The sequence below is a fragment of the Klebsiella sp. KP20-425-1 genome, from assembly GCF_025813515.1.
In the GTDB taxonomy this organism is placed as follows: Bacteria; Pseudomonadota; Gammaproteobacteria; order Enterobacterales; family Enterobacteriaceae; genus Klebsiella; species Klebsiella pneumoniae.
On sequence record NZ_CP109614.1, the window covers coordinates 2,259,345 to 2,313,195 of the forward strand.

At 56.6% G+C, this 53,851-nt stretch carries 60 protein-coding genes and 3 tRNA genes (2 of these 63 only partly in view); 26 read left to right on the plus strand and 37 right to left on the minus strand.

The annotated features are described in order from the left end of the window. Window positions 1-587: the 3' portion of an isopenicillin N synthase family dioxygenase gene (locus OHJ17_RS11030; RefSeq protein WP_072196933.1), read on the plus strand. It extends 403 nt beyond the left edge of the window; the window shows 587 of its 990 coding nt (coding positions 404-990); its start codon lies beyond the left edge, outside the window; its stop codon occupies window positions 585-587. A gap of 442 nt (window positions 588-1,029) precedes the next feature. On the opposite strand, the gene OHJ17_RS11035 is transcribed toward OHJ17_RS11030, so the two are convergent. After that, window positions 1,030-1,458, minus strand: coding sequence for a GFA family protein (locus OHJ17_RS11035; protein ID WP_071557772.1), 429 nt, complete (start codon window positions 1,456-1,458; stop codon window positions 1,030-1,032). Between the two features lie 288 nt (window positions 1,459-1,746). Between OHJ17_RS11035 and OHJ17_RS11040 the strand changes: the two genes are divergently transcribed. Both OHJ17_RS11040 and OHJ17_RS11045 read left to right on the plus strand, forming a co-directional pair. Beyond that, window positions 1,747-2,637, plus strand: a complete 891-nt coding sequence (locus tag OHJ17_RS11040) for a LysR family transcriptional regulator (RefSeq protein WP_004189627.1) — start codon at window positions 1,747-1,749, stop codon at window positions 2,635-2,637. A gap of 149 nt (window positions 2,638-2,786) precedes the next feature. Beyond that, window positions 2,787-3,779 (plus strand): zinc-dependent alcohol dehydrogenase family protein, encoded by a 993-nt coding sequence (locus tag OHJ17_RS11045; RefSeq protein ID WP_004189630.1) that lies wholly within the window; start codon window positions 2,787-2,789, stop codon window positions 3,777-3,779. A 148-nt stretch (window positions 3,780-3,927) separates the two neighbouring features. Here OHJ17_RS11045 and OHJ17_RS11050 read toward each other — a convergent pair whose 3' ends face one another. After that, complete coding sequence (locus OHJ17_RS11050; RefSeq protein WP_004210091.1) at window positions 3,928-4,863, minus strand: LysR family transcriptional regulator; 936 nt, start codon at window positions 4,861-4,863, stop codon at window positions 3,928-3,930. 116 nt (window positions 4,864-4,979) lie between these two features. Between OHJ17_RS11050 and OHJ17_RS11055 the strand changes: the two genes are divergently transcribed. Together OHJ17_RS11055 and OHJ17_RS11060 are read left to right on the plus strand one after the other, a co-directional pair. Then, window positions 4,980-6,512 carry an MFS transporter gene (locus tag OHJ17_RS11055; protein ID WP_032433156.1) on the plus strand — a complete coding sequence of 511 codons (1,533 nt, stop codon included), beginning with the start codon at window positions 4,980-4,982 and terminating at the stop codon, window positions 6,510-6,512. Window positions 6,513-6,671: 159 nt separating this feature from the next. Next, window positions 6,672-6,956, plus strand: a complete 285-nt coding sequence (locus OHJ17_RS11060; protein WP_002907923.1) for a hypothetical protein — start codon at window positions 6,672-6,674, stop codon at window positions 6,954-6,956. 36 nt (window positions 6,957-6,992) lie between these two features. Here OHJ17_RS11060 and OHJ17_RS11065 read toward each other — a convergent pair whose 3' ends face one another. The 9 genes from OHJ17_RS11065 to OHJ17_RS11105 form a co-directional block, all read right to left on the minus strand. Continuing rightward, the gene (locus OHJ17_RS11065) at window positions 6,993-7,481 is read right to left on the minus strand and encodes a DinB family protein (protein ID WP_002907921.1); all 489 of its coding nucleotides are present in this window, start codon (window positions 7,479-7,481) and stop codon (window positions 6,993-6,995) included. A gap of 117 nt (window positions 7,482-7,598) precedes the next feature. Beyond that, window positions 7,599-8,126 carry an anti-virulence regulator CigR family protein gene (locus OHJ17_RS11070; RefSeq protein ID WP_002907918.1) on the minus strand — a complete coding sequence of 176 codons (528 nt, stop codon included), beginning with the start codon at window positions 8,124-8,126 and terminating at the stop codon, window positions 7,599-7,601. 365 nt (window positions 8,127-8,491) lie between these two features. Continuing rightward, window positions 8,492-9,463 (minus strand): ABC transporter ATP-binding protein, encoded by a 972-nt coding sequence (locus OHJ17_RS11075; RefSeq protein WP_032418883.1) that lies wholly within the window; start codon window positions 9,461-9,463, stop codon window positions 8,492-8,494. Next, the gene (locus OHJ17_RS11080; RefSeq protein ID WP_032433155.1) at window positions 9,460-10,440 is read right to left on the minus strand and encodes an ABC transporter ATP-binding protein; all 981 of its coding nucleotides are present in this window, start codon (window positions 10,438-10,440) and stop codon (window positions 9,460-9,462) included. The genes OHJ17_RS11075 and OHJ17_RS11080 overlap by 4 nt, the downstream gene beginning before the upstream one ends. Further along, window positions 10,437-11,387 (minus strand): oligopeptide ABC transporter permease, encoded by a 951-nt coding sequence (gene opp4C, locus OHJ17_RS11085; protein ID WP_014907471.1) that lies wholly within the window; start codon window positions 11,385-11,387, stop codon window positions 10,437-10,439. Before opp4C ends, OHJ17_RS11080 begins: the two co-directional genes overlap by 4 nt. Further along, window positions 11,384-12,343, minus strand: a complete 960-nt coding sequence (locus OHJ17_RS11090; protein ID WP_004175825.1) for an ABC transporter permease — start codon at window positions 12,341-12,343, stop codon at window positions 11,384-11,386. The genes opp4C and OHJ17_RS11090 overlap by 4 nt, the downstream gene beginning before the upstream one ends. A gap of 43 nt (window positions 12,344-12,386) precedes the next feature. Beyond that, complete coding sequence (locus OHJ17_RS11095; protein ID WP_250950008.1) at window positions 12,387-14,090, minus strand: ABC transporter substrate-binding protein; 1,704 nt, start codon at window positions 14,088-14,090, stop codon at window positions 12,387-12,389. Window positions 14,091-14,434: 344 nt separating this feature from the next. After that, window positions 14,435-15,118 carry a CatA-like O-acetyltransferase, family 1 gene (locus OHJ17_RS11100; protein WP_032433153.1) on the minus strand — a complete coding sequence of 228 codons (684 nt, stop codon included), beginning with the start codon at window positions 15,116-15,118 and terminating at the stop codon, window positions 14,435-14,437. Between the two features lie 31 nt (window positions 15,119-15,149). Next, the gene (locus tag OHJ17_RS11105) at window positions 15,150-15,533 is read right to left on the minus strand and encodes a VOC family protein (RefSeq protein ID WP_023278937.1); all 384 of its coding nucleotides are present in this window, start codon (window positions 15,531-15,533) and stop codon (window positions 15,150-15,152) included. A 91-nt stretch (window positions 15,534-15,624) separates the two neighbouring features. Here OHJ17_RS11105 and OHJ17_RS11110 point away from each other — a divergent pair, with 91 nt between their 5' ends. Then, complete coding sequence (locus OHJ17_RS11110) at window positions 15,625-16,395, plus strand: DeoR/GlpR family DNA-binding transcription regulator (RefSeq protein WP_004184291.1); 771 nt, start codon at window positions 15,625-15,627, stop codon at window positions 16,393-16,395. Window positions 16,396-16,399: 4 nt separating this feature from the next. Here OHJ17_RS11110 and OHJ17_RS11115 read toward each other — a convergent pair whose 3' ends face one another. After that, window positions 16,400-17,029: a LysE family translocator gene (locus tag OHJ17_RS11115; protein ID WP_002907812.1), complete on the minus strand. Its 630-nt coding sequence runs from the start codon at window positions 17,027-17,029 to the stop codon at window positions 16,400-16,402. A gap of 249 nt (window positions 17,030-17,278) precedes the next feature. Between OHJ17_RS11115 and OHJ17_RS11120 the strand changes: the two genes are divergently transcribed. Next, window positions 17,279-17,914: a carbonic anhydrase gene (locus OHJ17_RS11120; protein WP_002907811.1), complete on the plus strand. Its 636-nt coding sequence runs from the start codon at window positions 17,279-17,281 to the stop codon at window positions 17,912-17,914. A gap of 312 nt (window positions 17,915-18,226) precedes the next feature. Here OHJ17_RS11120 and OHJ17_RS11125 read toward each other — a convergent pair whose 3' ends face one another. The 3 genes from OHJ17_RS11125 to OHJ17_RS11135 form a co-directional block, all read right to left on the minus strand. Continuing rightward, window positions 18,227-18,436, minus strand: a complete 210-nt coding sequence (locus tag OHJ17_RS11125; protein ID WP_002907807.1) for a YdgH/BhsA/McbA-like domain containing protein — start codon at window positions 18,434-18,436, stop codon at window positions 18,227-18,229. Between the two features lie 84 nt (window positions 18,437-18,520). Beyond that, complete coding sequence (locus tag OHJ17_RS11130) at window positions 18,521-19,237, minus strand: hypothetical protein (RefSeq protein WP_019705748.1); 717 nt, start codon at window positions 19,235-19,237, stop codon at window positions 18,521-18,523. Between the two features lie 45 nt (window positions 19,238-19,282). After that, window positions 19,283-19,717, minus strand: a complete 435-nt coding sequence (locus tag OHJ17_RS11135; RefSeq protein WP_004143863.1) for a winged helix-turn-helix domain-containing protein — start codon at window positions 19,715-19,717, stop codon at window positions 19,283-19,285. A gap of 401 nt (window positions 19,718-20,118) precedes the next feature. On the opposite strand from OHJ17_RS11135, the gene OHJ17_RS11140 reads away from it, so the two are divergent. Then, window positions 20,119-20,268, plus strand: coding sequence for a hypothetical protein (locus OHJ17_RS11140; protein WP_002907802.1), 150 nt, complete (start codon window positions 20,119-20,121; stop codon window positions 20,266-20,268). Window positions 20,269-20,355: 87 nt separating this feature from the next. On the opposite strand, the gene OHJ17_RS11145 is transcribed toward OHJ17_RS11140, so the two are convergent. After that, complete coding sequence (locus OHJ17_RS11145) at window positions 20,356-21,192, minus strand: MBL fold metallo-hydrolase (protein ID WP_004180178.1); 837 nt, start codon at window positions 21,190-21,192, stop codon at window positions 20,356-20,358. A 7-nt stretch (window positions 21,193-21,199) separates the two neighbouring features. Next, window positions 21,200-21,715: a DUF4286 family protein gene (locus OHJ17_RS11150; protein WP_014907478.1), complete on the minus strand. Its 516-nt coding sequence runs from the start codon at window positions 21,713-21,715 to the stop codon at window positions 21,200-21,202. Window positions 21,716-21,870: 155 nt separating this feature from the next. Here OHJ17_RS11150 and OHJ17_RS11155 point away from each other — a divergent pair, with 155 nt between their 5' ends. Together OHJ17_RS11155 and OHJ17_RS11160 are read left to right on the plus strand one after the other, a co-directional pair. Then, window positions 21,871-22,755 (plus strand): LysR substrate-binding domain-containing protein, encoded by an 885-nt coding sequence (locus OHJ17_RS11155; protein WP_002907799.1) that lies wholly within the window; start codon window positions 21,871-21,873, stop codon window positions 22,753-22,755. A gap of 524 nt (window positions 22,756-23,279) precedes the next feature. Beyond that, window positions 23,280-23,741: a hypothetical protein gene (locus tag OHJ17_RS11160; protein WP_032433152.1), complete on the plus strand. Its 462-nt coding sequence runs from the start codon at window positions 23,280-23,282 to the stop codon at window positions 23,739-23,741. 410 nt (window positions 23,742-24,151) lie between these two features. Here the strand turns inward: OHJ17_RS11160 and OHJ17_RS11165 are convergent. The 3 genes from OHJ17_RS11165 to OHJ17_RS11175 form a co-directional block, all read right to left on the minus strand. After that, window positions 24,152-24,228, minus strand: a tRNA-Val gene (locus OHJ17_RS11165). A gap of 4 nt (window positions 24,229-24,232) precedes the next feature. Beyond that, window positions 24,233-24,309: transfer RNA gene (locus OHJ17_RS11170), tRNA-Val, on the minus strand. Window positions 24,310-24,313: 4 nt separating this feature from the next. Then, window positions 24,314-24,390, minus strand: a tRNA-Val gene (locus OHJ17_RS11175). A 254-nt stretch (window positions 24,391-24,644) separates the two neighbouring features. Here OHJ17_RS11175 and OHJ17_RS11180 point away from each other — a divergent pair. After that, window positions 24,645-25,223 (plus strand): LOG family protein, encoded by a 579-nt coding sequence (locus OHJ17_RS11180; RefSeq protein WP_004200138.1) that lies wholly within the window; start codon window positions 24,645-24,647, stop codon window positions 25,221-25,223. Between the two features lie 140 nt (window positions 25,224-25,363). Here OHJ17_RS11180 and asr read toward each other — a convergent pair whose 3' ends face one another. Beyond that, window positions 25,364-25,657 carry an acid resistance repetitive basic protein Asr gene (gene asr / locus OHJ17_RS11185; protein ID WP_032420419.1) on the minus strand — a complete coding sequence of 98 codons (294 nt, stop codon included), beginning with the start codon at window positions 25,655-25,657 and terminating at the stop codon, window positions 25,364-25,366. 175 nt (window positions 25,658-25,832) lie between these two features. Beyond that, the gene (gene mdtK, locus OHJ17_RS11190) at window positions 25,833-27,206 is read right to left on the minus strand and encodes an MdtK family multidrug efflux MATE transporter (RefSeq protein ID WP_114505168.1); all 1,374 of its coding nucleotides are present in this window, start codon (window positions 27,204-27,206) and stop codon (window positions 25,833-25,835) included. A 229-nt stretch (window positions 27,207-27,435) separates the two neighbouring features. On the opposite strand from mdtK, the gene OHJ17_RS11195 reads away from it, so the two are divergent. After that, window positions 27,436-28,071, plus strand: a complete 636-nt coding sequence (locus tag OHJ17_RS11195) for a riboflavin synthase (protein ID WP_002907792.1) — start codon at window positions 27,436-27,438, stop codon at window positions 28,069-28,071. 36 nt (window positions 28,072-28,107) lie between these two features. On the opposite strand, the gene cfa is transcribed toward OHJ17_RS11195, so the two are convergent. Together cfa and punC are read right to left on the minus strand one after the other, a co-directional pair. Continuing rightward, on the minus strand, window positions 28,108-29,256 hold the full coding sequence (gene cfa / locus OHJ17_RS11200; protein ID WP_002907788.1) for a cyclopropane fatty acyl phospholipid synthase: 1,149 nt from the start codon (window positions 29,254-29,256) through the stop codon (window positions 28,108-28,110). Window positions 29,257-29,548: 292 nt separating this feature from the next. Then, entirely contained in the window at window positions 29,549-30,730 is a 1,182-nt protein-coding gene (gene punC / locus OHJ17_RS11205; RefSeq protein ID WP_002907785.1) for a purine nucleoside transporter PunC, read from the minus strand. Between the two features lie 112 nt (window positions 30,731-30,842). Between punC and punR the strand changes: the two genes are divergently transcribed. Further along, window positions 30,843-31,847: a DNA-binding transcriptional activator PunR gene (gene punR, locus OHJ17_RS11210; RefSeq protein WP_004184276.1), complete on the plus strand. Its 1,005-nt coding sequence runs from the start codon at window positions 30,843-30,845 to the stop codon at window positions 31,845-31,847. Here punR and purR read toward each other — a convergent pair. Further along, window positions 31,774-32,799: an HTH-type transcriptional repressor PurR gene (gene purR / locus OHJ17_RS11215; RefSeq protein WP_002907778.1), complete on the minus strand. Its 1,026-nt coding sequence runs from the start codon at window positions 32,797-32,799 to the stop codon at window positions 31,774-31,776. The genes punR and purR overlap by 74 nt on opposite strands. 292 nt (window positions 32,800-33,091) lie before the next feature. On the opposite strand from purR, the gene OHJ17_RS11220 reads away from it, so the two are divergent. Further along, window positions 33,092-33,184, plus strand: coding sequence for a cytochrome bd-I oxidase subunit CydH (locus OHJ17_RS11220; RefSeq protein WP_002907776.1), 93 nt, complete (start codon window positions 33,092-33,094; stop codon window positions 33,182-33,184). Window positions 33,185-33,351: 167 nt separating this feature from the next. Continuing rightward, the gene (locus OHJ17_RS11225; protein ID WP_002907773.1) at window positions 33,352-34,518 is read left to right on the plus strand and encodes an MFS transporter; all 1,167 of its coding nucleotides are present in this window, start codon (window positions 33,352-33,354) and stop codon (window positions 34,516-34,518) included. Between the two features lie 61 nt (window positions 34,519-34,579). On the opposite strand, the gene sodB is transcribed toward OHJ17_RS11225, so the two are convergent. After that, window positions 34,580-35,161, minus strand: a complete 582-nt coding sequence (sodB, locus tag OHJ17_RS11230; protein WP_002907771.1) for a superoxide dismutase [Fe] — start codon at window positions 35,159-35,161, stop codon at window positions 34,580-34,582. Window positions 35,162-35,630: 469 nt separating this feature from the next. Here sodB and OHJ17_RS11235 point away from each other — a divergent pair, with 469 nt between their 5' ends. Next, window positions 35,631-36,116 carry a helix-turn-helix domain-containing protein gene (locus OHJ17_RS11235; RefSeq protein WP_004184275.1) on the plus strand — a complete coding sequence of 162 codons (486 nt, stop codon included), beginning with the start codon at window positions 35,631-35,633 and terminating at the stop codon, window positions 36,114-36,116. On the opposite strand, the gene OHJ17_RS11240 is transcribed toward OHJ17_RS11235, so the two are convergent. Beyond that, window positions 36,071-36,943: a C40 family peptidase gene (locus OHJ17_RS11240; protein ID WP_004151204.1), complete on the minus strand. Its 873-nt coding sequence runs from the start codon at window positions 36,941-36,943 to the stop codon at window positions 36,071-36,073. The genes OHJ17_RS11235 and OHJ17_RS11240 overlap by 46 nt on opposite strands. Before the next feature lie 340 nt (window positions 36,944-37,283). On the opposite strand from OHJ17_RS11240, the gene OHJ17_RS11245 reads away from it, so the two are divergent. Then, window positions 37,284-37,631 carry a Grx4 family monothiol glutaredoxin gene (locus OHJ17_RS11245; protein ID WP_002907768.1) on the plus strand — a complete coding sequence of 116 codons (348 nt, stop codon included), beginning with the start codon at window positions 37,284-37,286 and terminating at the stop codon, window positions 37,629-37,631. Window positions 37,632-37,678: 47 nt separating this feature from the next. Here the strand turns inward: OHJ17_RS11245 and rnt are convergent, their stop codons facing one another. The 4 genes from rnt to OHJ17_RS11265 form a co-directional block, all read right to left on the minus strand. Then, window positions 37,679-38,326, minus strand: coding sequence for a ribonuclease T (gene rnt / locus OHJ17_RS11250; protein WP_002907766.1), 648 nt, complete (start codon window positions 38,324-38,326; stop codon window positions 37,679-37,681). Window positions 38,327-38,463: 137 nt separating this feature from the next. Further along, window positions 38,464-38,871 (minus strand): lactoylglutathione lyase, encoded by a 408-nt coding sequence (gene gloA, locus OHJ17_RS11255; protein ID WP_002907764.1) that lies wholly within the window; start codon window positions 38,869-38,871, stop codon window positions 38,464-38,466. 78 nt (window positions 38,872-38,949) lie between these two features. Next, window positions 38,950-40,047 carry an alkene reductase gene (locus tag OHJ17_RS11260; RefSeq protein WP_002907763.1) on the minus strand — a complete coding sequence of 366 codons (1,098 nt, stop codon included), beginning with the start codon at window positions 40,045-40,047 and terminating at the stop codon, window positions 38,950-38,952. A gap of 53 nt (window positions 40,048-40,100) precedes the next feature. Next, on the minus strand, window positions 40,101-40,700 hold the full coding sequence (locus OHJ17_RS11265) for a TetR/AcrR family transcriptional regulator (RefSeq protein WP_004175857.1): 600 nt from the start codon (window positions 40,698-40,700) through the stop codon (window positions 40,101-40,103). Between the two features lie 139 nt (window positions 40,701-40,839). On the opposite strand from OHJ17_RS11265, the gene OHJ17_RS11270 reads away from it, so the two are divergent. The 3 genes from OHJ17_RS11270 to sodC all read left to right on the plus strand — a co-directional run bounded on the left by OHJ17_RS11270 (window position 40,840) and on the right by sodC (window position 42,618). Then, a complete protein-coding gene (locus OHJ17_RS11270) occupies window positions 40,840-41,082 on the plus strand; it encodes a DUF1289 domain-containing protein (protein ID WP_004189722.1) in 243 nt (80 codons plus the stop codon). Between the two features lie 48 nt (window positions 41,083-41,130). Then, window positions 41,131-42,027 carry an aldo/keto reductase gene (locus tag OHJ17_RS11275; RefSeq protein WP_002907760.1) on the plus strand — a complete coding sequence of 299 codons (897 nt, stop codon included), beginning with the start codon at window positions 41,131-41,133 and terminating at the stop codon, window positions 42,025-42,027. A 69-nt stretch (window positions 42,028-42,096) separates the two neighbouring features. After that, the gene (gene sodC, locus OHJ17_RS11280) at window positions 42,097-42,618 is read left to right on the plus strand and encodes a superoxide dismutase [Cu-Zn] SodC (RefSeq protein WP_002907759.1); all 522 of its coding nucleotides are present in this window, start codon (window positions 42,097-42,099) and stop codon (window positions 42,616-42,618) included. On the opposite strand, the gene OHJ17_RS11285 is transcribed toward sodC, so the two are convergent. From OHJ17_RS11285 to OHJ17_RS11295, 3 genes are read right to left on the minus strand one after another with little or no spacing between them, the layout of a single operon-like run. Next, window positions 42,611-44,635 carry an FUSC family protein gene (locus OHJ17_RS11285; RefSeq protein WP_023159370.1) on the minus strand — a complete coding sequence of 675 codons (2,025 nt, stop codon included), beginning with the start codon at window positions 44,633-44,635 and terminating at the stop codon, window positions 42,611-42,613. The genes sodC and OHJ17_RS11285 overlap by 8 nt on opposite strands. Further along, window positions 44,635-45,531, minus strand: coding sequence for an efflux RND transporter periplasmic adaptor subunit (locus OHJ17_RS11290; RefSeq protein WP_004143835.1), 897 nt, complete (start codon window positions 45,529-45,531; stop codon window positions 44,635-44,637). Before OHJ17_RS11290 ends, OHJ17_RS11285 begins: the two co-directional genes overlap by 1 nt. 10 nt (window positions 45,532-45,541) lie before the next feature. Next, window positions 45,542-45,778 carry a DUF1656 domain-containing protein gene (locus tag OHJ17_RS11295; protein ID WP_004143834.1) on the minus strand — a complete coding sequence of 79 codons (237 nt, stop codon included), beginning with the start codon at window positions 45,776-45,778 and terminating at the stop codon, window positions 45,542-45,544. Window positions 45,779-45,950: 172 nt separating this feature from the next. Between OHJ17_RS11295 and slyA the strand changes: the two genes are divergently transcribed. Beyond that, on the plus strand, window positions 45,951-46,391 hold the full coding sequence (slyA, locus tag OHJ17_RS11300; RefSeq protein WP_004143833.1) for a transcriptional regulator SlyA: 441 nt from the start codon (window positions 45,951-45,953) through the stop codon (window positions 46,389-46,391). 33 nt (window positions 46,392-46,424) lie between these two features. Here the strand turns inward: slyA and OHJ17_RS11305 are convergent, their stop codons facing one another. Beyond that, on the minus strand, window positions 46,425-47,786 hold the full coding sequence (locus tag OHJ17_RS11305; RefSeq protein ID WP_004180166.1) for a sensor domain-containing diguanylate cyclase: 1,362 nt from the start codon (window positions 47,784-47,786) through the stop codon (window positions 46,425-46,427). 222 nt (window positions 47,787-48,008) lie between these two features. Next, on the minus strand, window positions 48,009-48,476 hold the full coding sequence (gene slyB, locus OHJ17_RS11310; RefSeq protein ID WP_002907749.1) for an outer membrane lipoprotein SlyB: 468 nt from the start codon (window positions 48,474-48,476) through the stop codon (window positions 48,009-48,011). Between the two features lie 267 nt (window positions 48,477-48,743). Between slyB and anmK the strand changes: the two genes are divergently transcribed. The 5 genes from anmK (at window position 48,744) to pdxY (ending at window position 53,319) form a co-directional block, all read left to right on the plus strand. Beyond that, complete coding sequence (anmK, locus tag OHJ17_RS11315) at window positions 48,744-49,868, plus strand: anhydro-N-acetylmuramic acid kinase (protein ID WP_114505167.1); 1,125 nt, start codon at window positions 48,744-48,746, stop codon at window positions 49,866-49,868. 92 nt (window positions 49,869-49,960) lie between these two features. Further along, window positions 49,961-50,284, plus strand: coding sequence for a C-type lysozyme inhibitor (gene mliC, locus OHJ17_RS11320; protein WP_002907744.1), 324 nt, complete (start codon window positions 49,961-49,963; stop codon window positions 50,282-50,284). 57 nt (window positions 50,285-50,341) lie between these two features. After that, window positions 50,342-50,998 (plus strand): pyridoxamine 5'-phosphate oxidase, encoded by a 657-nt coding sequence (pdxH, locus tag OHJ17_RS11325; protein WP_002907742.1) that lies wholly within the window; start codon window positions 50,342-50,344, stop codon window positions 50,996-50,998. Between the two features lie 124 nt (window positions 50,999-51,122). Further along, a complete protein-coding gene (tyrS, locus tag OHJ17_RS11330; RefSeq protein WP_032433150.1) occupies window positions 51,123-52,397 on the plus strand; it encodes a tyrosine--tRNA ligase in 1,275 nt (424 codons plus the stop codon). Window positions 52,398-52,458: 61 nt separating this feature from the next. Then, on the plus strand, window positions 52,459-53,319 hold the full coding sequence (gene pdxY, locus OHJ17_RS11335; RefSeq protein ID WP_002907739.1) for a pyridoxal kinase PdxY: 861 nt from the start codon (window positions 52,459-52,461) through the stop codon (window positions 53,317-53,319). A gap of 42 nt (window positions 53,320-53,361) precedes the next feature. On the opposite strand, the gene gstA is transcribed toward pdxY, so the two are convergent. After that, window positions 53,362-53,851: the 3' portion of a glutathione transferase GstA gene (gene gstA / locus OHJ17_RS11340; RefSeq protein ID WP_004175870.1), read on the minus strand. The gene runs 116 nt beyond the window's last position; 490 of the gene's 606 nt are visible here — the last part of the coding sequence; the start codon falls outside the window, past its right edge — the gene reads right to left on this strand; its stop codon occupies window positions 53,362-53,364.

Here is a 53,851-nt window from a genome sequence, read left to right on the forward strand (position 1 = left end):
GCGATCGGGAGTTGCCAGCATTCCAGCAGACAATGCTCGGGTTTGAGTCGCAGTGCTGGCAGCTGGGGATGAAGATCCTCTCCTGCTTTGCGTTAAAGCTCGGTTTTCCGGAATCGTTTTTTACCACCGCGCACGATCCGCAGCGTGACACCTATCAGAGCACCTTGCGCATGCTGCATTACTATGCAACCGAGCAGTCGCAGCAGGGGATGTGGCGGGCCGGCGCGCACACCGATTTTGACTGTCTGACGCTGCTGTTCCAGCGCCCCGGCCAGGGCGGCCTGCAGGTTTGTCCCGGTAAAGACCGTGAAAGCCAGCAGTGGACCAGCATTGAGCCGCGCGAGGAGGTGATCACCTGTAATATCGGCGATATGCTGATGCGCTGGAGCGACGACCAGCTGCCGTCTAACTTCCACCGGGTGAGAAACCCGCTGCCCCATGAATATCAGGGGCCGCGCTACAGCCTGGCGTTTTTTTGCCAGGCCAATAAAGATGTCGAGATCCTCGGGCCGCAGAGGAAGTACCCGCCCATCAGCGCCGAGGATTATCTGCAGCAGCGGATCCAGGCCAATTTTGCCAAAGGGTAAGATGCTGCCTTGAGAGGTATACCTGCCGCCGGCTTTCGCTGGCCGGGCGGCAGGATATCCGGCGCTGAGCTTTTCAGCTACCGTGTTAAGTTCCCTGGTGTCGTTGAAATAACTGAAGAATATCCCCTAAGCGTCAGCAGCAAGCTACCTCGACTAAGGACCTCGAAATCACGCCCTTTATGTCGTAAACGCCGTAAAGCCAGCGCTCCGGGGTTAAAGGGATTACCTTAACTTTCTTGATTGCTGTTAGTGGGTTCAGGCTAACCAGGGCAGGGCGGAGGCAGAATTTATAGGCTGGTAACCGGCTACGCCGGGCTTTCGGCGCCATTTGACTCCACAGACTCATGTAACCTTATCTGGCGCCTCCATGCCGCTGACGCGGCATTCAGAAGCTTTCCGATGCTGTAGGTTTTAACGTCTGCTTTGTGCCAAATGCTGACGCTCAGGAATTGAGTTTCAGGTACTTTAAAAGCGAGGCTAGCGACTCGACAGGTCCAGCGTGACAACTAGGTGAGCGGGGTTCATCCCAGGGCATTGCATCATCAGTGCAGAAGTCTCCTGCACATTCCATTTCAAGACGTTCGTCAATTAAACCAACAGGAACCCAGACATAAGGTACGTCTCGCAGACTGTTAGGCACAGTTGAGCCACATACATTGCAAAAATCTGTACGGTACCCCGTTGGCTTAGACCATGAAGCAATGCAGTTTTCCCCTTTAATCCAGCGAAACTCACTGTCTTTGACTAGTGTGGCGAGATTGTAACCCACACCGCTCTGCTTTCTGCAAAGCGAGCAATGACAACGATAAAACACTGCTGGTTTATGAGTAAGTTCAAATTCAATTGTTCCACACAAACAAGATCCATTCATTTCAAAACCATTCCTGCAAGGTCTAAGAGATTTTATGAAACATTACCATCTTTTTTGTACTGAATAGGAGCGCTCTTTTTGGCAACTCAAAATCAGCTATCAGTCGGTCTGAATATCCGCTCTTCGCTCACAGCGGACTTTAAACTCACCCAGTACGCCCGCTTCGAGCCAGGAGCGCACATTTTGAAAGCCATCAAGTCCTTAGTTTGATGCCCATCGGAATTGTTTACTTTACAATACCAGCTACGAACAGCCTAACTAAAGCCAGGTGATCACGTGCATTCAAACATGATTGAATACCTTAATATTTTCGTACAGGTTGTTGAGCAGGGCAGCTTTACAAGGGCCGCTGACATTCTGCAGATTCATCGTCCCACCGTGAGCAAAGCGATACAGCAGATAGAGGACGACCTCGGCGTAAAACTCATCCATCGCACTACCCGTAAGTTGAGCGTTACGGCTGAAGGGGAGGCGTTTTATCATCGTGCCAGGCTTGTATTGTCTGAAGTTAATGACATGATGGCGAGCTTTTCACCTACCCTTCCACCTCGGGGGCGGCTCAGGATTGATGTCCCGCTGGCGCTGGCTCACGCCATACTGATCCCTAATCTCAAACATTTCCAGTCACTGTATCCTGACATTGATGTCATATTGGTTTCATCGGACAAAAAAACCGATCTCATTAGTGAAGGTGTGGACTGTCTTGTCCGCCTGGGTGAGCTTCAGGATTCGAGTTTTATTTCCAGACGTCTTGGTGACATCAGGATGGTCACCTGTGCAGCCCCGTCTTACTTGCAACAATATGGACGACCGGAAACACTTGCGGATCTGGATCAGCATCGGGCAATAAACTTTTTCAGCGACCACAGTCGTGATGTGATGGAATGGAAATTTACTAAGGACGGGAAGATTGTTTCGTTGCGTCCCGTAGGCAGCATGCTGGTTGATAATTCAGATATTCTGCTCTCCTGTGGACTGGCGGGCCTCGGCATAATCCAGGCCACCTTTAACGCCCTTGCTCCACATATTGCTTCCGGCGCTCTTGAAGAGATTCTGACGCAATACCCTTCTGTGTCTAAGCCTGTGTCGGTGCTGTATCCGGACAGGCACTACCTTTCGCCCAAAGTACGGGTCTTTATCGACTGGTTCAGTGAAGTTCTGACCATGCAGAACCGCTGAAACCAATGGATTGTTAACAGATAATTAATACTGAAGTTCCCTGTCAGCTATTTTTGGTACGTTTATAGCAGCGTAGATTGTCAGTAAATAAACCGGGCATGTCTTCAACAATATTCGAAAGATGTGCTGATAACTGACGAGAGCTGAATATGTCTAAAGTTGTTACCTTTAACCGCACCGGTGGTCCGGAAGTTTTGGAAATTGTCGATATGGAGGTGCCCGCACCAGCAGCGGGTGAAGTTCAGATTCGCGTGCAGGCTATCGGTCTTAATCGTGCAGAAATCATGTACCGCAACGGCCAATATGTTATTGAGCCGGAATTTCCGGCACGTCTTGGTTATGAAGCGGCTGGCGTTGTGCAGGCCGTAGGTGAGAATGTTGAGGCGTTTACCACTGGCGATCTGGTCAGCGTAATCCCTTCGTTTATGTTTAATGAATACGGCATGTACGGCGAACTGGTCAATGCACCTGTGCACGCTGTTGTGAAGCATCCTGAAAATCTTTCCTTTGAGGAAGCCGCTGCAAGTTGGATGATGTATGTCACTGCATATGGCGCGCTGGTTGAATATGGCAACCTTCAGGCTGGGCAGAATGTTGTGATCCGCGCAGCATCAAGCAGCGTAGGACTGGCTGCCATACAGATTGCTAACATGCTGGGTGCTAAACCCATTGCGCTTACCCGAACTGCCGAAAAAAGAGACATGCTTCTTAAAGCGGGTGCCGCCACTGTTATCGCTAGCGCTGAGCAGGATATGGTTGCGGAAATCAATCATGCGACAGATGGCATGGGCGCCCATATTGTTTTTGATCCTGTCGGTGGGCCGGACGTGGCAAAACTGACCCAGGTGATGGCACCGCAAGGGATGTTCTTCCAGTACGGCGCGCTAGACAGCCGCGACCTTCTTGTGCCTGTCTTTGATATTCTCGGTAAGCATCTCACGCTGCGTGGATATGAGCTGTTTGAAATTACGACGGACCCTGAAAAAATGGCACGCGCAAAATCCTTCGTCACCGAAGGGTTACGTTCCGGCAAACTGAAACCTGTCATTGATAAAACATTTCCGCTTGAGGATATTGCGGATGCACAGCGCTATATGGAAGCAAATGGACAGGTTGGCAAAGTCGTTGTAGTGGTTGAGTAAACCTCAAACCCACTAACCGTTCACCCAGATGAGCTGGTATGAAAGGTGAAGCGGAGGGCCATACGCTGCAGATCAGGATTCAGCGGTGCAGACTTTTCTGACCTAAAGGGAAGGGGGCGGCACACTCTGCTTCAGTGGGGGTAGCTAATCACCTCAAATTGTTAGATACAAGGGGTGGGGGTGCCGATGCGGGTGACAAGGGTATCTCTGCCGCAGCCATAAAATCGATAAAACAGCGTATTCGCGGTGACAGATAGCGGCTGGCGGGCCACAGGACCGAGAAATGCCCATCCTTGATGCAACACCCGGGCAACACCTCCTGCAGTTGTCCCTCATCCATTGCCTCGCGCACGACAAAATCAGGCACATAAGCGATGCCCATCCCCGCCGCGCTTAAGCGAATGGCGGCCTCAATGTTATTGACCGTCATCACGGCAGCGGACCTGAAATCTCCCGTCAGTCGCATACCGCGCAGTTCCCAGGGCTGGATCAGCCCCGTCGCGGGGAAGCGGAAAAAAATGCACTTGTGCGCCGCCAATTCCGCTGGCGAGTCGGGGGCGCCGTATTCCGCCAGATAGGCCGGACTGGCGCAGAGCACAAAACGAAAGCCTCCCAGCTTTCTGGCGATCAAGCGGGAGTCCGCTAATTCACCGCTGCGGATAGCGACATCAACTCCCTCATCGATCAGATTGACCAGCCGGTCGCTAAAGTCGAGATCCAGTTCAACCTGCGGATAAAGACGGCTAAAGGCGGTGAGGGCGGGGAGCAACAGGCGGTAGCCAATGACGGGCAGTGAAATCCTCAGTTTGCCGGTGGGCTGTGAGAGACTGCTGGTCAGCTCTGACTCGGCCTCCTGGATCTGCTCCAGGATACTCTGGCAGCGTGTCAGAAATGCGGCCCCCTCCGCCGTCAGGCTGACGTTTCTGGTGCTGCGGTTGAACAGCCGGACCCCCAGTTTATGCTCAAGCCGGGCGACATTCTTACCCACCGCCGAGGCAGATATGCCCAGCAGCCTGGCGGCCTGAACAAAGCTTAGCGTTTCGGCGGTGCGGACAAAGGACGTCAGCGAGGTGAGGCTGTCCATCGATTATAAACCTTATGTCTCTTAAGAAGATATTTTCAGTCTATTTATCGGCAATAACATCCGCAATAGGATGGCGACAGTTTATTCATTCCTTGCCGACTGATGAGGGCCGCCCGATGTTACTCACCGCCAGAACACCTTCCCGATACGCCAGCGCCCTGGCCGCGCTTTCTGTCTTTATGGCGGCCTTGCTGCTGCCGTTAAGTTTTACCGGCGGCGTCATGACCACCCCCGCGATACAGCAGTCGCTGGGCGGCTCTCCCGCTGCGCTGTCGTGGCTGACCAATGGCTTTATGCTGACTTTCGGCAGCTTTTTGCTGGCCGCAGGGGTGACGGCGGATACCATCGACAGAAAACGTATTTTTATCGCCGGCGCCGCGCTGTTTTGCCTGAGCAGCCTGCTGTTTTGCCTGACGCACAATCTCTTCCTGTCAGGCGTGTTGAGGGCTCTGCAGGGCCTGGCCGCGGCGATGATTTTAGCCAGCGGCAGTGCGGCGCTGGCCCAGCTGTATGATGGCGCTCAGCGGACCCGGGCATTCAGCATCCTGGGCACGGTGTTCGGCGTTGGCCTGGCGTTTGGCCCGCTGCTGATCGGCTTCATGACCGACGCGGTGGGTTGGCGCGGCGTATACGCCCTGTTTGCGCTGCTCTCGGCGATAGTTCTGCTTATCGGTCTGGCGTATCTGCCAGCGGCAGAAAAAAGCGAGCCGCGGACACCCGACAACCTCGGCTTAACCCTGTTTACGCTGGCCCTGATGCTGTTTACTGCATCGCTTATGGTCATTCCGGCCCGCGGTTTTTTATCCCTGACCACGCTGGCCTTGCTCATCGCGTCGGGGGGGCTGTTCGTGGCGTTTGTCGTACGCTGCCGGAGGGTGAACAACCCGGTGCTGGAACTCTCCCTGCTGCGTCATCCGCGTTTTGTCGGCGTACTGTTGTTGCCTGTCGCCACCTGCTGTTGCTACGTGGTCCTGCTGATTATTGTTCCACTGCATTTTATGGGCGGAGAGGGGATGAGTGAGTCGCAGAGCGCACTGTATCTGATGGCGCTGACCACGCCGATGCTGGTTTTCCCATCCGTTGCGGCCCTGCTCACCCGCTGGTTTTCACCGGGGCAGGTGTCCACGGCGGGACTGATGATGGCCTCCGTCGGGTTGTTGTTGCTGGGCGATGCTTTTCACAGTAACCACCTCCCGCAACTTGTGCTGGCGCTGATCCTCTGTGGGGCGGGGGCGGCGCTTCCCTGGGGACTGATGGATGGCCTGGCGATATCCGCTGTGCCGGTCGCCAAAGCCGGTATGGCGGCAGGCCTGTTCAACACCGTACGCGTTGCCGGCGAGGGGATCGCCCTGGCGGTCGTCTCCGCGGTATTAACGGCAAGCAATACCCTGACCCTGCAGAGTCGCGTTCACGGGTATGCCCCCGAGGTGATTCACCGCGCCGCAGGCTGGCTGGGGGCCGGCAATATGCCGCAGGCGGCTGCGCTTTTGCCTGATTTTTCCCTCCGGGTGCTGCGCGAGAGCTATGACTCTGCTTATACGCTACTGTTTAGCGGGCTGGCGGTCGTCACCCTGCTGTGCGCCCTGATGATCTGGCTGACGTTATGCCGGAAGGGGGGCGCTATCCAAACCCGCAACAGTGGATCCTGAACCCCCTTGATAGCGCGGTGGCGTCACGCTCCCGGCAACCGCCTTTCCCGGTCTGCTCAGCGAACCGGGATTGTTATTGTTTCGCTGACGGAACTATGCTGATTAGGGCGGCCATATGCGCCGCCCCGGCAGCGGAAACTGTGACTCACAGGCGGCGGTATGGCGAGTGATACAGACCGGATTTATATCGAGATCCTGGAAACGGTGCTGATGAGCACCCTGGATCCTGATTTGTGGAAATCGGCGCTGCAGAAACTGGCGTTTCTCACCGGCAGCGCCTTGATGGAGCTCTTTAACGTCAAGCCCGCCGAAAACGCAGTGGCGGAGCTGCTGGTGCGGGGCATGACGCCTTATATCTGGGCGTATCTATCGCCACGATCGGAACCCACCTTAGCGCCCTGTACCAGAAAACCCATACTCGACATCAGGCAGAGCTCCTGCTGATTCTCCGCGTAATCGACGGTGAATGGTTTCGCTCGGTCAGGAATGATGGTCGCGCAGGAAAACGGTCAGCACCTCTTTCGGCGGCACGCCGCCGCATTCGCCAATCATCCAGCCCACCGCGCCGCGGTGATAGGCGCCGTGAAAGAGCATATGGTTCAGCATCTCCATCGCGGTCATATTGCCGTCGCCGCCGTCGACAAATTTGAAGGCGATACGTTCGTGGAAATCGGCGGGGGTCATGGCGCTGACGTACTGAATGTATTCGTCCGTACAGGCGGTCATGGCCGTTTCCAGCTCATCAACGGTTGGCGTCTCAGGGGTATTCAGCGCGGTGTAGCCGTGCGGCCTGCCGCGCAGGTTCGCCCGGAAAATCATATCAACGACATGGATATGGTTCATCAGCCTGATGGTCAGGTGACGCTTTTCGCCATGTCCCGTTCCGTCAATCGCGCGGATCGCCTGTAAGGTGGCAAGGTCAATCCAGCGCTTGTATTTCAACAGCGTTACTACTGTGTCTTTGTCCATAGTCGGTCCCGGGTTGGTTGAACCGTTATCATACTGGTTATGCCGGTGAGCCGTCACTCACCGGCATCAGGCACAAAAAAGCCTCGCCGAGGCGAGGCTTTTCAATAAGCAGATGATTTAGTCAAACACACCGTTAATCACGGCGGTGACGATCGCGGTGCTCAGGGCCACCAGCACCAGATCATCGCCGACCGCCCGCCATTCATAGCCCGGATAATAGGGCAGGTCGTTAATCATGGAAGCCGGCAGGGTCTTTTTGGCGATCCCCGGAGGGAGCGGTTTGCCGCGAGCGACATTTTTGGCGATACCCGGCGGCAGCGCCTGATAGCCGACCAGACCGTAGTTTACGGCAAGGGAGCGCGCCCGTGAGAAGCTAATATCGCTGTCGACGTGGTCGGGCTTGCCGTAGTTTTTCCGTTTGCCGTGATCTTCAGTGGACTGGCCTTTATTTTGCCCTTTATTGCCATGGTCGCCACTGTTACCGTTGTTACCATGATTGCCGCTATTGCCATGGTTACCACTGTTCCCGTGATTACCACCGCCGTTGCCATTGCCATTACCCGGGTTGGCATACGCTGGCGCGGCCATGACGGCAAGAGAAATAACCGCCGCCAGTGCTGTTTTGAGAGTGCGACGCTTAAGCATGATGTTGATACCTTAACAGGGAGTACACGCTTAAAAAATAAGATAAAGCTATACCCCAGGCAATCTCATGTTGTCTTATTTTTTTGCCCTTATTTAATTAGCGGCGGGAAAAGGGTAGCGGGACGCGGACGAGCAATTCCATTGCTGCGTTTTGACAGACGGGCGACCGCGCCCCGCTAAATATCTTGCCGGGAGGATCGCTCCCGGGCGTGGAGAAAAAATGCCCGAAGCCATTGGGCAAAAGAGTACAAAGATGTTCCGCTTCATTTATCGCGCGTCTCACAAGACGGGGCGGACAGTAAATCCTGGCGCTGCCGCGCACAATCGGTCGGTTGTTTAGAAATAAATAACCCCATTGACCGCGCTCAGGATGCGACCCAATGACAGGCGACCCGATGGCCCGGGGCCACCTCGCGCAGCGCCGGAGGCTCTCTGCGGCAACGTTCGCTGGCCAGCGGGCAGCGGGATGAAAAGCGGCAGCCGGCGGGGGGATTGGCCGGATCCGGGATCTCGCCTTGCACCAGCGCCTGCGGTTCGCTGTGCGGGTCGAGGGTCGGCACCGCAGCCATCAGGGCGCGGGTATAGGGATGGAGGGGGCGGCTGAACAGCGCATCGCGGCTGGCGCTTTCCACCAGTTGCCCGAGATACATCACCGCCACATCGTCACATAAATGCTCCACCACCCCGAGGTCGTGGGAGATAAACAGAAACGTGACGCCGCGGTTGTCGCGCAGGTCGGAAAACAAATTGATGATCTGCGCCTGAATCGACACATCAAGGGCCGAGATGGGTTCATCGGCGACGATAAAATCCGGGTTGAGGATCAGCGCCCGGGCAATACCGATCCGCTGACGCTGGCCGCCGGAAAACTGATGCGGGAAGCGGGCATAGTGTTCCGGCGCCAGGCCGCAGATCTTCATCACGTCGATTACCCGGTCATATAGCTCATTGCGGGCGCACAGTTTGTGCTGCAGCATGGCTTCGCCAATCGCGTCGCCAATACGCAGCCGCGGGTTCAGCGAGCTATAGGGGTCCTGAAACACCAGCTGCATCCTGGGCCGGATAGCGCGCAGGGCAGGCGCGGTCAGGTCGGCCAGCTCCTGACCGTGAAATTTCACGCTGCCGGCGCTCTTCTCGTACAGGCCAAGCAGGGTCCGGCCGACGGTGGTTTTACCGCTGCCGGACTCGCCCACCAGGCCAAAAATGGTGCCCGGACGGATATTAAAGCTGACGCCGTCCACCGCGCGAAGCTCGCCGGTCTGCTGACCAAACAGGCCGTCGCGTAGCGGAAAATATTTTTTCAATCCATCCACTTCAATGACATAGCGTTCGCTCATGCTGTCACCTCCGCAAATTCGCTATAAAAGCAGGCAGCACGTTGGCGGTCGCCGAGCAGCGGCGGAATCGCCTCCCGGCAGCGCGCCGTCGCCCGCTCGCAGCGCCCGGCAAAGGCGCAGCCCGCCGGTAGGGCGGCCAGATCCGGCACCTGGCCGGGAATTGAGTACAGCCGCCGACGCCGCTCACCGGGCACCGGTCGGGAGGCGATCAGCCCCCGCGTGTAGGGATGCTGAGGATGCCGTAGCACTTCCGCGGTGGCGCCTTGTTCCACAATTCGTCCGGCATACATCACCACCACCTGCTCGGCCATCTGCGCGATCACCCCCAGATCGTGGGTAATCAGCATCATCGCCATCTGGCTGGCCCGGGCCCGATCCCGCAGCAGGCGTAGGATCTGCGCCTGCACGGTCACGTCGAGAGCGGTGGTGGGTTCGTCGGCGATCAGCAGTTTGGGCCGACAGCTCAGCGCCATGGCGATCATCACCCGCTGCAGCATGCCGCCGGAAAGCTGGTGAGGATAGCGGGTCATCAGGCTGTCCCCGCGCGCCAGGCCGACCTCGCTTAACAGCTGGATGGCCTGATGCCAGGCGGCTTTCGGCGTGGCGCTGAGGTGGCGGATCGGCGGTTCGCACAGCTGCTCCCCGATGGTCAACACCGGGTTGAGGGCCGACATCGGTTCCTGAAAAATCATTGCCAGCTGGTGACCGCGCAGATCGGCCATCTGTCTGGCTTTCAGCCGCAGCAGATCGCGGTCCGCGAAGCGGATCTCGCCGCCGTCGATGCGCGCCGTCTGCGGCGGCAGGAGGCCCATCAGCGCCATGGCAGTGACGCTTTTGCCGCAGCCGGATTCACCCACCACGCCAACGGTTTGCCCGGCCTGAATGGTGAAAGAGACCTCCTGCACCGCGCGCACGCGAGAGCGTTCGCCGGCGAAAGAGACGGAGAGATGATTAAAGGAGACTAACGGCGTGGTCATTTCAGCCTCGGTTTCATATTGGGATCCATGGCATCGCGCAGGCCATCGCCCAGCACGTTGATGGCGATCACGGTGATAAAGATGGCGATGCCCGGCGGCATCCACAGCCAGGGGCGGCGCTGGAAATCGATCAGGCTGTTAGCGGCATCCATCATATTGCCCCACGACGGCGTCGGCGGCACCACGCCGAGGCCGAGATAGCTCAGCGCGGATTCACTGAGAATGGCGTTGGCGACGGCCATGGTCGCCATCACCACCAGAATCGGAATGGTATTCGGCAGCAGGTGGCCAAACAGCCGGCGACGCGCCGACAGGCCCAGCACCTGGGTGGCCAGCATAAAATCGCGTTCGCGCAGGGAGAGACATTGCCCGCGCACCAGCCGCGCCAGTCGGGGCCACTCCAGCAGGCTGAGCATCACCACCACCATATAAATGCGCGAGTCCGGCGAAAAATCGAGCTCAGAAAGCATCGCCCCGGCGACGATCAATAGCGGTAACCCGGGGATAGTCATCACCAGGTCGGCCACGCGCATGATCAGTTTGTCGGTTAACCCGCCGACGTAACCCGAGAGGGCGCCGAGCAGGTAGCCGAGGCACACCGACATCACCATGGTCAGCAGGCCGATAATCAGCGAGATGCGCCCGGCCAGCAGCAGGCGGGTGTAGACATCGCGACCGAGGAAATCGGTCCCCAGCCAGTGTTCCGCCCCGGGCGGCTGGTTGATGCTCAGGGCGTCGGTGGCATCATCACTCCACGGCGACCAGACGGGCCCCAGCACGCACCACACCGCCATCACCGCCAGCAGGAGCAGGCAGAACATGGCCAGCCGGTTACGGCGCAGCTGTCGCCACCCCTGGCGCCAGGGAGAGGGAGTAATGTGCGCCAGCGCCGGGATAGCCGCCTGCCGCTGGCGGCGACGGGAAGCTAAGTAAGACAGGATCATTATGACCTCACCCGAATACGCGGATCGGCCCAGGCGTACAGCACGTCGGCGAGCAGATTCCCGACGATCGTCAGCACCGCCAGAAACAGGGTAAACCCCATCAGTACCGGATAGTCGCGGGCGGCCAGCGAGTCGATATGAATGTGGCCCGCCCCCGGCCAGTTGAATACCTTTTCGGTAATGATCGCCCCGGAGAACAGCCCCGGCAGCTCGAAGCCCAGCAGGGTGATAATCGGCAGCAGGGCGTTGCGCAGGGCATGTTTGAGGATCACCGTGCGCTCCTGCAACCCCTTGGCGCGGGCGGTACGGATAAAATCCATTTTCACCACGTCGAGCATACTGGCGCGCACATAGCGCGTCAGGCTGCCCGCCTGCAGCATCACCAGCGCCAGCACCGGCAGCGCCAGATGGGCAGCCACCTGCAGCACATACTGCCAGCCGCTCTCGTCGCTGCCGGTATTGGTCATCCCGCCTACCGGCAGCCAGTGGAGATCGACGGCGAACCATTTAATCAGCAGCAGGCAGAGGAAAAAGGTGGGGAACGACATGGCGGCAAACACCGCGACGCTCACCAGATGATCAAACCAGGAGCCAGGGCGCAGGGCAGAAACCACGCCCACCGCCAGGCCGATGCCCCAGTAAAAGACCAGCGCGACGCTGGCCAGCAGAAAAGAGTTCCAGATGTACTGGTTGAGCAACTGGCTGACCGGGATCTGATACTGCAGCGAAAAGCCTAAATCACCGCGCAGCAACTGTCCCAGCCAGTGGAGGTAGCGGGTCAATAGCGGCTGGTCGAGGCCGTAGATCGCCTTCAGCTCCGCGGCGCGGGCAGCGGTCAGGGTGATATTGCCATCGATAAAGTCGCCGGGGGTTTTGGCAAACAGCAAAAAAATAATGAAGGAGGCCAGCAGCAGCATCGGCAGCGTTTGCAGCAGGCGCCTCAGGATGAAATTTCTCATGACGGTCTCACATCAGCCGCCGGTTAACCCGGCGGCCAGGGATTTATTTGACGATTTTTACATCCGGCAGGCTGCCGGTCAGGCCGTTGTAGATATCCGGCTTAAAGCCGCTGACGCGGGCGCTGCTGGCGGAAAGGATCTCGCGATAGCCGAGCAGGATCACCGGCGGATCGTCGGCCAGCACTTTATACAGCTGGTGGTAGATCGGCTTGCGCTGTTCGATGTCGAGCACCGCGTTGCCGGCGTTAATCAGCTTATCGACTTCCGCGTTATGGTAGCCGGACTCTTTAGCTTCGCTGCTGTAGAAATCCCATACCCCGTCGTGCGGGTCGTTGAGGGTGCTGGTGCTGAACGAGGCCAAATCGTAATTTCCGGCTTTGCGCTGCGCCATCAGGGCGTTGAAATCCACCACCTGCGGCTTCAGCAGCACGCCAATCTGCCGCCAGTTCTCCTTGGCGATGGGGATCAGCGCATCGTTGAGCACCTTCTTGCTCACCAGCAGGGTCAGCTCCAGGCGCTGGCCGTCTTTGGCGCGGATACCGTCGGCTCCTGGTTTCCAGCCGGCCTCATCCAGCAGCTTTTTGGCCTGGGCCGGATCGTAAGGGTAAGGGTCGACGCCTTCAGCGTTAAAGGCCCAGGAGATCGGCGCGATCGGTTCGATGGCGACTTTGCCGTATCCCTGATAGACCACGTCGATCAGCTTCTGCCTATCCAGGCCGTAAATCAGCGCCTGGCGCACCCGCTTATCCTGTAGCGCCGGGCGATGCACGTTGAATTCCACCTGGCTGTAGTCGCTGGAGCCGTAAAGATTAATATTGGCGAAGCCGAGCATCTTCAGTTGCTCAATATCGTCGGGGCGCGAGGTAAAGGCGTCGTAGTCGGTCTCCCCGGTCTGGAACAGCTGGAAGTTGGTGGACGGATTGGTCACGCGATAGATAAAGCGCGGCGTTGGCGGCGTCCCACGGTAAAAATGGCTATTGGCATGGAAGCGTATTTCCTGACCGGGAATATATTTGTCGTACACGTAAGGGCCGTTGCCCAGCGGCTTGCCGTGCAGTGAGCGCAGATAGTCGAGATTCCCCCGCTGATACCCTTTGCCGTACCAGGCTTTCGACAGTACAGGCCCGCCAATTTTGGCCAGCGTGGTGGCGCCTGGCTGCGTGGTGGTCACCTGCAGGGTGAGCGGGTCGATGACCTTCAGGCCGCTGACGCTGTCAGCCTTGCCGGCTTTGTAGTCCGCCCCGCCGGCGATATTGGCCAGGGTGATGTCGGTATCGCCATCATAGCTGGGGTCGAGCAGGACCGTCAGGGTAAAGGCGACATCTTCCGCCGTCAGCGGTGAGCCGTCGCTAAAGGTGAGACCAGGGCGCAATTTGATGGTATAGACTTTGTTATCCGGGCTGACCGTCCAGCTCTCCGCCAGTCCCGGGACCAGCTTGCCCTGGCTGTCCCAGTCGATCAGGCGTGAAAAAATGACGTTAGTCACGTTCTCATCCCAGCCGTTGACGAAAAAGTAGGGGTTAAAGATCCCCTGCGGCTCGGAGATCCCGGTCACCACCGTGTCTGTGCGCAGTTTGGCGCTGGCCGGGATCTGGCTGGCGTCAGTGGCCGGGGTGATGCCTTCTTTCAGGATCACTTCCGCATGGGCAACAGAAGAAAATGCTACCACGCCGCCGAGCAGGGCCACTTTTAGCGCCAGGGCGAAGCGGGTTTGTCTGGTTTTTAATCCTTGTTGTAATCTGGACAAAAGTGCTACCTCATCAAATGATTGCGTGGTTATTTACAATTCATGACGAAAGATAAGAGGCGCACTTCGCCCTGTCTAACACTGAAACGCTATGATTTATAACTAATTATCCTTAGCAAAGGATCGGCAATATAATCCCATTTTATGGCTATGAAGCAGTGGTTTCCGCTGTCTGATGATGGTTGGTCAGCATGCTGTCTGCGACCCAGCTTTTCAATCGCGAGGTTCTGAACAGGCGTCACACCTGCGCGGTATTCGCCGGCTGAAAGGGAACGATGATAGTGGCCCCGTACCGACCGCCGTGCAGGGAGTAAGGTTCCCTGGCGGTCAGTTCCGGGCAGACGTTAACGCTCCCTCGCCGCTGGGGGAAGCAGGGAGGGTGCGGTTTCGGTTAGCGGCAACCAGAGCCGCTCGGGGTCATTAAATCCCTCTTCGACAAGGGCATAAAAGCGGCTGGCGTGGAGACCATCGACGAAGGCATGGTTAAACCGCCCGGCCACCGGGATAACGCCATTCTGCAATTTTCCCCAGGTGAGCGCGGGGACCGCCGCGCCGACGGCATATTCCGCATGGGTCATCGAGGTGAAGTGGAGCCATGGCAGACAGCTGGCGCAGATAAAATGCTCGCCATCGACGATGAGCGGCGCCGGGGATGTCTCTCTTGCCGCGACAATCTTCGGCGTGGCCGCGGCGCTGAAGGCGGTGAACTCGGGAGCATTGTCGCACCACACCTGACGGAATCCCTCTCCGACGGTCATCACCGGCGTCATTACTGCCAGACTGTCATATTCAATCACCTCATCGTTCCGCACTCGCTGGCGTAGCTGCGGTACCCCGTTGGCCGCGCGCAGCAGGGCATAGAGCGCGAGCTGAAAAAACGAGACCCGACGGTCCTTCGCACATTCGTACAGGCGCTGCGCCGCTATCGGCACGCAGAGATTAAAGCTGGGGTTGGCGAATTGGCGGTAAAAAGTGAAATGGTCCCGGCGGGGCCAGGATGCGGTGTCGATAATCCGGTAATGTGCCATGGCTGCCTCCTGAATACTGGCGTTCTGCTGACTATGCGACGATTTCGATCAGGTTGCCATCGGGATCGGCGATCACCGCCTCATAATAGCCGTCGCCGGTGGTGCGCGGCGGCGAAATCAGTATTCCGGCGGCCCCGGCGCGTTGGGCGATGGCATCGACCTGTTCCGCCCCGCCCACCGAGAGGGCCAGATGCGCCCAGCCGGTATGGTTATTATCCGCGCTGGCCTGCTGCAGGCCAGGCTTGCTCATCAACTCTATCACCACCTCGTCGTCGATAGTAACAAAATAGGAGGCAAAGCCGGGGTTGGTCTGGCTAAGGTATTTTTCATTGATGCTGGCGGCAAAGAAGTCCACCCAGAAGCGGGCCTGGACGTCGAGCTGTTGGGTCCACAGGGCGAAATGGGCAATTTTCATGGTAAACCTCCGGGCAGGAACGTTGACAACCAGAGCAGGGCAGACGATCATGCTTGCTACTGCTCGGTTTTGATCATTTAAGGATTGTGTTATGCTCGATTATGCTGCTTTCCCTCAACAGCGACAAGCGCTGATTTGCCAGATCCTGCAGGAAAACGGCAGAGTGGTGTGCGCGGAGCTGGCGGCGCGTCTTCAGGTGTCGGAGCATACCATCCGCCGCGATCTGCATGAGCTCAGCCGCGAGGGATTCTGTAAAAAGGTGTATGGCGGGGCGGTGCTGAGTCTGCCGGAAGCGGGGGATTACAGTGAGCGGAAAGATAAAAACCGCGCGATAAAGCTCAGGATCGCGCAACAGTGTGCCCGGCTGGTGAAGCCCGGCGGCACTATTTTCATTGATACCGGGACCACCAATCTGGCGATGGCCGAGGCGCTGCCCACCGAGCTGGCGCTGACGGTGGTAACGAACTCGCCGGAGATCGCCGCGGTACTGGTGAAAAAACCGCTGTATGACGTGGTGATGCTTGGCGGCCAGGTACAGCGCGCGAGCGGCGGTTGCGTCGGCGCCGCGGCGGTGGCTCAGGTGCAGGGCATGTTATTCGACCAGGGGTTTATCGGCGGCTGCGCGATGGCGCCAGAGTCGGGCCTGACCGGCTTTGACTATGCCGACTGCGAGTTCAAGAAAGCGGTCATTAAACAGTGCAGCGAAATTATTGTTGGTCTGACTTCGGATAAAATTCCGGCCGCAGCGCGGTTTGTGGTGGCCGCCAGCAGCGATATCGATGTGCTGGTGGTGGAAGAGAATATCAGTCGCGAATATCGCGTTGCCTTTCAGCAGCACGATATTCGCATCTATACCGTGTAACCCGCTAGCGGGTGAGGGAGGTGGCGATAAGCCGCAGGCCCAGCGCCCCCAGCACCGTCGCGGTGGCGATGTCGATCCGCCGCTTCAGCCGCAGGTAGACGCGCCGCGGGCGGTCAGCAGACAGCACCAGCGCCACCAGCGAATACCAGCTGACGTCGATCAGAAAGCTCATCAGCGGCACGATGTAATAGAAGGCGGTGGGGATCTGCGCCGGCAGCAGGGCGGTAAAAATTGAGGCGAACACCAGCGCAGTTTTGGGATTGCTGAGCTGAGTATACAGCCCGTCGCGGAAGGTCTTCAGCAAAGAGCGGTTGCCGGCCATCCCGCTGGCGGAAAAGTCCATCGGCTGCGCCGACCCGCGAAAAATTTTATAGCCCAGCCACAGCAGATAGAGCCCGCCCGCCACCTTCAAACCAATAAACAGCTCCGGCACCGCGGTGAGCACCTTCTGCAGGCCCAGCATCGCCATAATGGAGAAAATGGCCGCACCGGCGCCAGTACCGAGGGCGGTCACCATACCGTGCAGACGCGAGCGAGCGACGGCATTGCGCGCGACAAAAATAAAGCTTGGGCCGGGACTGATCACGCCCATGATCAGCACCGCGGCAATGGCCATCAGGCTGGATAGGAACATAGCGACTCCTGTTATGTCCGCCGCAGGCAGGCGGTCGGTAACGTGTGGACGGTTGGAGCAGACAGAGTAGCAAAATGGTTCAGGAAAGCACGTCAAAAAGGTGTGTATTAGACGGGGAGAAGCAGGCGTTGGCGGCGCGCGTTTTCTGCGCAACTGTTTGAATAACGATTCCCATTCTTGTCATCGATGGTAAACTGAATAACTGTGATCTTTGTCATACCGTAATAACTACAGAGAAGAGACACTGCTATGCAACATATCATTGAGGGCTTCCTCAACTTCCAGAAAGAGATCTTCCCCCAGCGTAAAGAACTCTTCCGCAGCCTGGCCTCCAGCCAGAATCCCAAAGCGCTTTTCATCTCCTGTTCTGACAGCCGTCTGGTGCCGGAACTGGTTACCCAGCAGGAGCCGGGACAGCTCTTTGTCATTCGTAATGCCGGGAATATCGTGCCGTCTTTCGGGCCGGAGCCGGGCGGCGTTTCCGCGACCATCGAATATGCAGTGGTTGCGCTGGGCGTGACGGATATCGTGATCTGCGGCCATTCCAACTGCGGCGCGATGAAAGCGATCGCCACCTGTCAGTGCCTTGAGCCGATGCCGGCGGTGTCTCACTGGCTACGCTATGCCGATGCCGCGAAAGCGGTGGTGGAAAAGAAAACCTGGGCTAGCGAAACCGATAAGGTCAATGGCATGGTGCAGGAAAACGTCATCGCCCAACTGAATAACATCAAGACCCATCCTTCGGTGGCGGTTGGTCTGCGCGACCATACCCTGCGCCTGCATGGCTGGTTCTACGACATCGAAACCGGCGATATTCAGGCGCTGGATAAAAACACGAAATCCTTTGTTTCGCTGTCGGAAAATCCGGACGTCTTTTTCGAATAAAGTCTTTCCAGGGCACGGAGGCCCTGCAAACCCTCACCACGCCACGCAAATTTTGCCAAAATGGGCGCCGCTTTGCAGACAGCGGAAGGCCTCCGACTGATTCGCGGCGACAGACCTCTCCGCTTTACGCCGACAAGCCGCAGATAATCCAGCCAATCGGGTATTTATTGCTATCAGGCTCTTTTTGTGCTGAGAGTCAGTATTGTCCGGGATCCGGCGAATGCCGCATGGACCTGCCGGGAAAGGTCAGGAAGGGGGAAAAACTAAAGCGCCGTCCAGGCGGCGCTTTAGGAAACGTTTAGGGGCAAGGGTTTATTTGCTCAGTTCAGCCGTCATATGAACACGGTTGTTAAACTGGGCGCTGGTAATTTTATAGGATGCACCCTGTTCTGCGGCCTGGGCGGCAATTTTAGCTTCCGCGCGGTCCAGCGTGGAGGCAGTGGCGCTGACGCTCTGAGCAAAGCTGGCAGCAGAGAACAGAGATAGCGCAGCAACAGCAACGAAAGTTTTGATGAATTTCATGGTCGTATTCCTTAATTTGGTGTCTGATAAAGGGCCTGTTGCCCTGATGTGATAAAGAATACGCTTGATTGCTGGAGCCTAAAATCAAAACAATTTGCGAAACTCTTTCAAATAATATGAATGATTTTCCGCCAGCCGCGAGGCTGCGCGCGGCGGCAGGGTTGCATTAGCTGCTGTGGTCAGGCATCGGAGGTCGGCAGACAGGCGACTAAAAGAGAGCCTGTCGGTCATGAAATGATGAAAATGGCTATGACTGACCAGGCGGAAATTCACTTTAATCCTTTCCAGGCCGTTATAGACCCGCTTGCGATTAATCCCCAGCGTAGCGGCCATTTGATGAACCGACTGACCCTTCATGGTGGCATCAATCATCCGCATCTCCAGGCGGTTGAGCGGGGCTCGTTGACGGAAAGAAACGCTCTGACGTTGGTGACGCGGCACGAGTGGCCAGCGGCGCTCGGCCAGGCAGCGCAGAAGGCGGCTCACTTCACGTACCGCTTCGCGCTGGCTGACCCACAGTAGGGTATCCGCGAAAAAGGCGCGTCCGCGCCTTACGTTGCCGGCTGACGTAAAGCCAATGACCAGGCCCTGAAAGTGCTGAGCGATTTCAGCGGCAGCCAGGTAATCATGATAGTTTTCCAGTGACAAAATAATCACATCCAGCCCGGACAGTTCTGGAAGATGGCTGAGGGGCAGGGAGTGAATAACCTTTAATTCGGGCGCTGTTTTCTGAATATCCCGAAAACACTGGGCGATACCGATATTAAAATAAATATTATTGCTGTGAATTAAAATATTCAACGAATAAACCCTGTTGCTGGCGATGTAAACGGCGCGGGGAGGGGATTAGCTGCGTACCAGAAGCTTATTCATATCAGCAGGCGAAGTGTTTATATAATTCATCATCCCCGGCGGTTTGTATGAATAAATTTCGGCTACGTAAACGTTATTAATATAATACCCCGCGCACTTAACGCGGATGATTAACGCGCTCTCCACGCCAGCCTGGTGTAAGCGAGACTTTAAGCTCTGAATAACCTGCCATAGGCGCTGCGCGGAAGGGCGGAGATTATTTTTTTCCCAAACGTTAATCATTAACTCTTCATCGCTGACCAGACGTTCTCTGCCGTGCGCCAGCAGGTACTCCAGTAAACAGGCCATGGTGCTGCGTAGCTGGACTTGCGTCCGTGTCCCGCGCAGCGTGATAATTTCCCGATGATGCAGGCAGTAGAAAATATTATCCGCTAACTTATAGCCAAGTAGTTTATAGCCTTTAGTCATCCACCACTCCCTGACAAATCCTCTTCTTGCCGGTGCAGAGTACCTGCCCGCTGCTGACTGACCAAGTGAATTTTATCAGTTAGAATAATCAAAACAAATAACCACACAGCCATACATAACTAGAATAAAAATCTGATAATATCGCTTGATTCTGTTGTATTATGCGGTATAGGAAAAGTCTTAATCAGGCGACTGGCGAAGGTAAGCGCTTGAAAATATAGGTGGCATCGAAAAATAAATGCACTTAAATTGATTTGGATCAATTTAAGCTATTTCAGAGGGCGATGACCATTTACATTCTAAAACAAAGATTGAAATAACTTCCGTTACGCGGTGATACGCTAATTCTGAACTTGTGGAACTACCCAGGGAATGGTTCATTACTTTTCAGGAGCGTTTTTATGGTCATTGCAACTCGTAAGCCTCTGTGCAACAAACGCTGGTCGGCCAGCCCGGCCTCCCAGGATCTTCAGTTGACTCAGCTACGTCACCCGTGGGTCGCCACCAAAGCTAGCTGCAAAAGTAAAAAAGGCTGGAAGAGCCGCGGTTAACGGCTCGTCCACTTTCCCGGACAAAACGCCCCGGTCGTGCTCATGCCGCGACCGGGGTTTTACTGTGGTCATTGTTCTGCTCAACGATCACACCGAGCGCAGACAATAGCCTGAGGCGGTGTTCTCCACTCTGGCGAATCCCGGCAGGCCAAGATGCATACCGGCAATCAACCACCGTTCGCTGGCGGCCTGGCGCAGCAGGATCTCCCTGGTACGCCGGGCCTGTTCAGGATCGACGTCGAAGGCGACCGAGGCTTCTGGCCGCGCAGACTGAATGGACGGGAAATGGACGATATCCCCCCAGATCAGCAGCGAGGTATCGCCCGCTTCGAGACGATACCCGGTATGCCCGGGCGTATGGCCGGGCAGAGGGCACGGGCGGATCCCGGCGATCACCTCCTCATCATCAACCCCGCTGATTTGCGCCGCGCAGTTCGCCAGTACACGGCGAACAAGCAGCACGTTGCGCCGACCGCGATCGCTGGCGTTGTCGAACGTGGATGTTGCCAGCCAGTAAGCGCTTTCCCGCGTAGGCAGGAACACCGTGGCGTTGGGATACGCTGGCGTACCAGCGGCGGACAGCAGGCCGCCGATATGGTCCGGATGGGCGTGGGTGAGAAGGATGGCGTCGATCTCCTCAGGACCAACGCCGAGCCGCGCCAGATTGGCGATAAGTTCGCCGCCAACGCCATTGGCTCCGCCGGTGCCGGTATCCACCAGCACCGTATTCCCGCGACCGCGGATCAGATAGGCGCCAATCGCAATGGTCTCCGGCGAGGCTAATCCTGAATGCCGCTGCAGATGCTCCGCCTCCTCCCGCGAGATACCCGAGAGTAAGGACAGCGGCGCTGACATCAGACCATCACTCACGGCAGTCACCGTCAGGTCGCCAGCGGTCAACGTATAAAAGGGAGCAGGTGACATGGCGACCTCACGCGCGCTGCGCCGGGTTGCGTAACCGGGCGGTGATGGGCTGATAGATAAAGACGGCGGCAGTCGTGGCCAGGTGATGCAGGTTGTCCCGTGGGAGGATGGCGGCATACCGGGTTTGTTCGGTCGCCAGGCCGCCTGGCTGCAGGTGTATCGGCGCAGCGACGGGCAAGTCCTCCGCGGTATCGCCCAGCAGCAGCACTTCATCCGGGGCAACCTCCCGCAGCGTATTATTCGTTAGATAGAGGTGGCGATGCCAGTCGGCGATCGCCGATTGCCAGCGGGCAAAATGGCCGCCGCCGTTGCGGCGGTAGGCGTCGCTGTCGATGACGGTAGCATCGTGGATATCGTGCAGCGCCAGGTAGCAGGGGCAGCCCTCGCTGAGAGCGCGGAAGCGCTGGGAGGCGTAGAAACCGGGCACAGAGACCAGCGCCGGTAGTTTTTCCTGATTGTAAAAGGTATTCCACGCCGCTTCGCTTTGGGGATCGGTGTAGGCGCATTCGACGACATAGAGCATAGTGACCTCGATGAACAGATGATGTGCGCACAAGGCGCTTTAGTGAGTTTTCATCATCCTATCGGCTAAAAATGGCGCTGAAAAACGATGTTAATTCAAGGCGTAGTGATATTCTGTCACTGACTTTCGGTGAGCCTGCACAAGGAGCATTGGCTATGCGTCGTAAAATCCCCAGCAGCGCTGCGCTACTGGCTTTTGAGGCCGCGGCTCGTCACGGCAACTTTGCCCGCGCGGCGGCTGAGCTCGCGTTAACGGAAGGGGCCATCAGCCGGCAGATTGCCCGTCTGGAAGCGCTCCTCGACAGTAAACTCTTTGACAGGACGGGGAGCCGGGTGCGGCTCAATCCGGCAGGCGCCCGCTATGCTCGTCAGGTCCGCGAGATCCTCGCTCGCCTGGAACGGGACACCCATGACGTCAGCGGGATGCCCGTCGATGGCCGCAGCCTGGAGATCGCCGTGCTCCCCACCTTCGCCAGCCGCTGGTTAATTCCCCGGCTCGGGCGCTTTGCGGCGCAGCATCCGCATATCGTGGTCAATATCGCCGCCCGCAGCGATCCCTTCATTCTGCCGGGAAGCGGATTTGATGCCGCCATCCATTTTGAACACCCGGCGTGGACCGGAATGGAGGTGACGTTTTTATTTGCGGAGTATTTGCTGCCGGTCTGCCATGCTGCGCTGCTGACGGATGACGATCTTCCGGGGCTGCTTAACCGGCTAACGCGCATTCACCGGCGGCAAAACCCGGACGCCTGGCTGCACTATGCCCGCGAGTGCGGTCTGGCGCTGGATAACCCCGCCCAGGGGCCGCGCTACGATCTGCATGAGATGGCGATCGCCGCGGTACTAAGTCAGCAGGGAGTGGCCCTGGTGCCGAAGATGTATGTGGAAAGCGAGCTGAGCGCCGGAACGCTGGTTGCCCCGTGGCCGGGCTCCCCGACGCTGGCTAAGCGCTTCTGCTTGATCAAACCCGGCGGCGGGGAGGGGGAGCCAGCGCTGCAGATGTTTGAGCGCTGGCTGCAGACGGAGATTGCGGCAGGTTAAGTCAGAGCTGGCCGGGAGACATTTAGCGCCGCCCATGGTTTCCTCCCTGTTATACCGCGCGCTCGCTTTTTTACACCAGGGAATAGTTATCAGTATGGAATATTGTTGTTGCGAAGCCACCGCTTCTGCCCTGCGTCCAGACAGCTTCCTTCTCTCGCATGACAAAATATTATCAGTTTATTTGTTTTATTCTGTTTATCGTCTTTGTCAGTATTACGCAGTCACTCCCGAGCTGAACCGAGATGCCACTGAATTAAAACTGGACTTACTCCGGCAGGATGTGGATACGAACGGGATTTCCTTGGACATTTATTGCTGAGCGACTGTTATTCCGGGCGTTAAATAAAAGATCACCGTTCTGCCTTACCCAGTGCGCTTTGGGTTCCTGTAGGGAGACAGCGACGGGCGGTAGCGTTCGCGAAAGCAGGCGGGTGCGATAGCGCGGCCAGTGGGTGGGGTGGCGAAGGGTAACGAATGGAGGACGTAATGATGAATTTTAACGCCAGAAAAGATGGAGTGAAGCGATGAGGAACAGGCTGATAAACGATGCAACCAGTTTGGTAAAGCAACCGCCGGGGCAGTCACGCTACCGGATGGTTGTTCTCCGGAGGGCGCAATATCGACAGCCTGCTGAATCAGCAACTGTTAACCCATATGGCGGCAGGACCGAAGCCGCAGCACCTGACGCGGAGCGGGATGAGGAAGAGGGGAACGCCTCAAGAGGAGTGTCCGCTTTTTTTGCAGGAAGTCTTGCCGGATTATTATTATCCGTTGGAGCTGAAACATCCAGAGCAATATACACGTCCCGATATCTGAAGCGCAGAAATCCGGTACTGCATGATAAACTGCAAAATCTGGGAGATCTGGATCTTCTGTATTTTCTTGTTGAGGATATTGTAAAACCTTTCGAAACAGCGTGTATGGTCAGTGATAAGAATCCAGCAGAATTTAACAAAATATGTGAATATTTCTTTGGTGGACTATGAATATAAAACGAACATTACTCATCCTGCTTTCCCGTGTTATCAGAGGGGCTGGGATGGGATTAGGTGCTTCAGGTATCGCGCTGGCTGGCTGGTTCTTTTTTTTCTCAGTAAATGAATATAAATTTCTCTGGGGTTTACTTTCAGTTGTGGGATTCCTGGTGGGGTATCTGATATATCGATTTGCATATGCATATATTTATGATGAATGGAATTATTATCATTAAGAAATTAAACGGCGTGGTCTGTTGATCGATTTTTGATGCTCATTAAAAGGGTTGGCTTCCTTAGCACTCATGTGGACTAGTATGGACTATGCAAGGAAAACGCTTTGCCAATACACAACATTTTAAGTCAGCAATACCAACGGGGAGCAGGTGATAAAATTCAGGAATTACAGAAGGAAAAATGATTGGTGCGTCTGAATGGACTCGAACCATCGACCCCCACCATGTCAAGGTGGTGCTCTAACCAACTGAGCTACAGACGCATTATGGTGCGTTTAATTGGACTCGAACCAACGACCCCCACCATGTCAAGGTGGTGCTCTAACCAACTGAGCTATAAACGCATTATGGTGCGTTCGATTGGACTCGAACCAACGACCCCCACCATGTCAAGGTGGTGCTCTAACCAACTGAGCTACGAACGCAATGTTGTGGTGACAACGGGGACGCATATTAGCGGCAGGGAGGGGATGTGGCAAGAGGTAAACGTCACTTTTCTTGCACATTGCATGCGATTGCGGAACTTTTACTCATTCCGGATATATTTTACTGAACCACAAGGATATTTCTTCGCCAGCGAGCATCACGGCTCTCATTTTTCAGGCAGTCCAAACCTGCGCGGAAGGGTTGCCGATGTGTTAAATTATCGGCCACCAGAAGAGAAGGAGTCATAACGAAGATGAAATCGATTGGTATTTTTTGCGGTTCTTCAGCTGGCGAACATCCGCTGTACCTCGAAACCGCCCGTCTGGTTGGACGTACGCTGGCGCAGCAGGGGTTGGCGCTTGTCTATGGCGGCGGCAAAGTTGGTCTGATGGGGGCGGTCGCCGATGCGGCGCTGGAGGCCGGTGGCGTGGTGATCGGCGTGATGCCGCGCGGCCTGGTGGAGCGGGAAATTGCCCACCGCGGCTTGACGGAGCTGCATGTGGTCGAGGATATGCACGAGCGGAAAACCAAAATGGCGGCGCTGGCGGATGGCTTTATTGCCCTGCCGGGCGGGGCGGGGACGCTCGAGGAGATTTTCGAACAATGGACCTGGGCGCAGCTGGGGATCCATGAGAAACCGTGCGCGTTCCTGAATATTAAGGGTTATTACGATCCGCTTCAGGCGATGGTCGATAACATGGTACAGGAAGGGTTTATGCACCCGCGCTACGCGGAAATGCTGCCGTTCGCTACCTCGGCAGACGAGATTATCGCCGGTTTTCGCGACTATACGCCGCCGGCCCGTAAATGGGTTCAGCAGCCAGCTATTTAAACATCAAGCGCAGGGTAAACAGCGCGCAGACGATGAGCAGTAACAGCAGCAATTCGAAGCGATAGCGTTGCAGCATGATGTCCTCCTGAAAAAAAACCGGCGCTGTTCAGCGCCGGTTTATCACCTTAACGCCCTGACCATTATGCCGCCGGTTTAACCGCCGGTTTAGCTGCGTGGTGTGCCGCTTTATGATGTTTCTTTGCAGCCTGGGCTTTTTGCTCAGCAGCCGGTTTTGCAGCGGCTTTGTGGTGTTTCTTCGCCGCCTGCGCTTTCTGCTCGGCTGCCGGTTTCGCGGCCGCTTTGTGATGTTTCTTATGGTGAACGGTAGTATGGCTGGCTGCTGCACTCGGGGTGGTGCTTGCCGCATCGGCAGCGAAAGCAACTGATGACAGACCCATAGCAGCGGCAACGACCAGAGCTAATACTTTTTTCATTCTGAAATCCTCGACTTGGTTTCTTGAGTAACCCCACTGCGGGGCTGTTGGCAACACTATAAGCGCCTGCCGGGAGGCTATCAGTGAGTCTTTGGTGTCAGGGAGTAACGGAATGTACAACGCGCCGTTATAGCGAAGAACGAAAAAGCCCGCCGGAGCGGCGGGCTTAGACAAGTTAGCGCGCAGCGCGCTCTAAGATGATGCTGGAAGGCTGGCGCTGCAGAAAACGCATCCGCAGCATCATCATGATGGCGGCGGAGGTCAGACCGATGATAAATCCGCACCAGAAACCGGCAGGTCCCATGCGGGGCACAATCATATCGGTCAGCGCCAGCAGATAGCCGCTCGGCAAACCCAGCACCCAGTACGCGGTAAAGGTAATGAAAAAGATAGACCGCGTATCTTTATAGCCGCGCAGAATGCCGCTGCCGATCACCTGAATAGAGTCGGAGATCTGATAGATAGCTGCCAGCAGCATCAGGTGCGAGGCCAGCGTCACCACTTCGGGATTATCGTTATACAGCAGCGCAATCTGCTTACGCATCAGGACGGTAAAGATAGCGGTAAATACTGCCAGGCAGATCCCCACGCCCACGCCGGTGCGGGCCGAAACCTGGGCATCGATCGTTGAGCCCTGGCCAAGGCGGAAGCCGACGCGAATGGTGACCGCCGCCGCCAGCGACAGCGGCAGAACGAACATCAGCGAGCTGAAATTAAGCGCGATCTGGTGACCAGCGACGTCAATGATCCCGAGCGGGGAGACCAGCAGCGCGACGACGGCAAACAGAGTGACTTCAAAGAACAGCGCCAGAGCAATGGGCAGCCCCAGCTGCACCAGCCGTAACAGGACGGCAAAATCAGGGCCGCTGAAGCGCTCGGCGCAGCGGATATCGCGCATCGTACGCGCCCGGCGCACCCACCACAGCATGCTGGCGAACATCACCCAGTAAACGGAGGCCGTCGCCACACCGCAGCCGACGCCGCCCAGCTCGGGCATGCCGAAATGACCATAGATAAAAATATAGTTCACCGGAATGTTGACCAGTAATCCAATAAAGCCCATGACCATCCCGGGCTTGGTTTTTGCCAGCCCTTCACACTGGTTACGGGCGACCTGGAAGAACAGATAGCCCGGAGCGCCCCACAGCAGCGCGCGCAGGTAGCCAACCGCCTTCTCTGCCAACAGCGGATCGATGTTATGCATGGAGCTGATGATGTATCCGGCGTTCCACAGCACGACCATGATCAGCACCGAGACAAAGCCGGCCAGCCAGAAGCCCTGACGCACCTGCGGCGCGATACGCTCTCGCCGCCCGGATCCGTTAAGCTGCGCCACCACCGGGGTCAGCGCCAGCAGAAGGCCGTGGCCGAAGAGGATCGCCGGCAGCCAGATGGAGGTCCCGATGGCCACGGCGGCCATATCCGTGGCGCTGTAGCCACCTGCCATCACGGTATCGACAAAACCCATCGCCGTCTGCGCTACCTGCGCAAGGATGACGGGTATAGCCAGAGCTAATAACTGACGCGCTTCAACGAAATACTTCTGCACGTGAACACCTTCGAATTGTTGTTATTTTGAGACTAAAAAAGCCGCCGTAACTGGCAGCAAGGGGATAAAAATGAGGAATTTCCAGTCTATTGTAGCGAGGATTGGCTATTAAGCCAGTGAAAAAAGAGTCGAGGCACGAAGCGCGCTGGCAACCGCTTTGCCCTCCTGTTATTGTTCCCGATAGCGAAAGCGGTAATGATACCGTCATGATTTTCAACAGGAGCCAAACATGTTTACTGGTATTGTTCAGGGAACCGCGAAAGTGGTCTCCATTGATGATAAACCCAATTTTCGCACTCACGTGGTTGAGTTACCGGCACATATGCTGGAGGGGCTGGAAACCGGCGCCTCGGTAGCCAACAACGGCTGCTGCCTGACGGTGACCGAAATCAACGGCGCGCGCATCAGCTTCGATCTGATGAAAGAGACGCTGCGGATTACCAATCTTGGCGATATTCAGGTCGGCGATGAAGTGAACGTCGAGCGAGCGGCGAAATTTAGTGATGAAATCGGCGGGCATTTAATGTCCGGCCACATTATGACCACCGCGGAAATCGTGAAGATTCTGACTTCCGAAAATAACCGTCAGATCTGGTTTAAAGTGCAGGATCCAACGCTGATGAAATACATCCTCTATAAAGGATTCATCGGTATTGACGGCATTAGTCTGACGGTGGGTGAGGTGACGGCGACCCGTTTCTGCGTGCATCTTATTCCGGAGACGCTGCAGCGGACCACCCTGGGAGCGAAAAAACTGGGCGATCGCGTCAATATTGAGATTGATCCGCAGACCCAGGCGGTTGTCGATACGGTCGAACGCGTGCTGGCCGCGAAAGAGATGGCGGCTAAGGTCAATGAAGCCTGAAAAAAAATCCCCCGCCGATAAGCGGGGGAGTGTTATTTAACGGGCGACGCGCAGTCCATGTTCAATACCGCGCGAGAACACCACCTGCCAGAGCTGAATGTCGCGGGCGCGGAAGGCGCCGGCGCAGGCGTTCAGATAATAGGTAAACATGCGTTTGAAACGCTCAGAATAGTTATCGGCAATTTCCGGCCAGCTGGCGAGGAAACGCTCATACCAGGCCATCAGGGTCGTGTCATAATCGGCGCCGAAGTTGTGCCAGTCTTCCATCACAAAATGCTTTTCGCTGGCTTCGGCAATGTGACGCACGGAAGGCAGGCAGCCGTTCGGGAAGATATATTTATCGATCCACGGGTCAACGTTATGGTCGGTGACCTTGGAACCAATGGTATGCAGTAAAAAGCGGCCGTTGGGTTTCAAATTACGGTCGGCAACCTCAAAGTAGGTAGCGTAATTTTTCGGCCCCACGTGCTCAAACATGCCAACGGAGACGATGCGGTCAAAGCTGTCGTGCAGATCGCGATAATCCTGGAGACGAATCTCTACATCGAGATCGGCGCAGCGCGCCTGGGCCATTTTTTGTTGCTCGGCGGAGATGGTTACACCCACGACGCTGACCTGATAATTTCGCGCCATATATTCGGCGAGACCGCCCCATCCACAGCCAATATCCAGTACCCGCATGCCTGGCTCCAGCTCCAGTTTGCGGCAGATGAGATCCAGCTTAGCCTGCTGGGCGGCCTCGAGGCTCTGCGCCTCTTTCCAGTAACCGCAGGAATACTGCATATAGGGATCAAGCATCCGGCTGAAGAGATCGTTGCCGAGGTCGTAGTGCTCTTTACCGACAATCCAGGCACGTTTTTTACTTTGTAGATTAAACAGACGAGCGCCTGCGATGCGGAGTGTGTCTTTGAAATGGTGTGGGAGCTGCTTTTCCAACCCGGCGCGTAACACCTTGTGGAAGAATATATCCAGACGCTCGCATTCCCACCAGCCGTCCATATAGCTTTCGCCTAAACCCAGCGAACCTTCCTGCAAAACCCGTTTAAAAAAGAGAGGATTTTTAACCCGCAGGTCGGACGGCGCGGAGCCATTGATTTCAATTCCCGCACGGCCTAATAATTCAGCTGCAATCCGGTACCAGTCATCATTTGGTACACTTACTTCTTCTATACACGATGAACTCATAGCTTCTCCATCACGCCCAAGTGATCAGAACCTTAAAACAGCGTAGACGCTTTTTTGGCTTTGTGAGAAATCTCACGGATAATCCGTGAAGTCGCTATCCGACGTAAACAGAGGAAGGGAGATAACCCTTGCCGAAAGGCCTTCCATGGTGAAACGGAGGCATCCTGCATCCGTTAATCTGTAACTATTTTCTATTTATGTGAACCCGGATCCAGTATAGGACGCTAAGTACTGGCTTTCAATAAAAATTTCTTAGCATGCTAACGACTGGTCCGGGCCCTGGCGACGGGCATTACGCGTGGGAAGAGTGGGGTGTCAGCTCCGGCGTCTGCTGCAGGCGATAGCCTATTCCGGCTAAGCCAATCGAAACCAGCATTACGCTGGTGGTGGTCAGCAGCGGCGTGGCGATCAGCGCGGATACCAGCAGACTGGTCAGGAAGCACAGGCCAAGCTGCAGGGTATTTTGCAGCGCCGCCGCGCGGCCGGTCGCCTGCGGAAAAGGCTTCAGCGCCTGAGCAACCACGATGGGGTAGATCCCGCCGTTGACCACCGCCATCATGCAGAACGGGATCATTAACGCCACCAGCGAGGCATGGGTTTGCAGGCCCACCAGCCAGGTGGCGGCTACGCTGACGGCAAAAATCACCAGCAGCCACGGCAGCATCTGTTGACCGGACCATTTCTGCAGCAGCGCGCGACAGCCATAGCCTCCCACCAGAAAGGCGATGGTCTGCGGAATATAGCTCAGGCCGATAGCGGTTGGGCCATAGCCCATTTCATGCAGGATAAAAGGTGAACCGGTAAGCCAGGCGAAGAAGCTGGCGGAACAGGCGGCGTAGATTAGGACGTTGCCGCTGTATTCCCGGGAGCGCAGCAGCGCGAGAAAGGTGATCTTTTGCTGCGTCACTACTACTGACTTCGCGGCTGCCTTCAGGCGCAGGGCAGGCAGCATCAGCAGCAGAGTGATGGCGAACAGGGTGGCGAAGATGGCTTGCCACTCGAAGTGCACCAGCAGCCAGCTGCCCAGCAGCGGGGCCAGCGCCGGCGACAGTCCTACCAGCGGCATAATGGTGGCGAAGATGCGGTTCGTGCGCTGGGCAGGATAGTAATCGGCGACCATCGCCTGCCAGGTAACGGCCGCGGCACAGACGCCAATCGCCTGCAGAAAGCGCAGCGCCAGCATCAGGGTGGCGTTGTGCACCCAAAGCATCCCCAGACAGCCGGCCGCGAAAATCGCCAGGCCGCTCAGCAGCACCGGTTTACGTCCATAGCGGTCCGACAGCGGTCCCCAGAACAGCTGGCCCAGCGCGAAGCCGGCGAGGAACAGGCTCAGACTGGCGCTGATGGAGGCGGCGGAGGTGTTGAGATCCTGCTGCATGGCGGCAAACGCCGGCAGGTACATATCGGTGGCCAGAAAGCCCAGCACGCTCAGGCCGGCCAGCCAGACTAAAAATCCTTTCCCGGGTTGTGACATAACGTTCTCATAGTTGGTGTACAGGTACGATGCCGCAGAGTGTAGGGAGTGCATTGTGGCTTGTGAAACGCTAATATTTGTCACATGCATTCAAAAATTTTGCAGGCAGAAAATGTGGTCTGAATACTCTCTGGAAGTGGTTGATGCCGTCGCCCGTAACGGCAGCTTCAGCGCGGCCGCGCAGGAGCTTCACCGGGTGCCTTCCGCGGTCAGCTATACCGTGCGTCAGCTCGAAGAGTGGCTCGCCGTTCCCTTATTTGAGCGTCGCCATCGTGATGTGGAGTTGACCCCCGCCGGGGTCTGGTTTTTACAGGAAGGGCGCTCTGTTATCAAAAAAATGCAGATCACCCGCCAGCAGTGTCAGCAAATTGCGAACGGCTGGCGCGGACAGTTGTCGATCGCAGTGGATGATATTGTGAAACCGGCGCGGATGCGTCAGATGATCGTCGATTTCTATCGCCATTTTCCCGACGTCGAGCTGATCGTCTTTCAGGAAGTATTCAATGGTGTATGGGATGCGCTTGCCGACGGCCGCGTTGAGCTGGCGATTGGCGCAACGCGATCTATTCCGGTCGGCGGTCGCTATGCGTTCCGCGATATGGGGATGCTGAGCTGGGACTGCGTGGTGGCGAGCGATCATCCGCTGGCAAAGATGGATGGACCCCTGAGCGACGACGTCCTGCGTAACTGGCCGTCGCTGGTGCGGGAGGATACCTCGCGCTCGTTGCCTAAACGGACAACATGGTTGCTGGATAACCAGAAGAGGGTAGTCGTCCCTGACTGGGAATCATCAGCAACCTGTTTGTCGGCAGGACTCTGCGTCGGCATGGTGCCGAGCCATTTCGCCCGTCCATGGATAGATCGCGGCGAGTGGACTGCGCTGGCGCTGGAAAATCCGTTTCCGGATGCCGCCTGCTGCCTGACGTGGCAGCAGAACGATGCCTCACCGGCGCTGAACTGGATGCTTGACTATCTGGGGGACAGCGACACGCTGAATCGGGAGTGGCTGCGGGCGCCGGAGAGATCCGCGCCCGCCAGATGCCTTAACGACGATAATCGACAAACGGGCCATCCGCTACCGAGCGGCGCTCAACCAGACGAGGGTGCACTTCGATAGACTGCGACTCTTCACGCTTGTTGACGATACGATCCAACAGCATGTTAAATGCGGCCTCGCCCAGGGAATCTTTCGGCTGATGAATGGTGGTTAACGCCGGGCTGAAATAGCGGGCGTTGCGCACATTATCATAACCGATCAGCGAAATGTCCTGCGGTACCCGCAGTCCCATTTCATCCGCCGCGCAGATAGCGCCCATCGCCATGATATCGCCGCCGCAGAAGACCGCCGTCGGGCGGTGCTGCTGGTTTAGGATCTGCTGCATTGCGCGGTAGCCGGACTCCGGCTCGAAGTCGCCCTGCACAATCCAGTTTTCCGGCACGCTGATATGCGCCTCTTTCATCGCCTGCATGAAGCCGGCCAGTCGCCCCGCGCCGGTGTTGCGCTCCAGCGGACCCGGGATCACGCCGATTTCGCGATGGCCGCGTTCAATCAGGTAGCGTCCGGCGATATAGCCGCCCTGGAAGGCGTTATCGATCACCGCATCGGTGAAGTCGGCTTTCGCCTCGCCCCAGTCCATCACCACCATCGGGATATGGCGGTACTCTTCCAGCATGCTCAATACCGAATCCGGATACTCGGAACACATCACCAGCAGACCGTCTACGCGCTTTTGCGCCATCATCGACAGATAGGCGCGCTGTTTTTCCAGATCGTTCCACGCGTTACCGAGGATCAGAGTATAGCCCTTCTGGAAGCAGCTCTTTTCAACGGACTCAATAATTTCAGCGAAATAGGCGGCTTCGCTACTGGTCGCCAGCAGGCCAATCGATTTGGTGTGATTGACTTTCAGGCTGCGCGCCACGGCGCTCGGCGAGTAGTGCAGCTCTTTAATCGCCGCCCATACCGCATTACGCGTCTCTTCGGCAACGAAACGGGTTTTGTTAATTACATGTGACACAGTTGTAGTGGAAACGTTTGCGCGTTTCGCTACATCTTTAATAGTTGCCATTACATCTCACTCCATGCCTTGACCTGATCGCCTGATCATCGATACGTAAACGTTTGCCTACACACACCCTGAATACAATTTTCAACATTGCATCACGTCGGGAAAACGACACAGAACGACAGGAAGGGGTCAATGGCCGATACGCTTTTAAATTAGCGTGGGATTTTGTCCGATCTTGGGGCAAAGTGGAAGAGCAAAAATGTGCATCGCCCTAAATCCCGGAAGATTTTTGCGATTTTTTGTGCAAAAATGAGCAAGCTCACTTTTGGTGTGGGGATAACAAGAGGGAAAAATGATGGATACCAATTTAAAGTTTTCGCTGATCACCACGATTATTGCTCTCGGCGTGATTGTCGCTTTCAGCCTGACCGCCATACTGCACTAATGTTTCGCTGAGGGAGGAGCGCCGCTTCCTCCCCATATCCCGCCATTATTATCAATTCCGCAAAAATCTTTTGTCATTTCGTTCACTTTTGTTTTTTTGTGATTGATGTCATGCTTTTGACTTCTGATGTTACGCCGTCCTCTCTGACGGTCTGATGGAGTCATTGAATGAAAATCAACTTTCCTTTACTTGCGCTGGCGATCGGCGCCTTTGGCATCGGTACCACCGAGTTCTCCCCGATGGGATTGCTGCCGGTGATTGCGAAAGGTGTGGACGTCTCGATACCGGTAGCGGGAATGCTGATCAGTGCGTATGCCATCGGCGTCATGGTCGGCGCACCGCTGATGACGCTGCTGTTGTCGCATCGCGCACGGCGCAATGCGCTGATTTTTCTGATGGGGATCTTCACCGTCGGCAACCTGTTGTCATCCATCGCGCCGGATTACACCACGCTGCTGCTGTCGCGGATTATTACCAGCCTCAACCACGGCGCTTTTTTCGGCCTGGGATCGGTGGTGGCGGCCAGCGTCGTGCCAAAGCATAAGCAGGCCAGCGCGGTAGCCACTATGTTTATGGGCCTGACCATCGCCAACATTGGCGGCGTGCCGGCGGCCACCTGGCTTGGCGAAACCATCGGTTGGCGGATGTCCTTCCTTGCTACTGCGGGATTAGGCCTGCTGGCGATGGTTAGCCTGTGGTTCTCCCTGCCGAAGGGCAGCGCGGGGGAACGTCCTGATGTCAAAAAAGAGCTTTCTGTCCTGCTGCGCCCGCAGGTGCTCTCCGCGTTGCTGACCACCGTGCTGGGCGCCGGGGCGATGTTTACGCTGTATACCTACATTTCGCCAGTGCTCAATACGCTGACCCACGCTTCATCGCTGTTTATAACCGCGATGCTGGTGCTGATTGGCGTCGGTTTTTCGCTAGGCAACTATCTGGGCGGCAAATTTGCTGACCGGTCGGTCTCCGGCACGCTGAAGGGCTTTCTGCTGCTGCTGATGGCGATCATGCTGGCGATCCCGCTGCTGGCGCAATCCCAGGCCGGGGCGGCCATCAGCATGATTGTCTGGGGCGCAGCAACCTTTGCGGTGGTTCCGCCGCTGCAGATGCGGGTTATGCGTGTAGCGCATGAGGCGCCGGGGCTCTCTTCTTCGGTGAATATCGGCGCGTTCAACCTCGGCAACGCGCTGGGCGCCGCCGCCGGTGGGGCGGTGATCTCTGGCGGACTGGGATATGCGTTTGTGCCGGTGATGGGCGCGATTATCGCTGGTCTGGCGCTGCTGCTGGTCTGGTTTAGCGGGCGAGCGCAGCCGGAAGAGGCTTTCGCCAGCCAGTAATCATCGGCTGGGCAAGGGCAAAAAAAACCGCAGCCGGGGATACCCCGCTGCGGTTTGTCGTTTATGCCGCGAGGTTAGCCGCAACAAACTTCCAGTTAACCAGCGCCCAGAAGTGGTCCAGGTAGCTTGGACGGGCGTTGCGATAGTCGATGTAGTAGGCGTGTTCCCAAACGTCAACGGTCAGCAGCGGCTTCGCGTCGGTGGTCAGCGGGGTACCGGCGTTGCTGGTGGAGACGATAGCCAGGCTGCCGTCGGCATTTTTGACCAGCCAGGTCCAGCCAGCGCCGAAATTTTTCGCCGCGGCATCGGTAAATTTGGCTTTAAAATCCGCGAAGCTGCCGAAAGATTTGGCGATTGCGGCCGCCAGTTCGCCTTCCGGTTCGCCGCCGGCGTTAGGCGCCAGGCAGTTCCAGTAGAAGGTGTGGTTCCAGACCTGCGCTGCGTTGTTGAACACGCCGCCTTCAGACGTGCGGACGATCTCTTCGAGGGACTTGCCTTCGAACGCAGTGCCTTTGATCAGGTTGTTGAGGTTAGTGACATACGCCTGGTGGTGTTTACCGTAGTGATATTCCAGGGTTTCTGCGGAAATGTGCGGCGCCAGGGCGTCTTTTGCATATGGTAATGCAGGTAATTCAAACGACATTGCTACTCTCCTTATAACTTTTTGTTTTATCTCACATTGACAGGATGAGGTTTTCACCTGAATCGTGTTCTGACCGCCCGACGCTGTCGCGTCCCGGGCGTGTTATTGTATTGAGAATGTTAACATTTGCCGCAAGCAGTGAAAAGCCTTACAACGATAAAGGCTATTATCACCGGTGCATGTGGTGAAGGCTTAACCGTTTTCTGCAGGAGTGGGTGATAAGCCGCCAAAATTGTTGCAACCATGTATAAGGAGATGCCCTCTGCGGATTTGCGAACTCGCATGGCGATTAACTACTCTGCTTCGCCGCTGTCAAGCAATGCGCTGGACAAAAAATAAAACTTTAATATCAAATGATTAATAAAAATATGCGCTCAGGCAATCGTCGCTATGCCAATAATTCATTGTCTATTTTTTAATTTGTATGACAAACATAGCCGCCAGCAGTAATTTCCCCAGGATGACGACGATGGCAAAAACAGATGAGGTGGTGAGCGCGAAAATGATCCCGGTGGTGCAGGGGATTGTTGACTGGATCGAAGCACATATTTTCGACACCCTGTCGGTGAGCGCGATTGCGAAAAAGTCCGGCTACTCACACTGGTACTTCCAGCGACAATTCGCCATGGTAACGGGCTGCACGCTGGCGAGCTACGTCAGCCGACGAAAGATGACGATTGCGACAATCTATTTAACGCAGACGCAGGCGTCGATACAGAGTATTTCTCAGTGCCTGGGATACGAGGGACAAGCCGCTTTCTGCCGGACCTTTCACCGTCACTTTGGCATGTCGCCGACCCGCTATCGTCGTGATACGCCGGGCAAAGAGAGCAATATGCAATATCCCTTGCGGGTGGGGATGGAGATCGAGCAGGAGAGGCGGTCTGCCGCCGCAGCGGCAGACCGGGATCAGCGAATGGTTTTCGGCGTCATGACGCGACGAGCGCCGACATAATGGCGAACCCAGTAATCCTCGCTCAGGGAGGTGATTTGAATATCACGACCTGTGCGCGGCGACTGAATGAATTTTCCGTTGCCGACGTAGACGCCGACATGGTCGGCAGCGCCCCGTCCGCGGGTGCGGAAGAAGACTAAATCGCCGCTCTGCAGTTCATCACGATCCACCGGACGCGCATCGCGCAGGTGGTACATTTCGTTGGCCGTACGCGGGATGTGGATCTTGACCAGGTCCTTATAGGCGTAATAGACCAGCCCGCTGCAGTCAAACCCGGTGCGCGGCGAGGTGCCGCCCCAGCGATAGGGTTTACCCAACTGGCCCATCAGTTTATTCATCGCGGTACTTTGCGCTTTTTGCACCCGGACCTTGTGGGCGTCGGCGATCGTTAAATTCGCTTCGCTGGCCTCGGGCTTACAGCGTTTTTTATAGCCCTTGCGCACCACGCATTTGCTTTTGACGCTGTTTAGCGCCAGGGTCGGCTCGGCGCTGGCGGCGACCGTTTTCGCGCACTGCTTTTTATAACCTTTACGCAGCACGCATTTTTTCGTCGCGCCGGCGGCCTGACGATGAAGTGCGGTTTGGCTTGCTGCGGTAGTGCGGGTAGGGAGCCGGGTGCGCGAGGACTTTTTACTGGTGGTTTTAGCGGTGGTTTTAGTTTTTTGACTGGTTGCTTTTTTCTTGCGCTCTGAGCCACTTTTCGCGGGCAACGCTTTTGGCGAAGCGGAGGCGTGCGTATGCCCTGATGCCTGAGCCAGTGGCGTGAATGAGATAGACGTGAACAGTAATGCACAGAGCGATATCGCGATTTTGTTTAGCCGCGCCACTGAGCAATCCCCTGATTAATTACAGACATGTACAAATGCCTGACGATGAATGACAAACCGGAATGATTCTAAAGCATAAAAAGCCGGAAAGTTAATATTCTTTTGTATCAAAAATGTCGATTGGTTAACGATTGCAAGAAAACGCGTCAGACATTGACCGCCTCGCACAGAAAATGCGCAATGAGCGCCCGCCTGTGACCGCAAAATGATATTTTTAAGGCAACTTCGCGCAACAGAAGATAAAATATGAATAGTGAAAAAAATGTTATTATCCGTCCTGCCTACAGGACGCTACAATGACAAGTTACTGCCGTAGAAAGAAGTTTAAGGAAGCACGACAATGAGCTCGACTTTAGAAAAGATCCAACGCCAAATCGCTGAAAACCCGATCCTGTTGTACATGAAAGGGTCGCCGAAGCTGCCAAGCTGTGGTTTCTCTGCCCAGGCCGTTCAGGCGCTGTCCGCCTGTGGCGAACGTTTTGCTTACGTTGATATCCTGCAGAACCCGGATATCCGCGCCGAGCTGCCTAAATACGCCAACTGGCCGACTTTCCCGCAGCTGTGGGTAGACGGTGAACTGGTGGGCGGCTGCGATATCGTCATCGAAATGTACCAGCGCGGTGAACTGCAGCAGCTGATCAAAGAGACGGCGGCAAAGTACCATACCGACGAGCCAAAAGCGGAGTAATTCCCGCCATCAGTAAAAAAGCGACTTCCTGGAAGTCGCTTTTTTTATCACTCCGGGGTGGCCACTGGCAGCGGCCAGCCGCCCAGACGCTTCCAGCGGTTCACGATCTCGCAAAACAGCTGCGCCGTCTGCTCGGTATCATACAGGGCGGAGTGAGCCTGCGCGCCGTCGAACGGCATACCCGCGGCAATACAGGCTTTCGACAGCACCGTCTGGCCCAGCGCCAGCCCGCTTAGCGCGGCGGTGTCGAAGGTAACAAACGGATGGAAAGGGTTGCGTTTAAGTCCCGCGCGTTCGGCGGCGGTCATGGTGAAGCTGTGGTCAAAGGTGGCATTGTGCGCCACCATGATTGCCCGGCTGCAGTCGCTCTCTTTCATCCCTTTGCGCACCATTTTGAAGATGGCATGCAGGGCATCGTATTCGCTGACGGCCCCGCGCTGCGGGTCATGCGGGTTAATCCCGTTAAAAGCCAGCGCTTCGGGCTGCAGATTGGCGCCCTCGAAAGGTTCAACATGGAAATGCAGCGTTTCATCGGGCATCAGCCAGCCGTGCTCATCCATCTTCAACGTAATGGCGGCGATCTCCAGCAGGGCGTCGGTTTTGGCGTTAAATCCTGCGGTTTCAACATCGATCACCACCGGATAAAAACCGCGGAAACGGTCGCACAGACCATTCAGTTGAGCGTTCTCGGACATCAGATTCTCTTAGCTGGAAAAAAGTAGCGCGCATTATGGCAAATTTTGCCGCGGCTTGCAGCAGGCAGGGGTGAAAACAACGGGCGCCGTAGCGCCCGGGCGAGCCATGGCATTAAATATGCCAGCGTGGGGAAGCGTTAGTTGCCCAGACCTTTGCCGGCATCTTTCTCTTCAATGAGCTCGATTTTGTAACCGTCCGGATCTTCCACGAAGGCGATGACGGTGGTGCCGCCTTTTACCGGCCCGGCTTCACGGGTGACGTTGCCCCCGTTCTGACGGATCCGTTCGCAGGCTTCGGCGGCGTTATCGACGCTCAGCGCGATATGGCCGTAGGCGGTGCCCAGCTCATAGCTGTCCACGCCCCAGTTGTAGGTCAGTTCGATTACCGCGGTTTCGCTCTCTTCGCCGTAGCCGACAAAGGCGAGGGAGTACTTGTACTCCGGGTTTTCGCTGGTGCGCAGCAGCTTCATGCCCAACACGTTGGTATAGAAGTCGATAGAACGTTGCAGGTCGCCAACGCGCAGCATGGTGTGGAGTAAGCGCATAATGTCCCCTATGCAGTTTATTTGATAGATCAGAACGTTGAGTATAGCGGCGATACGTCGCCGCTATCAATGGAGGGATTACAGAGTCGGGTAATCGGTGTAGCCTTCCGCGCCGCCGCCGTAGAAGGATTCCGGGCGTTGCGGGTTAAGCGGCGCTTTTTTCTGCAGGCGAGCCACCAGATCCGGGTTGGCGATGTAATCGCGGCCAAAGGCCACGGCATCAATCAGCCCTTTATTGATAAGATCGTTGGCTTTTTCTACTGTGTAAGCGCCAGCGCCAATGATCACCCCCGGGAAGCGGTCGCGGACTTTCTGACGGAAAGCTTCACTGTAAGGTTTGCCGCCCGCCCAGTCCGGCTCGGACATGTGCAGATAGGCGATACCGCGTTTCGCCAGCTCGCTAATCAGATACAGCGCGTCTTCTTCTTCGTTCGGGCCATTATCCACATTCTGGAAGCTGCCAATCGGCGACACGCGGATGCCAATGCGCTCGGCGCTCCACTCTTGACTCACGGCGTCAACCACTTCCAGTACCAGACGGGCACGGTTCTCCACGCTGCCGCCGTACTGATCGGTACGCTGGTTCGCCGATGGCGAGAGGAACTGGTGCAGCAGATAGCCGTGGGCTGAGTGCAGCTCAACCAGATCGAAGCCGGCGTCACGGGCATTGCCGACCGCCTGACGGAAATCGTTGACGATCCCTGGGATCTCTGCGGTTTCCAGGGCGCGGGGCATTGAGGTGTCGACGCGAATGGCGTGGCCGTTTTCGTCACGCAGTGAGGTACGGGTGCCCGCGCTCAGCGCGGAAGGCGCTACCGGGGCGGCGCCGCCAGGCTGCAGGCTGCTATGGGAAATACGCCCGGTGTGCCACAGCTGGACGGCGATATGACCGTTTTCGGCATGAACGCCGGCGGTGATTTTCTGCCAGGCGGCAATCTGCTCCGGGCTGTGCAGCCCAGGCGCGCCGGCGTAGCCTTTGGCCTGCGCGGAGATCTGCGTCGCTTCGGTGATGATCAGCCCGGAACTGGCGCGCTGGCGGTAGTATTCGCCCATCAGCGGAGTAGGGATATCGCCCGGCTCAATGCTGCGCAGACGCGTCAACGGCGCCATAAATACGCGATTAGGGACGGTGACCGCACCGACTTTCAGTGGGCTGAATAATTTTGCTTCCGACATAGTGACTCCTGAGTAGACCGGTCGTCTAGTAACTGATGAAATAAAAACGCCTGTTATACCGCAGGCGCTGCAATAATCTGTTTGGCGTGGGCAAGGGCGCTTTCCAGCGGCGTTGCGCTACGCGTAATTTTGGCCTGCAGGTTGGCCCCGAGCCACAGGGAATACAGCACCTGCGACAGGGTCATGGCCTCGCCGTCAAATGCGAGACTGCCTTCCTGACGTCCTTTCTCCAGCGCGTCGCCCAGCAGGGCGATAATCTGGCTGGCTCCGCGATCCATGGCGGCGCGCATATCTTCCGACAGATCGCAAACCTCCGCGGATAGCTTGACAGTAAGACACCCGCTAATAATCCCCTGCTGGCAGAACTGATTCAGCGTGTGCTGATAGTAGGCCAGCAGGCGATCGCGATAGTTACCGTCGCCATGATCGAAGTGGTCGACCAGGCGCTGCAGATATCCGGTGTAGTGATGTTCAAGCAGCGCGACGCCGAAGGCTTCCTTAGAGCGAAAGTAGTGATAGAAAGAGCCCTTGGGCACCTCCGCCGTCTTCAGAAGTTCGCTTAAGCCCATTCCGGTAAAACCGCGATGCATGCAAAGCTGCTCGCCGGTGGCCAGGATATGTTCTCGGGTATCGCAATCGCTGTGTCTGTTCATGCTGCACACTGTATTAGACCGATTGGTCTAATGCAAGCGTCGGCGGAAAAATGTTAGCTGGCGCAGCACGTAGTGAACAAAATTTGCGTCGGCGCGGGGAAACGTCTTCAATGAAAGGAGACGAGGGGACAGGAGGCGTGTGGTGGCAGAGCAGTTAGAATTTTTCCCGGTGCAGAGCCCGTGCCGGGGAATATGTCAGACCGATGAGCGCGGCTACTGTCGCGGCTGTTTCCGCAGCCGTGAGGAACGTTTTAACTGGCAAACGATGAGCGATGCGCAGAAACAGGAGGTTTTGCGTCTTTGCCGCCAACGGCTGCTGCGCAAAATACGCGCGAACAGGCCGGAGCCGGCGGAAGAACCGCAGCAACCCTCACTGTTTTAAGCCAAAAATTACGTATACTCAGAGCACTTTTTTATTGAGGAAGCGGTTATGGTTCAGCGTATTGCTATGGCTCCCCAGGGGCCGGAATTTTCACGTTTTGTGATGGGCTACTGGCGTCTGATGGACTGGAAAATGTCCCCTGGCGAGCTGGTCAGCTTTATTGAGCAGCATCTCGATTTAGGCGTAACCACCGTCGATCACGCCGATATCTATGGCGATTATCAGTGTGAGGCTGCCTTTGGCGAAGCGCTGAAGCGAGCGCCGCATCTGCGTAGCCGGATGGAAATCGTCAGCAAATGCGGTATCGCCACCCGGGCGCGCGCTGAGAACACCATTGGCCACTACATTACCGACCGCGATCACATCGTGCTCAGCGCCGAGCAATCGCTGCGTAATCTGGCGACGGACCATCTCGACTTGCTGCTGATCCACCGGCCGGACCCACTGATGGACGCCGACGAGGTAGCCGAAGCTTTTCTCGCGCTGCATCATAGCGGTAAAGTGCGCCATTTTGGCGTCTCGAACTTTACCCCCGCCCAGTTCACCTTGCTGCAGTCACGTCTGCCGTTTACCCTGGCCACCAACCAGGTCGAAATTTCACCGGTGCATCAGCCGCTGCTGCTCGACGGTACTCTCGATCAGCTGCAGCAACTGCGTATTCGTCCGATGGCGTGGTCTTGTCTTGGCGGTGGTCGCCTGTTTAACGAAGAGGGCTTCCAGGCGCTGCGCGATGAGCTGGCGCAGGTGGCGCACGAGCTTAACGCCGACAGCATCGAACAGGTAGTTTATGCCTGGGTGCTGCGTCTGCCGTCGCAGCCGCTGCCGATTATTGGCTCGGGCAAAATCGAGCGCGTGCGCTCGGCGATTGTGGCTGAAAAACTCAGCATGACCCGTCAGCAGTGGTTCCGCATCCGTAAAGCCGCGCTCGGGTACGACGTACCGTAACGGGCATTTCCCCTCCGGAAAGGCGTTCCTGGTTTACACTTAACAGGGAGACAGCCATCCGGAGGTGTTATGCAACGATGTATTCTCGCGATCTTATCCCTCGCATTTTGCGCTGGCGCACAGGCCGTTAGTGAAGATGTGCAACTTAATCTCGTGACCAACCAGGGCGTCGGTCAGACCATCGGCAGCGTCAAAATCACCGAAACCGACCGCGGACTCGAGTTCGCCCCCACTCTGCGGGCGCTACCGCCGGGCAAGCACGGGTTTCATATTCATGCCGAAGGCAGCTGCCAGCCGGCGATGAAAGAAGGTAAAGCCGTGGCCGCCGGGGCGGCGGGCGGACATTACGATCCGCAGCATACCGGCAAACACGAAGGGCCGTTGGGGGCCGGGCATCTTGGCGACCTGCCCCTGCTGGTGGTCAACGATGCGGGCGTAGCCGACCAGCCGATTATTGCTCCGCGCCTGAAAACGCTGGCGGAGGTGAAAGGGAAAGCGCTGATGGTCCACGTAGGCGGGGATAACATGGCCGACAGTCCGCAGCCGCTGGGCGGCGGCGGCGAACGGTTTGCCTGCGGGGTGATTAAGTAGTTCCTTCGCCAATTGTGCCGGCCACCGGGGCCTGTTCCAGCTGCGACAGGGCGCAGTACAGTCGCCAAATCGCGGCGGCCAGTTCCCGCGCCGCCGGCTGATGATGGTGGTTCAGGGCGTCGCAGATCCGCTGCAGCTCCTGCAGGGTGGAGGCCAGCGGGCGCTGCTGCACGCCGCGCTCGCTCATCACATCGCGTAACAGGTTGATGCACAGGTCGCGCACCTGGGCGAGAGGATCGGAGCGGGTTTCCCATTCGCGAAGCTGCCAGACGACGTGCGAGCAATTGAGCAGCACGACGCCCCAACGCAACAGCCAGCGGCGCGCCAGGGCATCCTTACTCTGGCTGAGCTGACTGACGTGGTGATAGACCAGCGATTCAAATTCATGCTCACTGTGCTGAGGATGACGGCTGAGCTGATCGACAAAGTGACGCCGTAACGCTCTGATATGGCGTCGCCCTTTGCGGGCGTCCGAGCCCGGACTCAGTACCGCAAAGGCCAGCCAGGCAAAGCCTACCCCGACAATCTTGCTCAAATTATCATTGAAAAAGGCCGCATAATCGTACACCGGCGGGTTGGTGACGGCGATAAACGAGCCCATAAAGACGATAAGCTGTCCCCACAGGCCGGCGTATTTGGGCCACTGCAGTTTGAATAACTGCATGGTGGTCAGGAGCGGGAACAGGAACAGCAGAAACTGCCACAGGTCGGTTACCTGCACCATCAGGCCGAACTTCACCACGAAACTGAATAGCGACAGCAGGACCAGAGTCTGCATCAGCAATGTCAGCGAGCGAAACGGCGAGGCGGATACGGAGTAGAGCACGCAGCAGATGGAGGCCAGGGTCAGGGCCGCCGCGCAGCTGGTCCACTGGGTACTGATCCCCCATGCGCCAATCGCCACCAGCGCGCAAAAGGTACGGACACCGTTGAGCAACGCCTCCGCCTGATCGGTATGGCGGGCTAACGGCGGGGCGGCGGGCACATTGAACTCGGCGATCGCCGAGGCATTTTCAACGCGGCGGATCCAGCGGCTGCTCTCCAGGTAAATGCGACAGAAATAGCGCAATCGCGCCCAGAAAGCGATGTGCCGGTAATCGGCATCCTGCCGCGGCGCCAGCGGCGCCAGGATCCGCGCAACGTGATAGCTGTCGGCATGAGGGGTGGCGAGCTCGGCGAGCAGCGACTCCAGTACCTGGCGAGTGTTCGCCGGCGCGTCAGGCCAGTTCAGCAGCATCCGTCGCAGACTGGAGATGACGCTGGTCATTCTGAGCTGCTGATGCAGGAGGTAGTTCAGCAGAGGATTCTGCCGACGGAAACGGTAGTGGCTCCAGAAGGCCTGGATACGCAGCAGGTTCATGGTCAGGATCTGGCCAATCACGCTCTCATGGGCGGTGCGAATGGCATCCGTCGTCTCCGGCACCCACAGCAGGCTGGCGTGCTCCAGCAGCCGGGCGTGCATGGTTTTCAGGGCCGTCAGCAGGTTGCTGCCGTCGGAGGTGCTTGGCAGGATCATCATCATTAGCCCGCCGCATAGGATCCCGACGATGACTTCGCAGACGCGCGACTGGGCGATGACCCACAGTTCGTAGCTGTCGCTGATGTTAATCACCGGAAAGGCGATGATGGCGCAGGTATAGCCCGCCAGCTGAAAGGCGTAGGCGACGTTGTTGGTGAACAGGGCGCAGGCCCAGGTGCAGAGCGCCAGCCAGCCGGAGATACTGAACAGAAACAGCCAGGGATCGTTGAGTGTATGACCGGCAAGCAGCAGGGCGGCGCAGGCGCCGAGCAGGCTGCCTGCGATGCGGCCAAAACTTTTACTGATCACGCCGCCGACGGTGGGAAAGCTGACCACCGCCGCGGACGTCATCGCCCAGTAGGGCTCATCAAGATCCAGCGCATAGGCGATACTCAGCGCAAGACACATCGCGATGCCGTTGCGCAATGCGTACCGCCACTGCGGCCGGGTGGCTTTAACCCAGGGGAGTGCGCGCCACGACAGGGTCTGCAGGTTCATTACTGCCCGCCAATTGAGACAGTGCAGGTGGTGCCGGAGACCAGGGTGACATCGGCCGGCAGCGTATCAAAGGCAATTCGCACCGGAACGCGTTGGGCGAGACGAACCCAGGGGATATTTGGTTTGATGTTGGCCACCAGCCCGGTTCCCTGTTCCACGCTCTGGTCGACAATCGCGCGGCCGATGCTCGCGACATGGCCCTTTAGCGTCTGCTGATTGCTATAGAGAATAATTTGTGCCGGATCGCCGATGCGAATGTGGCGCAGTTTGGTTTCTTCGAAGTAGCCCAGCACGTAAAACGAGTGGCTGTCCACCAGGGCAAAGACCGGATGGCCGGTGGTAGCGTAATCACCGACGCGGGTGGAAAGGTTAGTCACCCAGCCATCCACCGGCGCTTTGACAACCGTCTGGCTGAGCTGCCACTGCGCATGTTTCAGCGCCGCTTCGGTTACGCCGACCCCCGCTCTGGCGGCAGCCAGGGTGGTGGTGGCGGTATTCAGGGCGGTATTGACGTTCTCAAGATCTTCAGCCGAGATGGCATTTTGCGACAGGCTGCGGCGACGGCGAGCCTCGCTGGCGGCCTTGCTTTGCTCCGCCTGCGCTTTCGCCACCTCCGCCTGGGCTTTCGCCAGCTGCGCCTGGGCGTTCAGCACCGCGATGCGATAGGGGGTGTCGTCGATGGTAAACAATACTTCCCCGGCTTTGACCCGTTGGTTATCGGTTACGTTCAACTGCAGAATACTGCCGGAGACCTGAGGGGTGATCCCAACCTGCTCGGCGCGCACTTTGCCGTCGCGGGTCCAGGGTGACTGAGTGTAGAAATTCCATAACAACCATGCGGCAATCAGGGCGACGGCCGCGACCAGCAGCGTTGACAGATATTTTAATCTTTTCATAACAGGGAGATCACCAGGCAATGAGCAATACCAGGGCCAGACAGACCGAGAGCGCGAACAGGGAGAGATCCATTAGTAGCGGGTGCCAGATGTCGCCCGCATACATCCAGTCACGCAGCTGGCGATGTAAAAACAACCAGATAAAGAAACCCAACAAGACGGCTTTGAACAGCGGAGGGAAATAGACGGATGCGCCGAACACCAGGTCCTGCAGCGGCAATCCGGATGTGTTAAGACTCAGTTTCACAAGCAAAAATCCTTTGCCATTACAGGGGTAACCTCAGGACGTGCTACTCTTTAACAGTGTAAATCATTGTTTTGGTTTTTGTTGAATCAAGTAATTCATTTGTTTTGATAATTCAAATGCTGCACACTATTCTAAAATCAGTATAATAACTTAGCAAGCTAATTATAAGGAGATGAAATTGGAATCGCCACTTGGTTCTGATCTGGCACGTTTAGTTCGCGTTTGGCGCGCGCTAATCGACCATCGCCTGAAACCTCTGGAGTTAACGCAGACCCACTGGGTCACGCTGCATAACATCCACCAGCTGCCGCCTGAGCAGTCGCAGATCCAGCTGGCGAAAGCTATCGGTATTGAACAGCCGTCGCTGGTGCGTACGCTCGATCAGCTGGAGGAGAAAGGGCTCATTTCTCGCCAGACCTGCGCAAGCGATCGGCGGGCCAAACGCATCAAGCTGACGGAAAAAGCCGAACCGCTGATCAACGAGATGGAAGAGGTGATAGGTAAGACCCGTGATGAAATCCTCTCAGGGGTCTCGAAGCAGGAAGTGGAAACCTTGCTCCACTTAATCCGTAAACTTGAACAAAATATCCTCGATCTCCAGGCTAAAGATTAATTCTTTGCGGCCCGGGCTAATCCGGGCCTTTTTTCACCCTCCCTGCCGATGCCAGACGATCACCTGGTTACGTCCGTTATTCTTTGCTTCATACATGGCTTCGTCCGCGCGCTGAACGCACGCTTCCGCTGTCACGCTATTGTCGTAGGTGGTATACACCCCCATGCTGATGGTCATTCGCTCCGGTAAATGGCTCTCCCCGGCACTGACCGCCAGGCGGATACGCTCGGCGATCGCTTGCGCTTCTTTTTCACCGGTGTTGACCAGCAGCAGAGCAAATTCCTCACCGCCGATGCGTGCGGCGGCGTCATCTACCCGCGAATGGCTTTCCAGCACCGAGGCGGCGAACTGGATCACTTTGTCGCCGGCGACATGGCCGTAGCTATCGTTGATGCGTTTGAAATGGTCGAGGTCGCTGATGAGCACCGACAGCGGATGCTGGGCATTCACCTTCGCCAGCTGTTGGTTAAGAGTGTCGTAGAAAAAGCTGCGGTTGTAGAGGCGGGTCAACGGGTCGCGGATCGAATTCTGATACGAATGGACATATTTGTGGTTAGACTCGCGATAGAGGATAAAGACGTCAACCAGTAGCACCAGAATCAGGAACAAGGTGCATAGCGTTTCGAAAAAACGCGCCTGGTACCAGGTCTGATCCAGCTCCCCTGCGGTGGAGAGCAGCTGGAAAAGCGTGAACAAATAAGCGCTGCAAAAAAAAGCGCCGCTGAACCAAAAAATATTACGCAGTTTACTCAAGCTAATTAATAAAATCAGCGTGATGAACCAAACTGCCATCAGCAGCCAGCCGATAATACTTTGCCACAACGGGGTAAAGGTATGGCTCAGATCGTCGATAAAATTGACGCTCAGCCACGGCGAATGGCTGGAGTATAGCCATGATAAAACAATAATGGTCAACGTAAAAAGTATACATGCTGTAAATGTAAGAACGTGTGCTTTCCACGAATGCATGATGCGCTGGCGAAAATAGTACAAAATAATAGATGACATGAATAACACAGCCATCATTATATTGCGGAAGAAATAATAGATAACGGCGTCATTTTGATTAACGACCGGGGCCGGATTGCAGGTAAGCCAGTCCGGATAGCTGCTGAGCGTGCCAAGCATCAGCAGCGCTGAGCAGGCAAACCCGAAAGAGACCGGTGTAAGGTAGAGACGCCGCTTGCTGCTCCAGTATTTCATGCCCATAAAACAGGCAATGGTAATATGAAAAACCATCAGGAAACTGGTCAGCAGCGGAAATAATATTGAGGAAGTACTACTGAAGCTGGTATGAAAAAACGCAGTCATCCCGGAAATGCCAATCCCGGCCAGTAAACAAATGCAAATATAAAGGATTAGACGTTTGACGATATGATGCACATGTTCGGGCATAGGCAATATTCCACATAAAAGGCAACGGCAGCGACGATGAGTCACCAGGGCTAATTTACGTTCTTGAGGGTAATAGGGGCGGGCAGATAAGATATTGCGCAGGCGCAATGATTCATGGAATATTAAAGTAAAGATGTCTGATGGTTACTACGAATTTATTACGGCGAAATAAACGTGGCTGAAAAATACGATGCGGCGCAACCGGCCGCATCGTAAGGGAAATTATCGCGGAGAGACGGTGACCTGGCTGCCGCTGCCGGCAATGGCCACGCGCTGACCAACGGAGAACGGAGTGCTGCCCTGTTTCTGCACTACCATAATGGTATTGCCATCGTCCTTACGGATTTCCAGTTCAACGCCCTGCGTTTTATTCATCGCGCCCTGAACGCCCTGACCGGCTACGCCGCCCGCGACCGCACCTGCCGCCGTAGCCAGAGAGCGTCCGGTACCGCCGCCGATGGTGTTTCCAAGGAACCCGCCCAGTACCGCACCGCCAATGGCCCCGATGGCATTGCTATCGTCGCCGCTCTGGATCTGTACGGCGCGCGTATGCACGATAGTACCGTAAGTCACGCTCTGCACCTGTTTGGCTTCAGATGCGGAATAAACGTCGCCGGACAGGCCGCTGCTGCTCACGCAGCCTGCGAGCGTAAAACCAATCATCGATACAGCCAAAACACGTAAAATCATTTATGAATCTCCTGTTCACCGAAGGTGTTCAATTGAACGTCCATACGGTTAATTATATGGCATTTAGTCGTCGGCGGGCATAGGTTCTCCCTGGACTATACAAAAAATAATAAACACTGGTGCTTCAACCTCAACTAAACGCCGGTTCTTTACGATGTTCTCTGATTTGTCGCTCTATTGTTAAAAAGTATTAGTACAACATAGCATTAGCCGACACTTTATGATGGAGTGAAGGGCATACAAGGGTCATGGAATGAAGGAAAACGTATGAGATCGGGTCGCTTTATTGGCGTTATGTCTGGTACCAGCCTGGATGGTATCGATGTCGTTTTGGCCACCATTACTGAAAACATGGTGGCGCAGCAGGCTAGTCTCACCTGGCCCATTCCACACGCGATAAAAGAAGAGATTCTGGCGATTTGCCAGGGGCAGTCGCTGACCCTTTCGCAGCTAGGTCGTCTGGACACCCGTCTGGGACGGCTGTTTGCCGATGCCGTACTGGCGCTGATGCGCCAGGAAAGTCTCAAACCCACCGACGTCATCGCCATCGGCTGCCATGGACAGACCGTATGGCATGAACCGCAGGGAGAGGCTCCGCATACCCTGCAAATTGGTGACAACAACCAGATCGCCGCCCACACCGGGATAACCGTAGTGGGGGATTTTCGTCGCCGGGATATGGCGCTAGGCGGGCAGGGAGCGCCGCTGGTGCCGGCTTTTCATCATGCGCTGCTGGCCCACCCCGTTGAGCGACGTATGGTGCTCAATATCGGCGGGATCGCTAATGTGTCGCTGCTGGCGCCAGGGCAGCCGGTGCGCGGCTATGATACCGGGCCGGGAAATATGTTGCTGGACGCCTGGATCTGGCGCCAGAAGGGCAAACCGTACGACAAGGACGCCCAATGGGCTAGCGAAGGTGAAGTGCTGCTGCCGCTGCTGCAGGACATGCTGAGCGATCCGTGGTTTGCCTTGCCGGCGCCGAAAAGCACCGGTCGGGAATATTTCAATTACGGCTGGCTGGAGCAGCATATGGCCCGCTATCCGGGGCTACGCGGGGAGGATGTTCAGGCTACGCTTGCGGAATTGACCGCCGTCACCATCAGTGAGCAGGTATTGTTAAGCGGCGGCTGCGAGCGTTTGTTAGTGTGCGGCGGCGGCGCGCGTAACCCCTTGTTAATGGCGCGCCTGGCGGCGCTGCTGCCGGGAACCGAGGTCTCCACCACCGATGAGGCGGGGATCAGCGGCGATGATATGGAAGCGCTGGCCTTTGCCTGGCTGGCCTGGCGAACGCTGGCTGGTCTGCCGGGCAATCTGCCCTCCGTGACCGGCGCCAGCGAAGCCTCGGTGCTGGGCGCCATTTTTCCGGCTAACCCGCCGCAGAATCGGAGTTAACTGAAATCTTAAATACGATGCGACCGGTAAACTGGACAAGTTAAGCGGAGGGCGGAGTGCCCGCCGTGACCGGGAAAGTCGAAGGCAAACGAATGAAAAAAATTCTTATCGCAGTTGTACCTTTTATGCTGGCGGGCTGTAGCTACTACAACCAGTTTGTCGAGCGGATGCAGACGGACACGCTGGAGTATCAATGCGACCAGAAACCATTGACGGTCCATCGCAATAACGCACGCCAGCAGGTCAGTTTTATCTATGATAATCAGCAACTGAACCTGTCTGAGGGGCTGTCGGCTTCCGGGGCGCGCTACACCGACGGCGTCTATGTGTTCTGGTCAAAAGGCGATACCGCCACCGTCTATAAGCGCGACCGCATCGTCCTTGATAACTGTCAGCTGCAGACGGCCAAACGTTGAGATTTCTGTCCGGGGGGCGCACAATAACGCCACCTTATGACTACATCCTCAATGGCCATGTCTGATAACGACGAACTCCAGCAAATTGCGCATTTGCGCCGTGAATACACCCGTGGCGGTTTGCGTCGCCACGATCTTCCTGCTGAACCCCTGCCGCTGTTTGAACGCTGGCTGCGTCAGGCCTGCGATGCGAAACTTGCCGACCCAACGGCCATGGTGGTCGCCACCGTCGATGAGCGCGGCCAGCCCTACCAGCGCATTGTGCTGCTGAAGCACTACGACGAAAAAGGGTTGGTGTTTTATACCAACCTCGGCAGCCGCAAAGCGCATCAAATTGAAAACAACCCGCAGGTCAGCCTGCTTTTCCCGTGGCATATGCTGGAGCGCCAGGTGATGGTAATCGGCAAAGCGGAGCGTCTGTCGACGCTGGAAGTGGTCAAATATTTCCACAGCCGTCCGCGCGACAGCCAGATTGGCGCCTGGGTCTCGAAGCAGTCGAGCCGGATCTCAGCCCGCGGCATCCTCGAAAGCAAATTCCTCGAGCTGAAGCAGAAGTTCCAGCAGGGTGAAGTGCCGTTGCCGAGCTTCTGGGGCGGATTCCGCGTCAGCATTGAGCAGATGGAGTTCTGGCAGGGGGGAGAACACCGTCTGCACGATCGCTTTTTATACCAGCGCGATAGCGGCGCCTGGAAAATAGACCGTCTGGCGCCGTAAACGCCGAAATTAGTTATCGAAGCGCTGGCGCTGAAAGGGCCGGCGCTTTATTCTATGTACTTTTCGCATCTGGCGAAAAGTCGTGTACCGGCAGAGGTGCAGTCGTTTATACATGGAGAATTTGATGGCAAGCAGTAACTTGATTAAACAATTGCAAGAGCGGGGGCTGGTAGCCCAGGTGACGGACGAGGAAGCGTTAGCAGAGCGACTGGCGCAAGGCCCGATCGCGCTCTATTGCGGCTTCGATCCTACCGCTGACAGCTTGCATTTGGGGCATCTTGTTCCATTGTTATGCCTGAAACGCTTCCAGCAGGCAGGTCATAAACCTGTGGCGCTGGTGGGCGGCGCAACCGGTCTGATTGGCGACCCAAGCTTCAAAGCCGCTGAGCGTAAACTAAACACCGAGGATACCGTGCAGGAGTGGGTGGATAAAATCCGCAAACAGGTGGCTCCGTTCCTTGATTTTGACTGCGGCGACAACTCGGCGATCGCGGCGAATAACTATGACTGGTTTGGCAGCATGAACGTGCTGACCTTCCTGCGCGATATCGGTAAACACTTCTCTGTTAACCAGATGATCAACAAAGAAGCGGTGAAGCAGCGTCTGAATCGTGACGATCAGGGTATCTCCTTTACCGAGTTCTCTTACAATCTGCTGCAGGGTTACGACTTTGCCTGCCTGAACAAGCTGCACGGCGTGGCGCTGCAGATCGGCGGCTCTGACCAGTGGGGCAACATCACCTCCGGCATCGATCTGACCCGTCGTCTGCATCAGAACCAGGTGTTTGGCCTGACCGTACCGCTGATCACCAAAGCGGACGGCACCAAATTCGGTAAAACCGAAGGCGGCGCCGTGTGGCTGGATCCGAAGAAAACCAGTCCGTACAAATTCTACCAGTTCTGGATCAACACCGCGGATGCTGATGTCTATCGCTTCCTCAAATTCTTCACCTTTATGGACATTGCGGAGATCAATGCCCTCGAAGAAGAAGACAAAAACAGCGGTAAAGCGCCGCGCGCCCAGTACGTGCTGGCAGAGCAGGTGACGCTCCTTGTTCACGGCGAAGAAGGCCTGGAAGCGGCGAAGCGCATTACCGAAAGCCTGTTCAACGGTAACCTGAGCGACCTGAGCGAAGCAGACTTCGAACAGCTGGCCCAGGATGGCGTGCCGATGATCGAAATGGAAAAAGGCGCCGATCTGCTGCAGGCGCTGGTTGATTCCGAGCTGCAGCCGTCCCGCGGTCAGGCGCGTAAAACCGTTGCCTCTAACGCGGTGACCATCAACGGCGAAAAACAGGCCGACCCGGAATATGTATTCAGTGACAGCGATCGCCTGTTTGGCCGCTACACCTTGCTGCGTCGCGGTAAGAAAAATTACTGCCTGGTCTGCTGGAAATAAAAAAATACTGCCAGGGCGTGGGAAACCACGCCCTTTTTCTTTTTAGGGTTGTGGTAAGAAAATGAAGAACATCCTCGCCATTCAGTCTCACGTTGTGTTTGGCCATGCCGGCAACAGTGCCGCCGAATTTCCGATGCGCCGTCTGGGCGCCAATGTCTGGCCCCTGAATACCGTACAGTTCTCTAACCATACGCAGTACGGCAAATGGACCGGCTGCGTCATGCCGCCTTCGCATTTGACGGAGATCGTTCAGGGGATTGCCGATATCGACAAGCTGCAGACCTGCGATGCGGTACTGAGCGGCTATCTTGGCTCCGCTGAGCAGGGAGAGCATATCCTCGGTATCGTGCGTCAGGTTAAGGCGGCCAATCCGGCGGCGAAATATTTTTGCGATCCGGTGATGGGTCACCCGGAGAAGGGCTGCATCGTCGCGCCGGGCGTGGCGGAGTTCCACGTGCGCTATGCGCTGCCGGCCAGCGATATTATTGCCCCGAATCTGGTTGAGCTGGAGATCCTGTGCGGTCATCCGGTCGCCAGCGTCAGCGAGGCAGTGGCCGCCGCGCGGGAGCTGATTGCCCAGGGGCCGGAAGTGGTATTAGTTAAGCATCTTGCCCGTGCGGGTCTGAGTATGGATCGTTTTGAGATGCTGCTGGTGACGGCCGAAGAAGCCTGGCATATTAGTCGGCCGCTGGTGGATTTCGGCCTGCGTCAGCCGGTGGGCGTCGGCGATGTGACCAGCGGTCTGCTGTTGGTAAAATTGCTGCAGGGGGCAAGTCTGCGCGATGCGCTGGAACACGTCACCGCCGCGGTGTACGAGATTATGCTCGCCACCAAAAATATGCAGGAATACGAACTGCAGGTAGTAGCGGCGCAGGATCGCATCGCCGTACCGGAGCACTGCTTCAGCGCCACCCGGCTGTAACTCCCAAGGCCTGCCCGACGGTCCGTCGGGCAGGTTCAGGCCTTATTTTAAGCCTTCAGCCGCCAGTGCGGCCGCCACCGCCGGACGCGCTGCCACCTGCGTCATCCAGTTGCCGATATGACCATAGGCAGCCATATCCAGTTTTATAGCATAGGCCCAGCGCAGCACCGTAAACAGATAACCATCGGCAATGGTGAAGCGATGGCCGGTCAGCCACTGTTTGTCTGCCAGCGCTGCATCAACGTATTGCAGCTTTTTCTCAAGCAGCCCCCGCGCGACAGGCTTATAGTCCTCCGGGGTATCCGGGCGGAACAGCGGGGTAAAGCTTTTATGCAGCTCGGTGGCCACATAGTTCAGCCATTCGAGAGTCTGATAGCGCGCAATCGAGCCCACCGGCGCCAGCAGATGACGATCCGGCACCTGGTCTGCGATGTACTGCATGATGGCTACGCCCTCAGTGAGCAGGATATCATCATCCAGCAGCAGCGCCGGCACCTGACCTTTCGGGTTGATCAGCAGATAGTCTTCCCCG

What these genes read in the sequence shown, in the direction of transcription:
- OHJ17_RS11225 (WP_002907773.1), top strand. Translation starts at nt 33,352, where the DNA reads ATGAAAATCAACTTTCCTTTACTTGCGCTGGCGATCGGCGCCTTTGGC.
- tyrS (WP_032433150.1), top strand. Translation starts at nt 51,123, where the DNA reads ATGGCAAGCAGTAACTTGATTAAACAATTGCAAGAGCGGGGGCTGGTA.
- OHJ17_RS11125 (WP_002907807.1), bottom strand. Translation starts at nt 18,436, where the DNA reads ATGAAATTCATCAAAACTTTCGTTGCTGTTGCTGCGCTATCTCTGTTC.
- OHJ17_RS11105 (WP_023278937.1), bottom strand. Translation starts at nt 15,533, where the DNA reads ATGAAAATTGCCCATTTCGCCCTGTGGACCCAACAGCTCGACGTCCAG.
- OHJ17_RS11035 (WP_071557772.1), bottom strand. Translation starts at nt 1,458, where the DNA reads ATGAATGGATCTTGTTTGTGTGGAACAATTGAATTTGAACTTACTCAT.
- OHJ17_RS11160 (WP_032433152.1), top strand. Translation starts at nt 23,280, where the DNA reads ATGAGGAACAGGCTGATAAACGATGCAACCAGTTTGGTAAAGCAACCG.
- OHJ17_RS11100 (WP_032433153.1), bottom strand. Translation starts at nt 15,118, where the DNA reads ATGGCACATTACCGGATTATCGACACCGCATCCTGGCCCCGCCGGGAC.
- punC (WP_002907785.1), bottom strand. Translation starts at nt 30,730, where the DNA reads ATGTCACAACCCGGGAAAGGATTTTTAGTCTGGCTGGCCGGCCTGAGC.
- punR (WP_004184276.1), top strand. Translation starts at nt 30,843, where the DNA reads ATGTGGTCTGAATACTCTCTGGAAGTGGTTGATGCCGTCGCCCGTAAC.
- rnt (WP_002907766.1), bottom strand. Translation starts at nt 38,326, where the DNA reads ATGTCCGAGAACGCTCAACTGAATGGTCTGTGCGACCGTTTCCGCGGT.
- OHJ17_RS11195 (WP_002907792.1), top strand. Translation starts at nt 27,436, where the DNA reads ATGTTTACTGGTATTGTTCAGGGAACCGCGAAAGTGGTCTCCATTGAT.
- OHJ17_RS11065 (WP_002907921.1), bottom strand. Translation starts at nt 7,481, where the DNA reads ATGGACAAAGACACAGTAGTAACGCTGTTGAAATACAAGCGCTGGATT.
- cfa (WP_002907788.1), bottom strand. Translation starts at nt 29,256, where the DNA reads ATGAGTTCATCGTGTATAGAAGAAGTAAGTGTACCAAATGATGACTGG.
- OHJ17_RS11140 (WP_002907802.1), top strand. Translation starts at nt 20,119, where the DNA reads ATGGTCATTGCAACTCGTAAGCCTCTGTGCAACAAACGCTGGTCGGCC.
- OHJ17_RS11265 (WP_004175857.1), bottom strand. Translation starts at nt 40,700, where the DNA reads ATGAACAGACACAGCGATTGCGATACCCGAGAACATATCCTGGCCACC.
- OHJ17_RS11120 (WP_002907811.1), top strand. Translation starts at nt 17,279, where the DNA reads ATGCAACATATCATTGAGGGCTTCCTCAACTTCCAGAAAGAGATCTTC.
- sodC (WP_002907759.1), top strand. Translation starts at nt 42,097, where the DNA reads ATGCAACGATGTATTCTCGCGATCTTATCCCTCGCATTTTGCGCTGGC.
- pdxY (WP_002907739.1), top strand. Translation starts at nt 52,459, where the DNA reads ATGAAGAACATCCTCGCCATTCAGTCTCACGTTGTGTTTGGCCATGCC.
- OHJ17_RS11115 (WP_002907812.1), bottom strand. Translation starts at nt 17,029, where the DNA reads ATGTTCCTATCCAGCCTGATGGCCATTGCCGCGGTGCTGATCATGGGC.
- slyB (WP_002907749.1), bottom strand. Translation starts at nt 48,476, where the DNA reads ATGATTTTACGTGTTTTGGCTGTATCGATGATTGGTTTTACGCTCGCA.
- OHJ17_RS11155 (WP_002907799.1), top strand. Translation starts at nt 21,871, where the DNA reads ATGCGTCGTAAAATCCCCAGCAGCGCTGCGCTACTGGCTTTTGAGGCC.
- OHJ17_RS11290 (WP_004143835.1), bottom strand. Translation starts at nt 45,531, where the DNA reads ATGAAAAGATTAAAATATCTGTCAACGCTGCTGGTCGCGGCCGTCGCC.
- OHJ17_RS11055 (WP_032433156.1), top strand. Translation starts at nt 4,980, where the DNA reads ATGTTACTCACCGCCAGAACACCTTCCCGATACGCCAGCGCCCTGGCC.
- OHJ17_RS11245 (WP_002907768.1), top strand. Translation starts at nt 37,284, where the DNA reads ATGAGCTCGACTTTAGAAAAGATCCAACGCCAAATCGCTGAAAACCCG.
- OHJ17_RS11285 (WP_023159370.1), bottom strand. Translation starts at nt 44,635, where the DNA reads ATGAACCTGCAGACCCTGTCGTGGCGCGCACTCCCCTGGGTTAAAGCC.
- OHJ17_RS11180 (WP_004200138.1), top strand. Translation starts at nt 24,645, where the DNA reads ATGAAATCGATTGGTATTTTTTGCGGTTCTTCAGCTGGCGAACATCCG.
- OHJ17_RS11050 (WP_004210091.1), bottom strand. Translation starts at nt 4,863, where the DNA reads ATGGACAGCCTCACCTCGCTGACGTCCTTTGTCCGCACCGCCGAAACG.
- pdxH (WP_002907742.1), top strand. Translation starts at nt 50,342, where the DNA reads ATGTCTGATAACGACGAACTCCAGCAAATTGCGCATTTGCGCCGTGAA.
- OHJ17_RS11090 (WP_004175825.1), bottom strand. Translation starts at nt 12,343, where the DNA reads ATGAGAAATTTCATCCTGAGGCGCCTGCTGCAAACGCTGCCGATGCTG.
- OHJ17_RS11070 (WP_002907918.1), bottom strand. Translation starts at nt 8,126, where the DNA reads ATGCTTAAGCGTCGCACTCTCAAAACAGCACTGGCGGCGGTTATTTCT.
- OHJ17_RS11150 (WP_014907478.1), bottom strand. Translation starts at nt 21,715, where the DNA reads ATGCTCTATGTCGTCGAATGCGCCTACACCGATCCCCAAAGCGAAGCG.
- mliC (WP_002907744.1), top strand. Translation starts at nt 49,961, where the DNA reads ATGAAAAAAATTCTTATCGCAGTTGTACCTTTTATGCTGGCGGGCTGT.
- OHJ17_RS11145 (WP_004180178.1), bottom strand. Translation starts at nt 21,192, where the DNA reads ATGTCACCTGCTCCCTTTTATACGTTGACCGCTGGCGACCTGACGGTG.
- OHJ17_RS11235 (WP_004184275.1), top strand. Translation starts at nt 35,631, where the DNA reads ATGGCAAAAACAGATGAGGTGGTGAGCGCGAAAATGATCCCGGTGGTG.
- OHJ17_RS11135 (WP_004143863.1), bottom strand. Translation starts at nt 19,717, where the DNA reads ATGACTAAAGGCTATAAACTACTTGGCTATAAGTTAGCGGATAATATT.
- OHJ17_RS11080 (WP_032433155.1), bottom strand. Translation starts at nt 10,440, where the DNA reads ATGACCACGCCGTTAGTCTCCTTTAATCATCTCTCCGTCTCTTTCGCC.
- OHJ17_RS11260 (WP_002907763.1), bottom strand. Translation starts at nt 40,047, where the DNA reads ATGTCGGAAGCAAAATTATTCAGCCCACTGAAAGTCGGTGCGGTCACC.
- sodB (WP_002907771.1), bottom strand. Translation starts at nt 35,161, where the DNA reads ATGTCGTTTGAATTACCTGCATTACCATATGCAAAAGACGCCCTGGCG.
- OHJ17_RS11275 (WP_002907760.1), top strand. Translation starts at nt 41,131, where the DNA reads ATGGTTCAGCGTATTGCTATGGCTCCCCAGGGGCCGGAATTTTCACGT.
- OHJ17_RS11220 (WP_002907776.1), top strand. Translation starts at nt 33,092, where the DNA reads ATGATGGATACCAATTTAAAGTTTTCGCTGATCACCACGATTATTGCT.
- OHJ17_RS11060 (WP_002907923.1), top strand. Translation starts at nt 6,672, where the DNA reads ATGGCGAGTGATACAGACCGGATTTATATCGAGATCCTGGAAACGGTG.
- OHJ17_RS11040 (WP_004189627.1), top strand. Translation starts at nt 1,747, where the DNA reads ATGATTGAATACCTTAATATTTTCGTACAGGTTGTTGAGCAGGGCAGC.
- purR (WP_002907778.1), bottom strand. Translation starts at nt 32,799, where the DNA reads ATGGCAACTATTAAAGATGTAGCGAAACGCGCAAACGTTTCCACTACA.
- anmK (WP_114505167.1), top strand. Translation starts at nt 48,744, where the DNA reads ATGAGATCGGGTCGCTTTATTGGCGTTATGTCTGGTACCAGCCTGGAT.
- OHJ17_RS11045 (WP_004189630.1), top strand. Translation starts at nt 2,787, where the DNA reads ATGTCTAAAGTTGTTACCTTTAACCGCACCGGTGGTCCGGAAGTTTTG.
- OHJ17_RS11305 (WP_004180166.1), bottom strand. Translation starts at nt 47,786, where the DNA reads ATGCCCGAACATGTGCATCATATCGTCAAACGTCTAATCCTTTATATT.
- OHJ17_RS11075 (WP_032418883.1), bottom strand. Translation starts at nt 9,463, where the DNA reads ATGAGCGAACGCTATGTCATTGAAGTGGATGGATTGAAAAAATATTTT.
- slyA (WP_004143833.1), top strand. Translation starts at nt 45,951, where the DNA reads ATGAAATTGGAATCGCCACTTGGTTCTGATCTGGCACGTTTAGTTCGC.
- OHJ17_RS11110 (WP_004184291.1), top strand. Translation starts at nt 15,625, where the DNA reads ATGCTCGATTATGCTGCTTTCCCTCAACAGCGACAAGCGCTGATTTGC.
- asr (WP_032420419.1), bottom strand. Translation starts at nt 25,657, where the DNA reads ATGAAAAAAGTATTAGCTCTGGTCGTTGCCGCTGCTATGGGTCTGTCA.
- gloA (WP_002907764.1), bottom strand. Translation starts at nt 38,871, where the DNA reads ATGCGCTTACTCCACACCATGCTGCGCGTTGGCGACCTGCAACGTTCT.